Below are 50,506 nucleotides of genomic sequence, written 5' to 3'. Positions count from 1 at the left end.
CTCTGGCTCTGGCTCTGGCTCTGGCTCTGGCTCTGGCTCTGGCTCTGGCTCTGGCTCTGGCTCTGGCTCTGGCTCTGCAAGAACACTATCCGTACCTTGCTCTGATGCAAGTGCTTCGTCTGATTCTTTGAGATCATCAAAATTCAGCTCATCAAGCAATGGATCCGCTTCCGGTGCCACATTAAGCATGTCATCAATGAAATCATTACTTGAAAACTCTTTCTCAGACTCATCCTGAGATGCTTCACTTTCAGCTAAGAGCTCATCATCGTGTTCATCGTTTTCTTCTTCAGCTTGCTCATCCATCAGAGCATCGAAGTCGAGTTCTGGTTCTGGTTCTGGTTCTGGTTCTGGTTCTGGTTCTTCAGATTGTGCTTGTTTTTCGATCTCTAATAGTTCTTCAAACAGATCGGTACCTTCATCACCATAGTCTTCTTGAGTGTCATTTGACTCAGTCGCTTCAGCTTCTGGCTCACCAAGTAGCTCATCCAATAGCTCAGTGCTATCGTCATCAACAGAAACTTTATCTTGTTCTGTCTGGCCGCTTTCTAACAATTCATCCAGCATCTCAGTTGAATCTTGATTCAACTCTTCGGATTCGCTTTCAGAAGCTTCTTCAAGAAGCTCATCCAGCAAGTCAATACTGTCTTCATTGAGCTCAACATGATGGTCACTATCATCGATGCTATTTTCATCGATAAGTTCATCCAATAAATCTGAGCTATCAGAGCTTAATTCGACGCTTTCCTCATCTAGAAGCTCATCAAGAAGCGCTGTCTCATCGATGGATTCAGCTTCAAGTTTTTCTAGGTCAGCTTGGGCTTCAACTTGTGCAAATAGATCGTCCAACTCTTCATCAGAAGCCAGATTATCTTCACTCAACGCTGCTGGCTCTTCAGTACTTAAGTCAAAATCATCCTCGCTTTCATCAAGTACCGTCTCGAAGTCTTGGCTACCCTGCTCTTCGGGGCCCTCATCAATGTCGTTAAGAAGATCATCGAGAAGTGATTGGTCCAACCCATCACTACCTAATTCTTCTGTCTCTTCATCACCTTCCAATAATGAATCAAAATCATCTTGGGAAAGAGAGCTTTCATCCGATAAGTCGAACCCTTCAAGCTCAGCGTCATCTTCAATAACGACTTCATCCAGCGCGCGCTCCATTTCTTCGAGGCCAAGCGCTTTGTCTTCGCTATTAACGCTAATACCACTGTTGCTACCGTCCAGATCCGCTAGCTCAGCATCTAAATCACCATCTTCGCCAATGCCTGCGAATGGATCTTCACCATCCTCACCTTCCAGATTGAAGTCGAGGTCGCTATCATCCAAATCAGCAAACACGTCTGGCTCACAATCTTCACCTTCCAGTTCAGTCTCATCGCCAAATAACTCTGGCTCAGACTCTTCGGAATCGCCGAACAAATCATCGTCTAATAATAAATCATCTTCGACTTCTTCATTGTTCATCGCTTCGGGTGGGATGATTGGAGCGACTTCAGGCTGCGGCTGAACCTCTGGCTGTACATCTTCAGGTTTAGTAGAACGACGACCTAACAACATGACAATAATAAGGCCAATCAATAAGCCTGGAATTATCGCCAAAGCAGCCACAAGCCATGTATTACCAAGCAGCTGATCCATGGCTGTCGGTGCCATTTTTTGTTCTTCCGCAAGACGCTGTCTTTCAGCATCCAAGAGTTTTTCAACTTCAGTGCGAATACGAGATTCATCACCCAACTCATCTTTCAGTACGTCCACTTCGGACTGCACCTGCGCCAGCATTAAGCGCAAACGATGATTCTTCTCTTCCAGAGCGGACAATTCCGTTTCCGAGTTTTCTAGCTGCTTTTCTAACACCTTAACTTGTGTTTTGTTCTCCGATTTAGCGATATCTTTCATATCATCCTGTTTCGAAGAAGTCGTCACTGTGACTTTTGGGGTCTCAGCAGGTTTTACCGCAGGAGAAGTAGGTTTACTTGCTTGTTGTGTATTTACTTTTGGCTGTGGACGCGCGCTTGGGCGGCTTGCTCCATCCAAGCGTGCTTGGTGCACTGTCATAACACGGACAGCTTCTTCCGTTGATACGCTGCGCACCTGAGCCAAGGAAGGCACGCGTAGTGTACTTCCTGGAATCAATTCATGAATATTTTGCTGGTCAAAAGCTTGCGGGTTGAGCTGAAAGATAGCTAATAGCGTTTGCTGAACCGTGACATTGTTTGACGGGCGCAAACGAGAAGCAATACTCCACAACGTTTCACGCCCGGTAGTTGGACCGTAAAAACGGGAGGGTTCACTTTGCGATGCAGAATTTCTGGAAAACGATTCGGAATACTGTGGCGAGGACTGGATCTCACCATTTGGTCCTTTTAGGCGAATGCTTTCTGCACTAACGATTGAAGTTTGAGTCACGGCTACCATTGCTACAGGCAAAAGGAGACGCTTTAAAAGTCGACGCATATAAGGCTCAGCTATGTGCTCAAAAAATTAAAATGTGTTGATCTGTTAAATATATCGGATAAATCGCTCAAAACTATAGAAGCCGAGACAAAAAATGTGTGTCAAACACAATAATCGCAGTAATCTCACACAAAAATGGCAATGTGAATGTGCGTGCGAATAAAAAAGCCCCAGCATGCTGGGGCTTTCACTGCTTATAAATTGGACTTTAGTAGTAATCTCGGATCAAAACTTCTGCAATTTGAACCGCGTTTGTAGCTGCACCTTTGCGCACGTTATCTGCCACAACCCATAGGTTAATACCGCTATGGTGGCTGATGTCATTACGGATACGACCAACCATCACGTGATCTTTACCACCCGCATCACGAACTTGAGTTGGGAAGTCTTGTCCGTGGAACACTTCAACCCCATCAGTCTGCTCTAACAATTGAATCACTTCCTGAGCGTCAATTGGTGCTCGCGTTTCAATATGTACCGCTTCTGCATGACCATAGAAAACAGGAACACGGACGCAAGTTGGGTTAACGGTAATCGAAGGATCATTAAAGATTTTTTGAGTTTCCCACACCATTTTCATTTCTTCTTTGGTGTAGCCATTGTCCATAAACTGATCGATCTGCGGGATACAGTTGAACGCAATCTGTTGTGCAAACTGTTCTGGCTCAGCAGGAATGCCGTTCAGTAATTTTGCAGTTTGCCCTGCTAATTCATCAATCCCCGCTTTACCCGCACCTGCAACAGATTGATAGGTCGATACGTTAATGCGGTCAATGCCCACTGCATCATGGATCGGTTTAAGTGCAACAAGCATTTGAATAGTTGAACAGTTTGGATTCGCAATAATATTGCGGTTACGAAACTCAGCAATGGCTTCTGGGTTTACTTCAGGAACAACCAAAGGAACATCATACTCGTAACGGTAATGGGACGTATTGTCGATCACAACCACACCTGCATCAGCTGCAATCGGGGCCCACTTCTCAGAGAGTGCACCACCAGCAGAAAACAAACCAATGTGCGCTTGTGACCAATCAAAGTCTTCGACATTTTGTACTTGTATTGTTTTACCATTGAAACGGTAAGTCTTTCCTTCACTGCGTTCACTGGCTAGCAGATAAATTTCGCCGACTGGAAACTTACGCTCTTGAAGAACTTCGATGATGGTTTCACCGACAGCACCGGTCGCGCCCAATACAGCAACATTAAATTGTTGGCTCATTAACTTACCTCAATTTGAAAACCTAATTTTTCCAACGGTTCAAGATTACAGTGTTGATCGCCATATAGTCTCACAGCACTGTACTCTCGTCTGTCCCAATATTGTTTACGCATCACGTCAAACGCGCCAGAGTTATGGATTTCACGACGGAACAACGCATCATCCTTACGCACATCGTAGATGATTTGCGTCAAGTTATGCAAAGTCGCTTCATCCCACGCTCTATTCAGCGTTAGCTCTGGGACTGGAGCCACGGGTAATAACTCGCTCGCCATGGCAGCGAGCGGTTTACCTAAAAATTCGCAGTAGCTATTAAAGATCATGGTCGTGCCACGCGCTTTGCCCTCAAGGCCGTAGCCCGCGACATGAGGGGTGGCGAATGCTAACAGAGGCAGAAGCTCCATATCAACTTCTGGTTCAAACTCGAAGACATCAAGTGCAGCAATAAAACCATCTTGCTTCAACAAACGTTGTTTTAGCGCATCGTTATCAACCACAGGACCACGGGCAGCATTAATGAGAATTTGATCCTCACGAAACCCATTCAATACTTGCTCATCAATAAGATGATGAGTCGGATGATCGCCATCGCGTGTGATTGGCGTATGCAAGGTAACAATATCTGAACGCTCAAGTAGCTCAGTGAGTGGCGTAAATGAGCGGCTATCCCCTTGTGCCTCTTTAGGAGGATCATTAATCAATACATTGATACCAATGCCTTTCAAGCATTGCTCTAAATAACTGCCGACTTGACCTGCGCCAATAATTCCCACCGTCTTATCGAACACAGAGAAGCCATGTTGCTGCGCCAGAACCATCATGACACTGAATACATACTCTGCAACACCCACTTTGTTACAGCCTGGTGCCGCTGTGAAGAAAATGCCTTTTTCACTCAGTAAGGCTTGATCGACGTGATCCATTCCTGCAGTAGCCGTACCGACAAACTTAAGCTTGTTAGCCTTTGCAATAAGGTCTGCATTCACTTTCGTGACGGAGCGAATCATTAGCGCATCAACATCAATTAAATCATCAGCCGTCAACGTTCGACCCGGCTTTAGAATCACTTCGCCTAATTGGCTGAATAGAGATTCTGCATATGGCATGTTTTCATCAATAAGGATTTTCATATCGGTAGGTTCAGCGTATGACTAAATAGAGTGAGATTGTGCAGAAAAGGCCGTGACCTGTCGAGGGAAAGATAAGTTTTCCTCTCATTCCTTTTCGCAGAAAGAAAAATGCCCGGCATATAGCCGGGCAACGTTCCAGAACAAAAGGATCCTGTCCCGCTCTCCATGGGACAGAGTCTGCGTCTGTTCGACCGATTAAGTCGGTCAAGCTCTGGAAACTGGTTTTGCCAGTAGGCAAATACAGTTATTAGCCTTGGTACTTCTTAATAACGAGTGTTGCGTTAGTACCACCAAAACCAAAGCTGTTTGACATAACGGTGTTCAATTCTGCTTCGCGAGTTTCTGTCACGATGTCTAGACCTTGAGCCGCTTCATCCAAGTTTGCTACGTTGATGCTTGGTGCAATAAAGCTGTGGTGCAACATAAGCGTTGAGTAAATCGCTTCATGTACACCAGCCGCACCTAGTGCATGGCCAGTCATTGCTTTCGTTGCAGAAATTGCTGGGCTGTTACCACCAAATACTTCTTGGATCGCGCCTAGCTCTTTAACGTCACCAACTGGTGTTGATGTTCCATGAGTGTTCACGTAATCCACACCGTCAACGTCTTGCATTGCCATCTTCATACAACGTACAGCACCTTCACCAGATGGCGCTACCATATCGTAGCCATCAGACGTCGCACCGTAACCTACGATCTCACCATAGATTTTTGCGCCACGAGCTAGAGCGTGCTCAAGCTCTTCGATAACTAGCATACCGCCGCCGCCAGAGATAACAAAACCGTCACGGTCTGCATCGTAAGTACGAGAAGCTTTTTCTGGCGTCTCATTGTATTTCGTTGATAGTGCGCCCATCGCATCAAACATCATAGTTTGAGACCAATCTAGCTCTTCACCACCACCAGCAAAGACAACGTCTTGTTTACCAAGTTGGATAAGCTCCATCGCATGGCCAATACAGTGTGCTGACGTTGCACAAGCAGAACTCATTGAGTAGTTCACGCCACGGATTTTGAATGGCGTAGCCAAACAAGCAGAAACCGTTGAAGACATAGTACGAGGTACCATGTATGGACCTACACGTTTTACACCTTTTGCACGCATTGTATCTGTTGCGATAGTTTGGTTTAGTGCCGATGCACCACCAGAGCCAGCAACAATACCTGTGCGCTCATTTGAAACTTGGTCCTCAGTTAGACCAGCATCTTCAATTGCTTGCTGCATTGACAGGAATGCGTACGCCGCTGCATCACCCATAAAGCGCATTTGCTTACGATCGATGTGTTCAGCTGGGTTGATTTTTAGATCGCCCCACACCTGAGAACGTAGACCTTGCTCTTTAAACTGCTCAGATGCAGTAATACCAGATTTACCTGCTTTAAGAGACGCTAGTACTTCTTCGACGTTGTTACCGATACTCGATACGATACCCATACCGGTGATGACGACTCGTTTCATTATGCAATTCCTATAAATCAAAAAATTGTATCGCTACCATGATGATGACATGGTTTGAGCGGTTGTCAGTTTCAGAGCGCTCAATTATGCAGCATATACTATCTGGCAGCATTAACACGCTCTGAATAATAACGAAGTTGACCATCAAAAGTGGTCAGCTTTCCCAGAAATCCGTACAATCCCTATTAGTTTACCGCCTTATATCGCACATTTCTGACATTATGACTTCAATCACTAACGCTCAGCTCGACTGGAATGAAGCAGGTACCCCTGTTTCAGACCAGTTTGATGACGTCTATTTCTCTAACGTGAATGGGCTCGAAGAGACCCGCTATGTTTTCCTGCATCAAAACCAACTGCCCCATCGATGGAATGATTTTGATCAACGTCGCTTTACAATCGGTGAAACCGGTTTTGGTACAGGACTCAATTTTCTTGCCGTATGGCAGTGGTTTGATGACTTTAGACAGCAAAACCCAGATGCGCCATTAAAAGAGCTCCATTTTATTAGCTTTGAGAAGTACCCCTTAAGTAAAGATGACTTAATAAAAGCTCATCAAGCATGGCCAGAACTGAAGACATATGCTGAGCAGTTGCAAAAGCATTACCCGATTGCGGTGCCAGAATGTCACCGTATTGTGTTAGCCGATGGCGCAGTAACGCTCGACCTTTGGTTTGGTGACATCAAAGATTGTATGCCAAAAGTCCCTACCACTGAGAGTGGGATTATCGATACTTGGTTCCTTGACGGCTTTGCACCAAGTAAAAACCCTGAAATGTGGAATCAAAATCTGTTTGATGGCATGGCAATGCTAGCGAAACAGAACTGTCATTGTGCCACCTTTACTGCCGCTGGTTTTGTTCGCCGAGGCTTAATAGAAGCCGGCTTTGACATGAAGAAAGTAAAAGGCTTTGGCACCAAGCGCGAAATGATAGCAGGAACCCTTTCAAATCTAAAAGGTTTCACCAATCATAAGCCTTGGTTTGCACGAGAATCGGCCACTGCTTCTGATGACATCGCCATTATCGGCGGCGGTATTGCTAGTGCAACGCTCGCGAAAGCCCTTATTCGTCGTGGTCAAAAGGTAACCCTGTATTGTAAAGATTCAGAAGCAGCTCAAGGGGCTTCAGGTAATCGTCAAGGCGCCGTTTATCCATTGCTCAATGGCTCCCACACTGGTGTGTCACGTGTCTTTGCCCCTGCATTCCTATATGCGCGTCAATTTGTTGAACAGATGGCAGCTCAATCTATTTCATTTGATCACAGCTGGTGTGGCGTTACCCAATTAATGTGGGATGAAAAAGCGGAAACCAAGCTTAACCGCATGCTTGAAAGCGGCTTTTCTGAAGCACTGATCCATAAACTGAACGCGCAGCAAACCAGTGAAAAGATTGGTTTACCTATCAGCACATCAAGCGTTCATTATCCACTTGGCGGTTGGTTATGTCCGGCTCAGTTAACCCAAGGTATATTGAATAGTCTTGAGCAAAGCGATTCTTTTAGCGCGAAGTTCAACCATCAGGTCAATAAACTTACTTGGCATGAAAATGAAAGCAAATGGGCCGTTCATACGGAACAGGGCACTTTTCAGCACTCGATTGTTATTGTTGCCAATGGCCACGAATTCGCTAAATTAACACAAACTCAAGCCATTCCTCTGGGGCAAGTAAAAGGCCAAGTTAGTCATATTCCAACCACCGATTCTTTGCAAAAACTGAAAACGGTCCTTTGTTACGACGGTTATATGACCCCGGTGAATCCAAACAATGGCCACCATTGCATTGGAGCAAGCTACGATCGAGAAAATATCGATACCAAATTTGACCCTGCTGCTCAGAAAGAAAATGGTTTAAAACTGAGTAAATGCATATCTGATCAAGATTGGCCTAATGAAGTAGACACCAGTGAAAATCATGCAAGACAAGGCGTTCGTTGTGTCAGCCGAGACCATTTACCCTTTATTGGCCATGTAGGCAACTTCGAAGCCACTAAGCATGCCTATCAAGACTTGCCAACACAAACAGAAGAGAATGCTGCCAAAGCACCAGTTTATCCAAATCTATTCTGTATGTTAGGGCTTGGTTCTCGAGGTTTAAGCTCTGCTCCCCTTTTAGCCGAAGTACTCGCATCACAAATTTGTGGAGATCCATTACCGTTGCCTGTTGATGTTTTGGAAGAGCTGCATCCGAGCCGAATGTGGGTAAGGAAATTGAGGAAAGGAAAAGCCATCACTGAGCTTTAATAAAAAAACGCCTCGTAGTTACGAGGCGCTTTTTTGAGTAATCAATTAGACTAGCTGTGCAACCGCTGCCTTGATTTCATTCACAATACCAGCATTTGTGATTTCACCAGTCTCAAAGTCGAAGTTATCGTAGAAACTTGGTACAGAAACTGACGCTTTAACATTGCCACCAAAATAAGGCGCAGAATTAGTAGCGGCAGCTAATACCGTTTGAGCGCCACCAGGACCGGGAGATGTCGCTAAGTAAACAGCTGGTTTATCCTGAAATACAGCACGCTCAATACGACTCGCCCAATCAAATAGGTTTTTATATGCTGCTGGGAAGTGACCGTTGTGCTCTGCAAATGAGATGACAAATGCATCTGCTTCAGATAAATCACGTAAAAATGCCTGTGCGCCTTCAGCCTGACCAATCTCTTTTTCAGTGTCTTCGCTGAACATAGGTACGTTGTAATTATTGATATCCAGTACTGTTACTTCAGCATTTTCGACCAACCCTGCGCTGTAAGTTGCCAATGCCTTATTGATCGATGTTGAGCTGGTTGATGCTCCAAAAGCGACGATTTTCATGTTTTAACCCTCTGTTCTTCTTAGTTGAGATAAGAATATCCCACAGGTTAAAGCGCAACAATTACAAAACGGATACAGAGTCATTCAAATTTTTCGAATATCTTTCAATGGCTCATTACGCCTGACTAAGTAGTGTTTTCCAGAGGTCATTCACAATAGTACGATCTGCAGGTGTTAACTCAGAGCGAGCGCCTTCTAAGCTTTGTTCTATTCGATTGGTGAGTTCACCAATATCATTTACCCCTTCTTCCTCACAAGCGGCGGCTGACAGAGAAATATGACCACGTAAATAGCCTCCAGCAAACAGTTCGTCGTCTGAAGCTGTCTCAATACGTGCATCAATTAGCTCTAATAGTTTTTCTTCAAATTCGATAATCATTCTGATCTCTTTTACTTAACGATAAAGTCGCTCGGCTCTAAAGCCTTAGTGGTGTAAAACTGCGCTAAAGCGTCAGCAAGCATTTTCACTCTTGGTGGGATGCCTTTTTGTAATATATCCATCACTTCTTGATGAACTTTTGCCATAAAAGCCAAACGATCGGGCTCAAAATCGCCGTGTAGATTGTCACAACTGACAGTAAAAGGAAACCCAGCACTTGTTGCCAAGATCCACTCGTAGGCTTGAGGACGAATCTCAACTTTCTCAAACTCAGCCTGAACCGCCGCTGTGCGTCCATCCGGCTCATACCAATACCCAAAATCTTCTAGCAACCGACGCTTTGGACCTGCTACACACCAGTGAGCAATCTCATGTAATGCCGACGCATAAAAGCCTCTGGCAAAAATAATACGATGATAGGGTACTTTCTCATCTGCTGGCAGGTAGATCGGTTCATCACCGCCCAACTCGAGGCGAGTATTAAATTCATCAAAAAAAGTCTTATTAAAAATCGAGATCAGATCTTGGTATTGGTGCGTCATATATTTCTTGTAGAGTTTTTACGTGCGCTCGCATTTTCGCTTTTTTTAACTTTGAGGTAAACCTACAAATCATGTGCTGCTATTAGATTTAATTATGTGAAAAACGTTTTCGTAAATACAAAATCTCATTCGTCAGCTGTGGGTTTTCCTACTACACTCACGCCTTATTTTATCGTCCTCCAGATTAGTACGGGTTTCGCTATGTTGTTGAGTGTTCTCTATATTATTGGAATTACAGCGGAAGCTATGACTGGCGCATTAAGCGCTGGCCGAAGAAAAATGGATTGGTTTGGTGTAATGTTGGTCGCGAGTGCCACTGCTATTGGTGGTGGTACCGTACGTGATATTTTACTTGGGCATTACCCACTAGGTTGGGTAAAAAACCCCGAATTTCTCGCCATTACTTGCTTGGCTGGGGTACTTACAACAGGACTCGCCAAGTGGGTGATCAAGTTTAAAGGCTTGTTCATTCGCTTAGATGCACTTGGCCTTATTGTATTTAGTATCATCGGGACCAAAGTGGCAATAGGCATGGGCTTGCACCCGGGTATCTGTATGGTATCTGCATTGGTGACTGGTGTATTTGGTGGTCTATTACGTGATTTGATTTGCCGTCAAACACCACTTGTTTTGCATGAAGAGCTTTATGCTTCTGTCGCGCTTATCGCCTCCGGCTTATACCTCACCCTGCTTGAATTCAACGTACCAGACGTAACGGCAACTATCATTACCCTAGTAACTGGTTATGCACTACGCATGGCAGCAGTGCGCTTTAAATGGCGTTTGCCTTCATTCCACTTGGAAACAGAAAGTTCGATTCACTAGTTAGAGTCAAAGCGTAACTAGAAATACATGAAAAAGGCTGTTCATAGAGCAGCCTTTTGTATTCTTATCAAGCAAAGATTCAAGCTTAAATCTTTGGTGTTTCTGTGGTTACGCCATGGTTTTGACCACGATGACGCAACAAGTGGTCCATCACCACAATTGCCAGCATCGCTTCTGCGATAGGCACTGCGCGAATACCCACACATGGGTCGTGGCGACCTTTAGTGATCAACTGAGTTGGCTCACCGTCTTTAGTGATAGTCTCACCCGGAACCGTAATGCTTGATGTTGGCTTCAGTGCGATGTTTGCAACGATGTCTTGACCCGTTGAAATACCACCCAGAATACCGCCAGCATGATTACTACCAAAGCCTTCTGGAGAAAGCGGGTCACGGTGCTCGCTGCCTTTTTGGTTCACGACATCAAAACCGTCACCGATTTCCACACCTTTCACCGCGTTGATGCTCATTAATGCATGCGCGATATCTGCATCCAAACGGTCAAAGACTGGCTCACCAAGGCCAACAGGTACGTTGGTTGCCACAACCTGAATTTTAGCGCCAATTGAGTCGCCTTGTTTTTTCAGATCACGGATGAGTTGGTCAAACGCGTCCACTTTGTCCGCATCTGGGCAGAAGAACGCGTTGTTTTCGATTTCATTCCAATCCACTTTATCGATTGAAACATCACCCATTTGTGACAAGTAAGCACGTATTTCAACACCGAACTCGTCTTTTAGGTATTTCTTAGCAATTGCACCCGCAGCCACACGCATTGCCGTTTCACGAGCAGACGAACGACCGCCACCGCGATAATCACGGATACCGTATTTTTGGTGGTAGGTATAATCAGCGTGTCCAGGACGGAATTTGTCTTTGATCTCTGAATAATCTTTTGAGCGCTGGTCGGTATTTTCGATTAGAAGACCAATTGAGGTCCCCGTTGTTTTACCTTCAAATACGCCAGATAGAATTTTGACTTCGTCCGGTTCACGACGTTGTGTGGTGTAACGTGATGTGCCAGGACGGCGGCGGTCAAGATCCGTTTGTAGATCTGCCTCTGTAATTTCAAGCCCCGGAGGACATCCATCGACGATACATCCTAGTGCGATACCGTGACTTTCTCCGAATGTTGTCACTCGGAAATGTTGTCCGATACTGTTTCCTGCCATTACTTCCTCAAATTTGTAGCCACTGCTGACTCGCAACAGCTTTCACTCCTATTCTTCGTAAATTCATAGTCGCTTTATTACGAATTGATGTAAACCCCTATTTACCATCAATTCTGTATTTCTTTTCGCATAAAAAAACGCCGGACAATATCGCCGGCGTTTTTTAAACTCATAGGTTTAACTATTAGTGCATTAGTCTTTGTAAAGAGAAAATTCCGCTTCACATTCAACTAATTGCTCGCGAGTCAGCATAAAGACACCATGACCGCCGTTCTCAAATTCGATCCAAGTAAATGGAATTTGTGGATACTGCTCCATCATATGAACCATTGAGTTACCCACTTCACAAACTAGAATACCGTGTTCAGTTAGGTAGTCCGGTGCATTCGCTAGGATACGACGAACCAGCTTCAATCCATCCGTACCAGCAGCAAGGCCAAGCTCAGGCTCATGAGTGAACTCATCAGGCAGGCTGTTCATGTCTTCTTCATCCACGTAAGGGGGATTAGATACGATCAGGTTGTATTTCTCTTTTGGCAAATCACGGAACAGGTCTGAACGGATAGGAAAGACTTGCTGTTCCATACCGTGATCTTGAATGTTCTGCTCAGCAACTGTTAAGGCATCGGCCGAAATATCAATAGCGTCGACTTCCGCTTCTGGGAAAGCATGTGCACAAGCAATCGCAATACAACCGCTACCCGTACAAAGATCCATAATACGAACAGGTTCTTCTACCAACCAAGGTTGAAATTCATTCTGGATCAGCTCACCAATTGGTGAACGAGGCACCAATACGCGCTCATCCACAAAGAACTCAAGGCCACAGAACCAGGCTTTGTTGGTTAAGTATGAAGTTGGCGTACGATCGTTGATGCGTTTCACGACACGCTCAACAATGCGAAGGCGTTCGCTTGTCGTTAAACGAGAATTGAGTACATGCGGAGGCACATCAATCGGTAAATAAAGGGTTGGCAAAATGAGTTGTACCGCTTCATCCCACGCATTATCAGTGCCATGACCATAAAACAGATTAGCGGCATTAAAGCGGCTAACCGTCCAACGAATCATGTCTTGAAGCGTATGAAGCTCTGAAACTGCTTCTTCTACAAAAATCTTATCCAAAATTGCCTCCGAAAAGCGCTACAATACTGCTAGTTGTATCGAAATACGTAGTTATAACCTTATGAGCAAGAAAGACACCGACCTAGATGATGACTTCGCCCTTTTTAAGGATGCAGTACAAGGCGTAAAAAAGTTGCAACAGGATACCATAGTCCAGCAACCAAAAAGAAATACTAAGCAAAAAGAAATCACCCGTACGGCCCGTGAAGCCAGTGATACAGAGTTTTATTTCTCTGATGAGTTTATGCCACTTTTAAATGAGGAAGGCCCAACTCGCTATGCCCGTGATGACGTATCCACTTATGAGGTTAAACGTCTACGCCGTGGTGTTTATGTACCGGATGTTTTCTTAGATATGCACGGAATGACGCAGCAAGAAGCTAAGCGCGAGCTCGGGGCGATGATTGCGTATTGTGTAAAAAATGATGTCCACTGTGCCTGTGTTCAGCATGGCATTGGTAAACATATTCTCAAACAAAAAGCTCCACTCTGGTTAGCACAGCACCCTGATGTGATGGCCTTTCACCAAGCGCCACTCGAGTTTGGCGGAGATGGCGCATTACTCGTTCTACTCTCCATTCCAGAGAAGTAATGTAGACAAAAAAGGAGCCGAATGGCTCCTTTTTAATGTCTGAGTTCTGGTGGAATGGGTAAATCGGATGTTTTGAGGTTCGGGCGTTGACCGCCCCGTTTTCGGTATTGCTTAAGTTGGAAAACATAAGCCAAAATCTGCGCCACCGCAGTAAACAAACCATCTGGGATTTCCTGCTCAAGCTCTGTTGTATGGTATAGCGCACGAGCCAAAGGTGGAGCCGGAACAACATAAATATCATGCTCGCGGGCGATTTCACGAATTTTTAATGCCATATGGTCGGTGCCTTTCGCAACAACAATAGGCGCACGATCTTTATCTTGCTTATAACGCAGTGCTACTGAGAAATGTTCTGGGTTAGTCACAATCACATCGGCCTGCGGAACTTCCGCCATCATCCGACGCTGCGCCGCTTCACGCTGGAGCATACGAATACGACCTTTAACTTCGGGCTTACCTTCCGTTTCTTTGTATTCGTCTTTAACTTCTTGTTTCGTCATTTTCAGTTGGTCTGCATGCTGCCAAATCTGAAATGGAATATCGATAGCAACTACAATGAGTAGCGAGCAACTAATGAGCAAAACAAAGTTAAGTAAGATGTCGAGTGCATGAAAAATATTTTGTGGATACACATCCATGCTGAGCTGGAACAGGTCTGCTTTCGCTGCATTGATCAAATAAAACGCAACACCTGAAACCAGTGCCACTTTTAAAATCGACTTCAGTAGCTCAACCCAACTTTGCAAACCAAACATCCGTTTGATGCCACTAAGAGGGTTCATCTTAGACAGCTTTGGCATTGCTGCTTGGGCAGAAAAACTGATCCCACCAACCCCAGCAGCGCCAATCAGAGCAGCAATGAATAAGGTCAAAAGAATGAGTAATAGCGGAAGCATTAAGCTGGTCAACGACCCCAATGCAATATCAAACAGCTTAGCTTGATCAAACACTTCTTCTCGGCTGAGATCGAACAAGCGCCCCATCACCGTAAATAGCCCACGAGCTAACCCCTCGCCAAACCACATCAGGGCAACCGCGCCTATCACTAATACCGACACCGATGCCAATTCTTTAGACCTTGCAACCTGCCCTTTTTCACGAGCCTGTTGCAAGCGTCTGGGCGTGGCATCTTCGGTGCGTTCTTGACCGTCTGACTCTGCCAAATCAGTCCTCCGCCATTAGCAATTTAATCGAATAAAGCGACATATCTGCTGCTCCCCTTGTTGCCAGAATAGCTCATAATGACTAAACAAACCGCCAAGTATGTACCAACACAGCAGCAAACCCACGATCAGTGCAAACGCAAAACCCAAAGAGAAGATGTTAAGCTGCGGCGCTGCACGTGTCATGACACCAAACGACAAATTGATCGTCAACAAAGCAATAATGCCTGAGAGCGACATGCTGAGTGCAACTTTAAACATGATCCCTAACCAGAGAGCTAGTTCACGAAAGTCAATGGTATTAAGCTGCCCAGTACCAATGGGTAAACTTTTAAAACTCATGACCACCAGTTGAATCATCTTTAGATGACCATCGGTCGCCAAAAAAAACATGGTTGCCAAAAACATAAAAAGCTGACCAAGCAAAGGCGTATTTTGCCCGTTGGCTGGATCAACCATAGAGGCAAAACCCAAGCTTGATTGCATACCCAGAATTTGCCCCAGAATGACAAAGGTCTGGATCATAAACTGGGTAACGGTCCCCATTGCAACACCAATAATGATTTGCTCTAACAGGACCATAAAGCCTTGAAATGAAAGTAGCTGGATATCTTTTGGGACCGCAGGAAGCATTGGCATCACAGCAAAAGTAATGGCTAAGCCAAGGTAAAGACGAATACGCGGCGAAACAAAACGGGCTCCCGTGACGGACATCACCATCAGCATTGCTGCGATGCGTGTGTATGGCCAAAAGTAGTTTGCTAACCACTCCAGTACGACGCTGGTTGGGTATTCCATAGCCAGACCTAGTATAAAACCTGTGGCATTCTTTCAACCATGGAGAAGAAATACTCCATCAGAATCTGCGTCATCCAGTGCGCAAACAACATCAACGCCAACAAAGTCACGATCAAACGAGGTAAAAAGCTTAAGGTCTGTTCGTTGATGGACGTTGCGGCTTGAAAAATCGCAACAACCAAACCGATAAGCAAGCTGGGGATGATGATGGCACAGACCATCAAAAGCACCATCCATAACGCTTCGCGAAACAGTTCTACAAACATTTCTGGAGTCATGGATTTCCTCCTGCTACAACGCGAAGCTACCGGCTAAGGTGGACAAAATTAGGTTCCACCCATCAACCAGTACAAACAACATCAATTTAAATGGCAACGAGACAATCATTGGTGACAACATCATCATACCCATTGCCATCAAAACCGATGCCACAACCAAATCAATGATTAAGAATGGCAGGAATAGCATAAAACCAATTTGGAACGCAGTCTTAAGCTCCGAAGTAATAAAGGCCGGGATCAATACCGCCATAGACACATCTTCTGGTGCAGTGGCGTTCGAGCCGGAAATATTAACAAACGTTTCCAGATCTTTGACTCGCGTCTGCTTCAGCATAAAGTCTTTCATCGGGCCTTGTGCCGCATCAAACGCTGCCCTAGCAGTAATTTGCTCATTCAAGTACGGTTGAATTGCATTGTCATTTATCTTGCCAAGCACGGGGGACATAATGAAAAAAGTAAGGAAAATGGCAATACCGATAATGACCTGATTCGATGGCGTTTGTTGCAAACCCATTGCTTGCCGGAGTATCGACATTACTACGACAATTCGCGTAAAAGAGGTCATCAAAATAACCATGGCTGGCAAAAAGCCAAGCATGGTCATCAATGCCAGAATTTGAAGGCTGATCGAGTAATCTTCCCCACCATTAGGATTGGTGGTCATGGTAAATGCAGGAATGCCACCGCCACTCCCCGTGAGTGTACCTGTTGAAACTGTTTTTGACGCGCCCTGATCTTTTTCCATGGCACTCACCGTCACAGCCGAGGCACCTGCTGTATTTGCAGGGATAGTCGTTGCAATTTCTTCTTGCTGAGCAAAGGCAACCGAAGTAAAAGTCCAGAGCACAAGCATTAAAAATACACGGCGAAAGAGGTTAGCTTTTATCATTATTTTTTAATAGCTGCGTCAGCTGGCTAGCAAATGGGCTGGCTTGCAGCTCCTCCTGAGATAATGGCTTTTCCAGCTTAGAAATTAGCTGGATATTTTGTGCGGTGACACCTACTAAGAATTGCTCTTCCCCAGCCTGCACAATCATAAGACGCTCACGCGTGCCTACTGGAATTTGTCTAATCACACTGAGCCCTTTTTGATTCACCATCGTCGGGACTCGCATTCGTTTTAGTAACCAAGCAAGCAGTAAAATAAAGACGATAACGAACAAAAGCGACCCGAAAGTGGTCGCTATATCCAATTGGCTGCCAGGTTCTGCAGCCAAAGCAATACAAGGAAAGTTCAACAAAAAAGTCAGCGGTAGATACTTCATGCGCTACCTTAGCTTTTTGATGCGCTCAGTCTGACTGATCACGTCAGTGAGACGAATACCAAACTTATCGTTAACCACCACCACTTCACCATGAGCGATTAAGGTGCCATTAACTAACACGTCTAGCGACTCACCTGCTAGGCGTTCCAACTCAACGACTGAGCCTTGGTTTAACTGCAATAAGTTACGAATGCTGATCTGCGAGCGCCCGACCTCCATCGAGATGGTCACAGGAATATCGAGGATCGTATCCAGCTTACGTCTTTCGTCATCAGAAATTGGGGACGAAGTATCTTGCAACTCGTCCAACTGTGCTGACATTACTTCATCAACGTCAACCTCCGGTGCATCTGGGTCTTCTCCCAATGCGGCTGCCCATTCGTCAGCTAACTTTTGATCGTCAGTTGGTTCCATCTTGTAATCCTACCTTTGTTGCGTTTGGCGTTAATCTTCGATCTCGCCAGCATCTTCTTCTAATTCTGATATAACATCTTTGCCTAAGAAGGCGATGTCAGTTTTCACCACGTCTGGGCGTTTAATCTTCTCTGATACTTGCACTGCCAAGTTTTCGCCAGAGCGACCCATTTTCACACGGAAAGTCGGCAGCTCTTCAACAAACATAACAGCGTGTTCTGGCATGGTGATGGGAATGATGTCTCCGGGCTGAAGCTCCATCAAATCACGCAATGAAATATCTTGTTCCAGTAAATTGACACGAAAGTTCACCGGCACATCCATGATCTCTTCACGCAGTGCACTACTCCAGCGAACATCCGTTTCCATCTTATCGGACTGAACACCCGCATCGAGTAACTCACGAATCGGCTCAACCATCGAGTAAGGCATCACGACATGGAAGTCGCCACCGCCACCATCCACTTCAATATGGAATGAGCTCACCACAATCACTTCTGTCGGGCTAACAATGTTTGCCATGCTTGGGTTTACTTCGGAGTCAAGATATTCAAACTCGACACCCATGACAGGTGACCAAGCTTCTTTGTAGTCTTCAAAAACAATCTTTAATAGTAATTGAACGATTCGACGTTCCGTTGGGGTAAATTCACGCCCTTCAATTCGCGCATGAAAACGACCATCACCACCAAAAAAGTTCTCTACTAGGATAAATACCAACCTCGCTTCCATGGTAATAAGTGCAGTCCCTTTAAGAGGACGGAAACGCACCATGTTCAGACTGGTCGGTACATACAAGGTATTTTGGTATTCGCCAAACTTCATCATCTGGACACCGTTGATCGACACTTCTGCCGTTTTTCTCAACATATTGAACAGACTGATTCGCATATGACGTGCAAAACGCTCATTAATTAATTCAAGCGTTGGCATTCGACCACGGACAATGCGGTCTTGCGAGGAAAAGTCAAAATCCACCGCACTTGTATCGACGGGGGAGGAATCTTCCTCTACCTCGTCGACATCATCAACGCCATGAAGCAACGCATCGATTTCATCTTGGCTTAATAGATCGGTCACTCTTCACCTACTGAATTACAAAATCCGTGAATAGAACACGTTCTATCACCGGATTACCTATCGCACGATTTAGTGCAGCTTTAATATCTTCTGTTGCTTTATCACGCAGCTCAACACGCCCATTGGTGGTTCGCAATTGTTCTACAGTGGCTGAAGCAAAGGTACTTATCAATGAGCTTTCGATAAGTGGCGAGTGGTATTTGGCAAGGTTTTCATTGTCAATGCCACGCACCATTAGCTGGACTTTGATTTGAACCATGCGGTTTCGCTTATCCCCTGTCACATTAAACAGGAAAGGTTGTGCAAGGTTCACATAGGAAACTGGATCCGTAGGTGCCATCACTTCCTGTTCGGCAACTTGCTGTTCATCTGCTGCCTCATCTGATCCCATTAAGAAAAATGCGGCTCCACCACCACCTAATAAAAGAACAACGACAGCAATAATGATAATTAGAAGCTTACTTTTCCCTTGCGGCGCTTCCGGTTCCATGTCTTCGGCCATAACTAACTTTCTCTATTTGTTTCATTTTTTTATAGTTTAAGCGTAATAACTGATTCCATCACGCTTTGAGCTGACATTCAAATCAAGTTTGACGTCTGGTTCAAGATTTTCATCGCCACTAAACGATTGATTGCCGCCACCTTGACCGCTTTCCCCCTGATTACCAGCAGCATATCGGTTTTGTTGCCCTGAAGATTGTTGCTGAACTGAGGTGTCCCCCAATTGGACTCCCTGCTGAGCAAGCATCTCACGCAGCCTCGGCATCGATTGTTCAATGATGTCACGAGCTTGCTGGTTGGCGACCGTAAAATGAACCGCCGCACCATCTCCATTCATATTCATTCGAATCTGTAAGCGACCAAGTTCTGGTGGGTCTAAACGAATATCGATGTTCTTTAAGTTCTTAGACATCATCATCTGCACTCGCTCAGCGACCTGATCACTCGCCATTTCACGATTTAACTGCATCGGTGTCTGAGCAACCGCTTGTTCTGCTCGTGCCTGAATACTGTTACTTGTTGTTTGCTGACCCGTTAGTTGAGAGAGTTGCTGCGCCAAACCATGTTCTTGCTGGACTTGACCTATCTGCCCACCCTCTTTATGCGCTAGCTTACCAATGTTAGCTGCCGCTTTGGCTCCCATAGCCGCTTGTAATGCAGCTTGCTCGTTTACTAATGGTGAGGTTTGCCCTGCCATCATTTGTGATACTGCATTTGTCGCGGCATGCTCAACGGGTGCAAGGTTCTGCGTTGTTATTGCGGCTTTATCGATTGCTGCAAGCTGCGCATAAGCTTGTTGATTGCTTTGCTGGTTTAATGCCGCCTGCTGTGCAACCATTTGATTATGCTTATTTTTACCATCAAGCGCCACAGCATCATCACCATCAAGTTCTATCTTCTCATTTGAGCTACTACTCCACGGAATAGCAGTTGCAGTAACCGTTGTTGCTGCCACGGCAGGAGTAACACTTTCCGCGGCTTGCTGGATCGGTTGTGCCACTGTATTGAGAGCAGCATCAGAATGCGCCATCGCTACACTGACTTCTTCAGGCGTTGTTTCCGCAGATTCAGCATCCAATTGTTTTTGAGCTACAGGGCTCGCTACCGTGACCATATCAGGGACATCGCTTGATTGCTCTTGCTCAGTTACTGGCGTATCCAGTTGTTGCTCAAGTGGCTTTCCCTTCTCCACTTCTGAGGTCGAAGCCATCGATACCTGTTCAACTGGCTCTCCCTCATCGACGGATGCCGTCGCAGGCATCACACGAACTTGCTGTTCCACCTCTTCTTCAACCTTTGAGCTTGATTCTTCAGCATTGACGGCTTCTAAGTCAGATTGTTGAACAAAGCGCTTAGCAGATTCCGGGATCACAGGTTGCTCTTTGACTTGAGGCTCTTTTGAATCTGACGCTAAATCGGATGACTCAACGCCTTCGACATCTTTCAGAGGACGTAGGGTATCATCATCTACGTCAACCGTTTTACTTCGAGTATTCTTCGTTACGTCTTCCGTTGGAATGGCTTCATTATCAAGCTGCTGGACATCTTCAGGAGGCAACGCTTTGCCGTCTTTTGATTTCAGAGCCTGATTCGCTTCATTGAGCCGACCAAGTAATTCATCACCTTCAGACATAATGTCATCAATGTTTTCATCAACTGCTTCACTTTTGTTTTCATTCGTTAAGCGTTTAGCGCTGTCAACATCGATGCTTTCGGCGTCGCCATCGACCTCAACAGGCAAATCTTCGCCTTCCGCCTGTGCTTGTTTGAGCAAGGCATCCGTGCTTTCTTCAGACTCGTTGGTTTGAGATGCGGTATCAGCCTCAATTTTAGAGTCTTCAGACACCTCACCTTTTGCTGTGGTTTCCCCTTTAATAAAGGCAGAAAGTTTGGCAAAAAAACCTTGTTCTTCAGTAGGTTCAGCACTAGTTTCACCGCTCTCTATCGCGACTTTACCCACTTTGGGTGTTTCCGTGGTCGGAGTTAGGTTCACGTTCATAAAGGCTACTCACTTAATGGAGTTGACGGATAATCCGTATCTTCAACTTAGTTGCACAATAATATGAGTAGCAACTGCAAAATACGCGCCAATGTCAGCGGTCGTGACGATCACACAGATCGGCGACGTGAGAACTGTAATGTGGAAAACTCATCCAACTGTTTTTGTTCTCTTTGTTCCTGTAACCGCTGTTTCTCTGTCTTTTTCTTGTCGATCAACCATTCGTAAGAACGGCGCTGCTTGCGTGTCTCAAGCCAATTTTGTTCACAAGACTCGACCTGCTGTTGAAAGTGGGATTCGGCTTGTTTCTGCTTCGAAAGTGTTTCGTCGAGCGTGGTAAGAAATCGATTCAAATGGGTATATTGACTGGCAGTCAGGCCATTTTTTCCTCGGTCAACCAATTGCTGGCAGTAATCGAGGCGGTACTGTTCAATCTGTTGCAATTGTTGGTAATAGCCATCAAGTTCCGTACGCGCTTTATTGAGCGCAAGTACCGCTTGGTTTTCGCGCTCTTTAGATTGCTCTAACAAAAACTCTAATGCATTTTCCACGTGCTATTACTCACCTTTCAGTAAACGACCGAGCATATTGACACACATATCGTAAGGAACACTTTCTTTCATACTTTGTTGTAAGAAACCATCCAATTGCGGCTTCAAGGTAAAGGCACTATCAATGGCCGGATCGGAACCGGGTTTGTAAGCGCCGATTGAAACCAAATCTTGATTCTTACGACAAACCGACAAGACTTGTCGCACGGCTTTGGACATCAGGACGTGCTCGTCGGTCGTAATTTGCGGCATTACACGGCTCACAGACTTTTCTACATCAATCGCAGGGTAATGTCCGGCATCTGCCATTTCACGAGAGAGTACAATATGGCCATCCAAAATTGCACGAGAAGCATCGGCAATCGGATCTTGTAAATCATCCCCTTCCGTTAATACGGTGAAAAACGCAGTGATCGAGCCTTGCTCTGGGCTACCATTACCCGCCCGCTCAACCAGTGCGGGCAGTTTGGCAAATACCGAAGGTGGATAGCCTTTTGTCGCTGGCGGTTCGCCAACAGAAAGCGCAATTTCACGTTGCGCTTGAGCAAAACGGGTCAGTGAGTCCATCAACAGTAAGACGTCTAAGCCTTGATCACGAAAGTATTCAGCAATCGTCAATGCGGTTTGACAACCTTTCAAACGCATTAAAGGTGAAGAGTCAGCCGGAGCAGCTACCACGACAGAACGTTGACGGCCGTCCACTCCCAAAATTTCTTCAATGAACTCTTTAACTTCTCGTCCACGTTCACCAATTAGGCCAACCACAACCACTTGTGCTGTTGTCCCTCGAGTCATCATGCCAAGCGTGACCGATTTACCGACACCAGAACCAGCAAAAAGACCAATACGCTGTCCTTTGCCAACGGTAAGCAGACCATTAATCGCTTTGATCCCGACATCTAGAGGTTCTGAGATAGGTTTACGTGCAAGCGGGTTGATTGGCTCGGCATTAAAGGAAGCACGTTTTTCAGTGTAGATAGGGCCAAGTCCATCGAGTGGATTACCCACACCATCAATAACACGGCCAAGCAATTCCATACCAACAGGAAGACCCGTTTCACTGGTAAGTGGTGTAACTTTGGCGCCTGGAAGGACACCAGTAATTTGCTCTGATGGCATAAGGAATAGGTTTTCACCGGAGAAACCAACAACTTCAGCTTCTGTTTCTCCGTGCATGGTTTCAACTTTACACAAGCTACCAATTGGCGCACGACAACCTGTTGCCTCGAGTGTTAAACCCACGACACGGACTAGCTTTCCCGAAGCGACCGGACGACAAGTCAGTCCTTCCGTTTTGTACTGCCCAAGTCGCTCTGCCAGCGCCAGCATTACTCACCACCTTGATGGCGATTAACACCACAAAACGTCTGGATAACGCTACGTATGCGATCTTCCATACGATAATTAACGCTCGACTCACCCGCTTCAATCTGAACGTCACCGCGATTTAGCGCAGGCTCGCTAAGCAACGTCCAGTTGCGGAAATCCAATTCTTTTTCACCGTATGCAGAGCGAATGATCTCCACATCGTCAGGATGCAGTTTTAAGGTGATCGCGTGGCCTGAAATCGGTAATGACTCTACGGATTCTTTGATGGTATCTAATATGATCTGAGGGTTGGTTTGAACTTCAACATGCACCACTTCTTTCACCAGCGTCAGCACCATCTCAACCAACTGTTTTTCAACTTGAGCATTCATCAACTCAAGCGGTTGAGCAAACTGATTTGCTAACCCCACGAAGGTTTCAACTTGTTGTTGAATAAATTCTTGTCCTGCAGCAACGCCTTCCAGTTTCCCGGCTTCAAGTCCTTCTTGATGACCTTCCGAGTAACCCTGTTCTTTGCCTTTATCGTAACCTTGCTTAAAACCGGCTTCTTGACCTTGGTGTAAACCTTCCTGATACGCTTGTTGCTTGATCAGTTCAATTTCTTCTTCTGTCAGTTCGGTCGGAACTTCTTCAACAGGTTCTTCAAAGTCAGGCATCCAACTTGGATCATAATTGAGGGCAGTTTCTTTGGCCTGCTGATGGATTTCTTTGCCGTAGTCAGGCAAGCCCCAGCGCGTAGGCTGTTGCTCAACTATTTCATCGTCTGATAAACGTAAAAAACCACGCTTTCTTTCACCTGACATTGAATTTCAACTCTCTATTAACTGCATTACAAGAATTCGTCTGCACCACCAGACAACATCAGCTCACCAGCATCTGCCATGCGTCGTGCAATGGCCAGTACTTCTTTCTGAGCAGCCTCCACATCCGAAACTTTAATCGGTGGCATCGCTTCGAGATCATCACGCATCATCTCAGCTGCACGCTTAGACATGTTCTTGAAGACTTTATCTCGCAATGGATCATCAGCGCCTTTAAGGGCTTTCTGCAGTACATCTTGAGGCACATCACGCAGCAATTTCTGAATACCACCGTCGTCCACTTCGATAAGGTTTTCGAACACAAACATGAGATCTTGAATTTGAGTGGCCATGTCTTCGTCCTGATCGCGAATTTGCTCCATCAGGACGCCTTCCATGTTGTTGTCCATGTAGTTCATGATTTCGGCAGCGGCTTTTAGGCCACCAATTTTGGCGGCTTGTGCACCAGCTTGACCTGCAAACTGCTTCTCCATGATTTCGTTCAATTCAGCAAGAGCTGAAGGTTGAACTTCTTCTAGGTTTGCAATACGCATTACCAAATCGAGACGGTCACGTTCAGCAAACTGAGTAAGGATTTCAGCAGACTGATCAGGCTCTAGATACGACAATACAATGGTTTGGATCTGAGGGTGCTCGTTAATAATGATGCTGGCCACCTGACGTGGGTCCATCCATTTCAATGAGTCTAAGCCCTTCGAGCCAGTACCCAACAAGATCTGGTCAACAAGGTTGTTTGCTTTATCTTCACCCAGCGCCGCCACTAAGGCATTACGCATGAAGTCTTCGCTGCCCATACCAATGTTGGTGTATTTCTGAATATCTTCTAGAAAAGCTCGATGAACGGCACCGACCTTTTCTTGACTTAAATCTGCTGCGCGAGCCATGGCACTACCTACTCGCTGCACCTGTTTTGGTTCTAAATGGCGAATGATACCCGCTGCATCTTCTTCATTAAGACTAAGAAGCAGAATTGCAGCACGTTCTTCACCCGGGATCGCTGATATATCCACGGCGTTCTCTACATCCTCACCGCTCTCTCCCTGAGGTACTATTTCATTAGGCATCTTGCATCCAATTCTTCACTACTTGTGCCGCCAGCTCTGGCTCGTTCGCAACGAGCGCACGAACCGCTTTCAGCACATCTTCATCTTTATGCAGATTTGGCAGGTCAATTGTTGAACCAAATTCAAACAATTCACCACCGTCCATATCTGCACCAATTAAACTGGTTTCACCATCAGCACCAATTGGTAACCCATCCGGTCCGTAGAGTTGATCATCGTCTTCATCCGCAGCTGGGTTGAGCAGTTTCTTCATCGCAGGGCGAACAAGAACCAAAACCACAACAATGATGACCAACGCACTGGCAAACCAACGAATCCAGTCGTTGAAGTTCGGGTGTTCCCAAATCGGTACATCTTGAACCACTTCAAGTTCAGGCTCAGCAAATTGCATACTCAGTACATTCAGCAAATCACCACGATTCTGATCAAAGCCCACCGCACCAATCAGCACCTGACGAATCGAATTCAGCTCTGCATCCGTAAGTGGGGTATAAGTCGTTTCTCCACTATCAGGATTGACTACCGCACGATTCTTAATAGCAACGGCAACCGTTTGGCGATTCACTACGCCAGACTGACGACGTTCATGGCTGATGGTTGTGTCTAACTCAAAGTTGCGTGTCGCCTCTTTATGAACAGAGCCCTGACCAAGCAACGTGCCATCCTTCATTTGTGCCACGTCTTGAGGTATCGATGCATCAGCAGGCGGCTGATTACTAAGCGCTCCGGGAACACCAGCAACAACATTACCGTTATTATAGTCTTCCAGCGTGTATTCACTTCGAGTTGAAGGAGTATTCGGGTCAAACTGTTTACGAGTTTGCTCGATGGCACTGAAATCTAACTGAATATCAACTTGCGCGGTATAGTTGCCAAAACCGAGGATAGGGATAAGTACGGAGTCAATTTTTTCACGCAAGGCTTGCTCTTGTTTGCGTTCCAATTCATGTTCTTTACGCCTTGCAGCAGATGCTGGGTCTTGTGAGCCAGAGCTTAGCAAACGGCCATGTTGATCCGTTACCGTGACGCGGTTTGGCTTCATGCCAGGAACCGCACTGGCCACCATATCAACAATTGAATCTACTTCTTCTTGTTTCAGTGATGTCCCCATACTCAGTGTCAAGAACACAGAAGCTGACGCTTCTTGGTTATGACGTACAAAAACACTCTGCTTCGGCAAAGCCAACAAAACTCGCGCTTTGCGAACTTGCTTCATCTCTTCAATTGCTTTTGACAGCTGACGCTCACGACTGAGTTTCAAACGTTCTTGCTCTAGTCGCTGAGAAACACCAAAGCCCATGTCTTGTAATAGGATTTCATCGCCAGCATTGGTTTGCTGGTTCAGCCCCGCACGAACCATATTGAGCTTGAGGCTGTTGTAGTCGCTCACTGGCACCATGATGGTGTTGCCATCAAGCTTATAGTCTTGTTTTTGCTGATCAAGGTAATCCAGAACAGGGATCAGCTCTTCGGTTTCATAGGCGCCCAATGGACGCATTTCTGGCTCTTTAACCCAGAAAAACAGCATGACGATCAACGCAACACAAATGGATATGGAAAGCACCAAGACGACTTGACGTAGCAGATCAAGATCGCCAACGGCCATATCAAACTTTGAGCTACTTTGCTCATCGATATCGGGGTTTTGCGCATCCATACCAAGATCGGTATCCGAATGCGCGACCATAGCGGTATCGGTTGGCGTATCGGTTACAGCGAGGTCGGTTGATTGGTTTTGTTCAGACACAGACGTCACCTAACTTACACTGGCATGTTCATCAGTTCTTTGTACGATTCAACTAACTTGTTGCGTACCTGAATAGTGGCATCAAATGCCACGCTAGATTTGTTACGTGCAATCATGACATCCGACAATGAAACATTTTCATCGCCACGATCAAAACGCATCTGAAGGTTGCCAGACGTCTTTTGTAAACCATTGACGTTATTAATGGCATTGTTGAGCATCGCTCCAAAGTCAGCACCTACTTTCTGCCCAGTCGCTGCTGGCTTTGAATTTGCAGCTTCAAGCATCATTGCTTGCATTTCGCCTTGTAATCCATCAATTCTCATCGCTACCTCAGATGTCAACTCTTTGACCAAACGTTAGTTATAAACATGACGCTGCAAAGAGCATGCCATTTCATACGTTAGAATTAGTTAGGAATTTCAATGCCTGCATCGCGCATTTTGGCGAGCTTGTAGCGCAGCGTTCTTGGGCTAATCCCAAGCTTCTCAGCCATTTCTTTACGTCGGCCATTACATTCGCTCAATGTATCCAGAATAATGGCGTACTCTTGATCTCTCAGTTCTCCACCTAAGCCAGCTCCGCCCATATTTCGAGACAAATCGGGTTCAGCGATAGGCCTAACATCAGGAACGATCGTCCCCTGCCCTTCAACAACGTGTTGCAAGCTTGAAGCGTCTTGCCAATCAATGCCTTCAAGTAAGATATGCTCACTACTCACATGGCTGTTCTCACTGAGGATCAAGGCACGCTGAACCACATTATCAAGCTCACGCACATTACCTGGCCAACCGTACGCTAGAAGTTTATTGACCGCGTCTGGACTCACACTTGGTACTGGCATACCCAGTTTTTTACAGTGGCGTTCAATCAAGTGGTTTGCTAATGGTTCAATATCTCCCTTACGCTCACAAAGCGCTGGCCATGCAATTGGGAAAACATTGAGGCGATAATAAAGGTCTTCTCGGAAATTCCCTTCTTGCACATATTGCTTCAGATCTCGGTTACTGGTTGCTAACACCCGAACGTCTAACTTGATACTTTTACGGCTGCCAAGGCGCTCAACTTCACGCTCTTGCAATACGCGCAACAATTTGGCTTGCAGGTTTAAGTCCATTTCACTGATTTCATCAAGCAAAATGGTACCGCCTTGTGCTTGTTCAAATTTACCAGGGCATGCCTGAACCGCCCCCGTAAAGGCTCCTTTCTCGTAGCCAAACAATGTCGCTTCCAGCATGTTGTCGGGAATAGCAGCACAGTTAATCGCTACAAAAGGGCCATCTTTACGATTCGACGCGTTATGGATATAACGCGACATCACTTCTTTACCTGAACCACTTGGACCAAGCACCATCACGTTTGCATCGGTTTTTGCGACTTTATCAGCCAGCGTAAGTAGCTTGATACTTTTCTGGTCAGCCACAACAGCATCACCATTATCATCTGATTTAACTGGAGCATAGCGGCTTACCATATTCAGCAATACTTCGGGGGCAAATGGCTTCGCCATGTAATCAATCGCACCGTCTTTCATAGCTGAAACAGCATCTTCAATATTGGCATAAGCCGTCATCAATAAAACCGGTAGATTTGGCCAGTGTTGTTTGATATTACGGAGTAACGCTAACCCTCCCATACCCGCCATTTGAACATCCGATACCACGATATCAACCGTATTGGATTTGAGTTTAACCAACGCATCTTCAGCGCTGTCAGCTTCCAGCCACTCATAGCCCGCTAGAGCTAAAGTATCGACCAGCGCTTCGCGCAAGCCTTCATCATCTTCAACGATCAGTACTTTGCTTTGAGCCATTTTCTATTCTCCAGTAGTCAAATCTTGGGTTGGTTGCTGCTCGCGATCAAGCGGGATGCAGATGGTAAAACACGCACCATCCCCTTCTTCTGAAATCAGTTCTAACCTTCCATCATGTGCGCGACACACCATCTGAACGACAGCGAGACCGAGACCGGTTCCTTGTGAGCGTGTGGTGAAGAAAGGTTCCATAATTTTGCTTTGCAGTTCTGGGGGAACACCAGGACCACTGTCTTGAACTGAGATTTTCAGTTCACCATTCACCGGGCGGAAAAACACGTCAATTTGAGAGGCTTTACCCGCAATTTGTATCGCATTCATAACAAGGTTACTCAGCGCAGAAGCAATCGCATTCGCGTTACCCAGTAAGGTGGTTTGTTCTTGTTCAACTTCAAGGTGATAGTCGATATTGTTGTTTTTCACTGCCGCTTCAACCATTGGAGAAAACTCCGATACCAACGCTTCAACAGTGAAAGGTTTAACCACTTTATTGTCGCCGCCTTTGGCAAACAGCAACATGTCATTGACCTGTTTTTCTAGATCATGCAATCGATCCATTAGTTTGGTTTGAAAGCGATCTTTGGTAGCGGTAGGAAGGTTGGGAGCAGCAAGGTTCGAAGCATACAACATTGCGCTAGATAAAGGTGTTCGCACTTGGTGAGCCAGTGACGCTACCATTCGGCCAAGTGATGAAAGGCGTTGTAGATCGCTCACTCTGGCCTGCAATAAACGGGTTTCGGTTAAATCCGTAATGAGAATAAGTTGCCCAGTTTCAGAGGCAGAAATAGCCAACCGAACTTTGCGGCCATTGATGAGCGAGATTTCATGACCATCGTCCTCACGCGGAGAGAATGCTTGCTGAATGATCGCAAACCATTTTTCTCCTACTAAAGGGGTTTCAAGTAAACGATGTGCTTCAGGGTTTGCTTCGCGCACTACACCTTGCGTATCCAGCAAAATCACGCCAGCAGGCATAACGTCGAGTACCTGTTGATACCGTTCGACTTGTTGCTCCAACGAGCCGAGATGAGTTTGATTTTCTTGTGACGAAACTGAATGCATGTCGTATTTCTGCCTATAAAACAACAATAGCTTGGAATGCAGAAAGCATGCCAAGCTATTTTTCTTTATATTTCAGAAAGTTATACTACAGTCGACTTTTTGACAGCGTGGTTAAACTAACGTTGAAGATTGTACTTACGCATTTTCTCAACCAGCGTTGTCCGACGCATTCCCAGCATATCAGCCGCTCTTGCGACCACACCGCCTTGCGCTTCTAATGCTTGGTTGATCATATTCACTTCAAGATCAGCTAACATTTCTTTCAAGTTAACCCCCTCAGCAGGAAGTTCTTGAGGTCCTTCACCGCTATCTGGGAATGTCTCTGAATTTTCTAAGCTGAAGTTCTCTGAGAAGATATCTTGTAATACTTCACGCTCTTGTTCTTCAACAGAGCCAAAGCCATGATACTCAGGTTGGAACTCAGGGATATCACTATACCGATACTTTGTTGGTAGATGGTTCACATCCACTAAACTGTTCGGATAGAGAATAATCATGCGCTCAACAAGGTTAGCCAATTCACGTACATTACCCGGCCAATCATGTTCCATCAGCGAGTTAACTGCACGTGGCGTAAAGCAAATTGGTTGCGCCCCTTCAGCTTCCAAGCGCGTCATTAATTCTTGGAGCAGTAGCGGGATATCTTGTTTACGCTCACGCAGCGCTGGCATTTCAATCGGGAACACGTTGAGACGATAGTACAAGTCTTCACGGAACGACTCATCATCAATCATGGTTTCCAAATTACGGTGGGTTGCCGCCACGACACGAACATTTGCACGTATGGTTGTGTTACCACCAACACGCTCAAAGCAGCGCTCTTGCAATACGCGCAGTAACTTCACCTGCATCGACATTGGCATATCGCCAATCTCATCCAAGAACAAGGTGCCACCTTCAGCCAGCTCAAAGCGACCTTTACGGGCTGTAATTGCACCGGTGAACGCCCCTTTCTCGTGACCAAATAACTCACTTTCGAGTAAGTCTGGTGGTATCGCACCACAGTTGATCGGCACAAATGGCCCACTGCGACGAGAAGAATGGTAGTGGATATTTCGTGCAACGACTTCTTTACCTGTTCCCGATTCACCAAGAATCAACACGTTCGCTTCCGTCGCTGAGACTTGCTCAATCAGGTGACGAACTTCTTTGATCCCCATACTCTGACCAACCAGACTACGGAATAACGTATTTTTACGTGCAGATGCAAGAACGTTTACGCCTTTACGGCCAAGAAAATCTTTGCAGTGACGCAGTGCTTCACTAAGTTGCGGATAATTGAGAGGGTATTCCAAATCACCTACGTAATTAGGCAATTCTTCAACAGGATAAGAATGCTTACCCGCGATCAATAAAGGAACGTGGTTTGCGTGATTGAGTTTCTCACTTAGCTCAACAGTCAAATTTTTGCTTTGTAATGAGCCTACGATGCAGCCAGCCCATACTTCTGTCCAATCCAGTTCACTAACTTGATCCGACGAGATAGCTTCACACTGCTCTCCGACAAATTCTAATATGTTACTCAGATTGATGCGCGCGGCAGCATCATCTTCAATCACGAGTATTTTTGCTAAACCTTGCATAGGTGTGAATATTTGCCCTAATTTAAAACGTTGTAGCTGCGTTTTTTAAAATCGACGTTTAATTAATATAGGTGGTCGTCAAACATTAGACAATGTCAAAAAAACAGCAACAAAAAAAGCCACTAGGCTAAGAGTGGCTTCTATTCTATTTGATAAAAAAAATAAGGCAACCGAGCAATTACTCCATGTGACCTTTTACCAAAAGCAAAACGTAAACTTATGGATATTAAGTTAAATTTATCAGAATTGGCTTACATACCAACATCAGATGCAGTGAGGTTATGGAATTCTGTTGGGATTTGATCCCACGCTGATTTAATTTCGCGAATGATATCAATAACGTCATCTAGCATTTCAGGGTTATTTTGATGGTTTGCCGCAGTAATTTGAGTGATCATAAATTCATAAAGTTGATCTAAATTACGTGCAATATCTCCACCATCGTCCATCGATAAGCAACTGCGTAAGCTGATAATAATATCTAACGCTTTACCGAGGCGCTCTCCTTTTTGAGGGACATTGCCCTGTTGCATCGCTGCTTTAGCTTGAATCAGACGTTCAATCGCACCAGCCATCAACATTTGAACAATTTTATGCGGAGAGGCCGCACTGAGCTGGCTATCTACTGATACCTTCTTGTAAGCCTGTAACGAACCACGCATAACTTTCCTCTTAAATTCATAAAAACTTTTTGTATTGTTGCACCGATTTATTACCGTACCGATACTTGTGCAGTGCCTGACCCACTTGGTCAGTTTTTTCTTGCAACAAGGCAACAATGCTTTGTGTCTCCTCAATCGCTTGCTGCCACTGAGAAGTCTTTGCCAGTTCCGGACTTTGCTTTATTAAGTCTAGTAAACTTTGCAATATCTGTTCCCTTCTATCGACCAATTGGCCAATTTCTTCAGGATTTATTTCCTCATCCTTAAGCAGTAGACGAATATCGTGATCCATTTCACTTAAGAGAGTTAACTTCGCCTGATTATTATCCGCCCAGCGCATTCATCATCCCTGCCAATTGAGATTGCATTTTGCTCGTGGCGTCTTGCATCGCCGAAAATTTGGCATGCGTACGTTTTTCTAAACTATCCATTCTTCGGTCTAGTGCCGCTTGGTCATCTTGCAGGCGATACGTTTTATCAATCATGCTTCGCTCACGAGTCCGAATTGACCCCGTAACACCCGTCATTCCTTGGATCGCATCTTCTACCCGCTTAGCAAAGCCTTGATTACCACCAAAGAAGTCTTCTAGTTTATTGAAGTTATTGTTGATCTGGCGATCAAGCATGTCGTAATTGATCTCTAGCGTCCCTTGACGCGTAGTGGTAATGCCAAACTCCGTCAGTGACTTTAAGTCTTCTGGCGCTTGTTCGATTGATGAAGAAAAGACTGCTTTTAAACGTGAATCCGCATTGCGAACAATACTATCGCCAGACAAGGGCCCTGACATGCCCGTTCTTGGATCCACTCCCGACAATTCATTTGAGACCTGATAGAACTGGTTATAAGCCGCCACAAATTGCTCAATGTCTTCCCGTACACCTTGGCGGTCATATTCAATATCAATTTCCGAAGCTGGTTTACCCAGTTCGGTGCGGCCTTTCAGAGTTAAATCGACCCCTTCTATCGCATCTTCAATAATATTGTTGTGGCTTGATAGCACAGCAACACCATCAAGAAGTACCTTAGAGTCCTGCGCAGTTTGAACCTCTGTCATACCTCGGTAGGAATCAAATGCTGCTTGAGCCGCTTTGAGAGCGGCCTGAGCTTGATCAACTCGTTCTAAATAAGCACGCTCTTCGGGCTCCATTTTGGCCCGTTCCATCTGTTTCGCTTGCTCTGGGGTCAGCTCACCACTTGCGATGGCTTTATCAATTGCGGCCTGTTCTTGTGCAAGCTGTTGTTCCAACTTCGCTTGCGCTTCTTTTGGTGTCACATAAGAATCCGTTAAAGTGCCTGATGCGGTGTTGCTCCACCCGGGTACATCTGGTGCTTTTTCTTGTGCCTTACCATCAAGTTCAGGCTCTGGTTCCCAATATGAATCCAGTAAAGTCCCTGATGCCGTTTCACTCCAGCCCGGAATTCGCTCTTCTGGCTTGAGGTATTTTGAGGCTGCAATCCCCGCATTTGCGGCCGCCGTCATCGCGCTTGAAGACATTTCGTTGTCTGGCGTCGCTTCTTTCGCTGCATTCGGGTCTTTTTGAATCGCCGCTTGTTTAGCAGAACCGGCAATTTCCTGATCGACAACTTTTGCCGCTTCGATATTTTTCTCAGCGATCTTATCGGCAACAGCTTGTTCATCAGGCGTTAGGGGAGATATTAGATCTTGCGCTGTCGCACGAGCTTTCTCTAAATCGCGTACGCGTTGCTCTAATGTTTTGTATTCGAGTTTTTTGAGCGGATCACCGGTTTGTGCTTCAACATTGAGTTTAATTTGGTGATCTTCGCCAGAAAGGTTTGATGCCACGATCAATCGTGGACCTTGTACATCATTGATAACTGAGGCTCTTACCCCAGGATTACTTTTGCTGTCATTGATACCACGGACGATGTCAACCAGTTTCGAATTTTGCTGAACATCAATGGTAAATTCTTTACTACCTAACGAAACCTGCAGCTTACCCGGACCAAATTTTGCGTCTTTTTCTAAAACATCAGACGCAACCTTGTGGCTTTGGGCAAGCTGCAACACATCGACAGCGTATCTACCAGCGATAGCTTCAGTGGTTGCCGTCGCCGACACAACGCCTTCATCACTCGTATCCACTTTACGCGCGGCAAAGGCTTTTTCCTGACGAAAATTTGTCATCAGGTTTTTCATCGTATCCAGCGACTCTCTGAGCCGGCCATAGGCACTGATACTGGAATCAATTTTGGCGTGCTCGTTGTCGATACGCTGCTGTTTAGGCACGCGCTCCGCATCAACAATTTTGCTAACCATGGAATTGATATCCATGCCAGTGTTCATCCCCAGTGGGCCAAAACTCATTCAATCACCTCAAAACGGTCGACTACACCTTATCGTTCACCAGCCCTGATGAATAACGGGCTGTTTGAGCTCTAAGACGACGCAATATTTCCAACATTTCCTCATCGGGTATCTGACGGATAATATCGCCAGTACTCGCTTCGTAAATGGTCACAACATCTCTTCCGGCTTCTTCATCGACCCGGAAAGATAAACCAGTATTGATGGACGCAATGAAATCATTCATTTGCTCCACCATTCGTTCCCGCTCTGCCCTATTTAACCTCTCGCGTTCTTTTGCCAGCTCGATGGCCTTTTCGACAGTTTGCGTGGACTTCTGGCTTACCTCAGAGGGTTGCTTCCCTTCCGATTTAGAGGAAATACGTTGATTTCCATCATGTTCTGAAGCAATTTTAGTGCCACTTTGTGAGCCGTAAGGCTGGATGTTCGATGTGTAGGATGGTATTTCCATAACAATCTCCCTTCCACCTTATAGGTGAGCAATATTGCTATTGCTTTTCCCAATAAGCTCCAATCGAACCTATCGATTAACCTAATAAGCTAAGAGCTGCCGATGGTGACTGTTTCGCTTGCGCCAGAACCGAAGTACTTGCTTGCTGCAAAATCTGAGATTTTGTCATCTGCGTCGTTTCTTTTGCATAGTCAGTATCCAAGATACGGCTTCGAGATGCGTTAACGTTCTCGTTAATGTTATCGAGGTTGTTAATCGCATGACCAAAACGGTTCTGGAATGCACCCAGTTCAGCACGTTGGCTATCTACGGCCTTCAAAGCACCATCAATCACTGAAACAGCCATCTGAGAGCCCGCGACTGTACTCACATCAACATCAGCAACGGTCACATCTTGAGCCGCACCAAAACCAATGTCTGTACCTAACGCACCACCAATGGTTACATCACCAGAGACTTTCTGCGTTGCCGCAAACAGCTGAAGCTTGCCATCTTCACCAACGGAAGCTTTCACATCTTCACTTTGACCGTTGATATAGGTTGCAAGCTGTTCTATGTCATCACCGACTTTCGCGTTAATCGTCAGATTTTGTGCATCACCATGTTTATCAGTATAGCTCATCGTCATTTCTGTCGTACCGGCCTCAACGGTCCAGTCTGCGGCTTTACCCGCAGCAGCAGTGTACGATTTACCACCCATGTCCATAGTGTCTGAACGCATGTTGCCCATGGTCAGCATTACTGCTTCACCCGAGCTCGCGCCGATTTGAAAAGATTGGCTACCAAAACCGCCATTAAGCAGTTTGTTACCACCAAAAGATGTGGTTTCTGCGATACGGTTTAGCTCATCATTTAGAGCAGATACCTCTTCCTGAATTGCAAGTCGTTCGGAACGAGAGTTCGAACCGTTCGATGATTGCAACGAAAGATCACGCATACGTTGAAGAATGTTGGTGGTCTCGTTCATTGCACCTTCGGCAGTTTGTGCAATCGAGATACCATCGTTCGCGTTCTTCACCGCCATGTCCAAGCCACGGCTTTGAGAAGTCAAACGGTTAGATATTTGTAAGCCAGCAGCATCATCACGGGCACTATTTATTTTATAGCCCGATGACAAACGCTCCATCGACTTATTCATACCGTCAGCAGCGTTGTTTAAATAACGCTGTGCGGTCATCGCCGACACGTTCGTGTTTACGTTAATTGCCATAATTGATCTCCTTAGGCATATGAGGGCGATGCATCGCAGTGTCTCTCACCTCACTTTGACGCATCTCATTTCTCTCAGTCTCTTAACGGCCGCCCCTAAAATAGCTTTAGAGAAAAAATGAACTTTTTTCCGAATTTCATGTTTTGAGCGAGAAAACGTGATCGCTTTCAAATAGGCAACGCTAAATATTGGCGAAAAGAAGGAGATGAGCTAATGGAGAAATTTAGGCATAAAAAAATCCAGCCGAAGCTGGATTTTTTTCGCTTTAGATATGATTAACCAAGTAGGCTCAATGCTGAGTTTGGCGCTTGTTTTGCCTGTGCCAAAATAGAGCTTGATGCTTGAGAAAGAATTTGCGACTTGGTTAGCGCCGTTGTTTCTTTCGCGAAGTCGGTATCTTTGATACGGCTCTTCGATGCGTTTACGTTTTCGTTAATGTTATCTAAGTTGTTAATCGCGTGGTTAAAGCGGTTTTGGAATGCACCCAACTCTGCACGGTGGCTATCTACATACTTCAGTGCAGTATCGATAATTGCAACCGACTCTTGAGCACCGCCAACTGATGTTACATCAATCGTATCCACCGTCACAGCTTGCGCAGCACCCATGCTCAGCTCACCCGCTAGACCACCAGAGAATGCAACCGCACCATCAACTTTATTGTTACCAGCGAAGACTTGTAGCTGACCATCTTCGTTTACCGATGCTTTTACCATATCGGTTTGACCGTTGATGTAGGTTGCTAACTCTTCAATATCATCACCTTCTTTCGCAGTGATATTGATGGTTTGAGCAACACCAGCTTTATCTGTCAGGTTGATAGTTAAATCGTTCGCACCCGCTTGTACAGACCAGTCTTTGTCTTTTCCATTAGCCGCTTGGTAACTTGAGCCACCCATACCTGTGGTGTCTGAGCGCATGTTGTTTAGTGTCAACATTACTGCTTCACCATTATCGGCACCGATTTGGAAAGACTTCGTTGAATAGGTGCCGTTAAGTAGCTTGTTACCACCAAAAGATGTCGTTTCTGCGATACGGTTTAGTTCATCATTCAATGCTGTGATTTCTTCTTGAATCGCAACACGCTCTGATTTTGAGTTTGAGCCGTTTGCTGATTGTAGAGACAAGTCACGCATACGCTGTAGGATGTTGGTACTTTCATCCATTGCACCTTCAGCAGTTTGAGCAATAGAAATACCGTCATTCGCGTTGCGTACCGCTACATCAAGACCACGACTTTGAACATTCAAACGGTTTGAAATTTGTAGACCTGCGGCATCATCTTTTGCGCTGTTAATTTTGAAGCCAGAAGATAGACGCTCCATTGAAGTCTGTTGTGCATTTGTCGCGCTATTTAGGTAACGCTGCGCTGTCATTGCTGATACGTTAGTGTTTACATTCACTGCCATGGTGATTTCTCCAATTGATTTTCCGATGTATCCGGTTTCCGACGTCTCGGAAAACCAAGTAGTTCTCTCAAAGTTACTTTTATTAACGGCATGCTTTTCTAAATCTTTAGGGAAAAAGTAAGTTTTTTTAGAAAAAAGTACCGTTAGAAGGTGAAACGTGATGAGTTAATAGAAAAAGGTAAAAAAGTCGTTTTTTTTACTAAAGGTTCTGAAACTGCTGTCGATACCTCACTCTTATCCTAATAATGTTAGAGCAAGGTTTGGCTGTTTCTTTGCCTGAGCAAGTATTGATGTACTCACTTGTTGAAGGATTTGCTGCTTCACCATTTGCGTGGTTTCTTTTGCATAATCGGTGTCTTTAATACGACTGTTTGATGCAGCAAGGTTTTCATTCACATTGGCCAAGTTATTAATCGCATGATTAAAGCGATTTTGCTTAGCTCCTAAATCTGCACGATGGCTATCCACGTATTGCAGAGCGGTATCAACGATTGCCACTGCGCGCTGCGCACCACCAACGTTGGTTATGTCAATATTATCAACCGCTTCATATCCCACTAACCCGAGCTGCAATTCACTGGCTAGGCTGCCGGAAAACGACACCGTTCCTGATGTTTCCTTTCCGGCCATAAAGAGCTGCAATTGCCCTTCCTCATTGACAGACGCCGACACCGCATCCGTTTGACCGTTGATATAAGTGGCTAGCTGTTCGATGTCATCGCCTGCTTTAGCGTTGATCTGAATGGTTTGTGACTGGCCACCAGCATCGGTATAGCTCATCACTAACTCATTGCTGCCTGCTTGTACGTTCCAATCCGCCCCTGCTTTCGCCGCAGCTTGGTAACTAAAACCACCCATAGCGATAGTATCCGAACGCATGTTATGCAGAGACAACATCACTGCCTCGCCTGAAGCCGCTCCAATTTGAAATGAAGATTCTCCAAACGAACCATTGAGCAATTTTCGACCACCAAAAGCGGTCGTTTCAGCAATTCTGTTCAATTCATCATTCAAAGCGGCCATTTCTTCTTGTAAGGCTTGTCGCTCAGCTTTGCTGTTGGAGCCGTTTGCGGACTGCAAAGACAAATCTCGCATCCTTTGCAAGATATTGGTGGACTCATTCATTGCCCCTTCTGCGGTCTGCATAATTGAAATGCCGTCGTTCGCATTTCGCATTGCCACATCAAGACCTCGCATTTGCGATTCGAGTCGATTGGATATTTGTAGGCCAGCGGCATCATCCTTTGCACTATTAATACGATTCCCTGAAGACAAACGCTCCAGAGATTGGTTCAGCATAGTCGTCGCGTTATTTAGGTAACGCTGTGCTGTCATTGCTGAAACATTAGTATTAACCGTGATTGCCATAATGCCGTAAATTTAGTTGATGAGTTCCATCTTTATATATCGACAAAAAAACGGCTTTCTTTAACGAAAAAACCGAGCAGATAATGCTCGGTTTTTGTTCTGAATGAATCAGTTAGTCATCTAAATACGATCACTTTAGCTTGACGTTTTGCAGTAGCTCTACTGAAGGTGCAAAGAAATAGGCACCAGTAACCGCTTTCGAAAATCGCAGCAATTGGTCTGTTTTACCGTCTGTAACACCATACATGCTTTCTAGCATCGCTTTAAAGTTATGTAGTGTGTTGCAATAAGCAATAAACAGCAAACCGTGTTCACCCGATGCAGAGCCGTAAGGTAGGCTGTGACGAACGATTTTTAGCCCTTTACCTTCTTCTTTAATATCAACACGGCCAACGTGTGAAGCGGCTGGCACATCATCAAGCTCAATAGAATCTGGCTTAGTACGACCCACCACTTTTTCTTGTGCAGAGATATTTAAACGGTTCCAAGCAGGAAGGTTATGTACAAAACGCTGCACCATTACATAGCTACCACCAGCCAGTTCCCCTTGAGGAATGATCGCCACGGTTTGGCGTGCTTCATCTTTCGGGTTTTCAGTTCCATCGACAAAGTCTGTCATATCACGCGAATCAAGGTAGCGGTAACCATAGGTTTCATCCACGACTTCCACATCTTCAGCTACTTCAGCCAATAGCTTACGTAGTACATAAAAGTGCAAATCATGACGTTGAGAGTGGCAGTGGATCAATACATCCACATCACTTGCTGGTGCAACAGCATCACCCTCACCTAAGACAGGAAAATCAATCAGATCTTCTGGCATTGGCGCATCGAGTTGCTGCCAAAAAGCCTTGGTAAAAGCAAGGGAGAGAGTCAGTTCCGCACCAGGCTGGCTTTGGTTTAGCTCTTCAACCAAAGCGGGTAATGCTTGCAGTTGAACTAAAACTTTTGATGGGTTCTGACATACTTTGATCTGAGTGTATAACGCAAATGGGCCTGCGGTTGGCAGGATTGCACTCTGAGGTTGTGACATATTATTTCCTCACATTATTATTTTTTGCTCAGTGTAGTGACTTTCACACTATGCACTTTGATTATGATCAGTCTAGTGTTCGATGCTGTAATTTTGAGTTTTCTTATGCCTGAGGTATTGCGAGTGCATCCCTAACCGTTTTGCTTTTACGTAAATACAGGATAAACCAAAGCAATAAAACAAGGGTGGCCGCATTTGCCCAGCTAAATGCACCAAGCTCAAGATAAATGTGGTACAGGGTCTGGCCAAATTGAGCCAGCGCCGTCATTAACGTAATTCCCCGTCCCCAACTCACTATCTTATTAACCCAACGTCGCTCGGGGTTACGCAAGCTGATCAACCACATTAATACAATGCTTGGTACGCCCATCATTAGGCCAAGATACAGCATCGAATGATCTGGATAAACGATACTCAAAATCTTACTGCCACTTTCTCTACTGGCACCCGCAACGACAAATACCACCCAAGCCTTAGCCATAAACATCCAGCCAAGCCATAACCAGCGAGGCGCTTTCAAAAAGCCATTGCTGTCATATTGTTCAATCGCGTATCGCACAAATCTATTCGTCGAAAATTAAGTTACGCTCACTGTAACTTAATGATTAGAAATTACTACTGCTAACTTTGTTTTGTCGATCGAACTCGACGCCAAGAGAAGAAAAGAAACAAGATAAGTAAAATGATGGGCGCTCCCCAAAGAAGAGCATTGGGTAGAGAAAAGCGCGGTTTATAGAGCACAAAATCCCCAAAGCGCGCCGTCATATACTCAACAACTTCTTGCTCACTATTGCCTTGGTTCATCATTTCAAACACCACCAAACGTAAATCTTTGGCGATAGGTGAGTTGGATTCAACGAGGTTCTGATTCTGGCATTGTGGGCAACGCAATGTTTTTGCCAATGCAATGGCTCTTTGTTGAATTTGTGGCGTGTGAAATTCAAACAGTTCTACTTGAGTTACAACGGCTTTATCTGCGGCGACGAACTCAGTGTCTACCGCGCCATTCACACTGCCAATGCTCAATACGGTGAAGACTAAAGCGACCCAAAATGCTTTCACAAGCAACCATCCTTATTCCGAAAAGTACGCAGCAAAGGAGCTTTGCCAAACAGAAGGTTTTAGCAAACCCGAGAATTTAAGGACGATTTTACCCTGCTGATCAACAAGGTATGTTTCTGGTGTACCCACTACCCCTAAATCTAATGCGACAAGCCCTTTGGGATCATAGATGATCTGCTGATATGGGTTGCCTTGAGCTGATAGATAACCGGAGGCCGCCATACGTTCATCCCGATAGTTAAGGCCAATAATCGGCACACCAGATTGGCTTAACTGCATTAAATAATCGTGCTCACGTTTGCACACGCCACACCATGAAGCCCATACATTCACAAGTTGGTACGGCTGCTGAAATATTTGAGTGGAGAGTGCCAAATCAGGCTCGTTTAAACTCGATGCTGAAAAGGCAGGAAATACTTTCACGACGCTTTGTTGGGTTCGATCGCTTTGCTGATAGAACAAACCAAATAAGATAACCGCAGCCATGCAAACGACAACGATAATGAGTAGGGAAAGGTTACGAGTTTTGGATCGCTTCATAGCTACGGGTAGTCAGTTTAAATGAACGGGTTAAATGGATCACACCACCTACCATACCAAGTAGTGCACCAAACCACACCCAACGAATATAAGCTTTGTATTGGAGTTTGACGGCGTAGGCATTCTGCGAAACTTTTTCACCAAGAGTGACGTAGTAATCGCCATGCCAAAACCGTTTGATTGCTGGCTCACTCATGTTCATGACTCTTACAGGGTAATGGCGTCGCTGAGGTAAAATGGTAAATCCGTTTGTGTCAGCACTGTAAAATTCGATCACACCTTGCTCAGCAGTGTAGTTGGGGCCAACCAACCACTGAGTTTCCTTATACGTTACTTGCCAGTCGTCAAACTGGGTAACAGTGCCGGGTTCTAGCTTCCGACTCAGTTCATAGGAGTGGTGCGCATTCATTGCCGCCCCTACCGAACAAACAGCAATACCAATATGTGCCCAGACCATAAAGGCCGTCTTGCTTGGTGCGCTAAGCCACAGCTTGGCGTGTGTTAACAAAACCCAAATGGCTAAACACCATACCAACCACACTAACAGCGAGTATTCACTAACCTGCACACCATATATACCGCTACCAAGAATGATGGCTGTCACCATCAAGGTGACAATTTGGTTTCGACTGACCGTACAGCCACTACGCCATTTCAATAACGGCACTATCCCAATACCCAGCAGAGCTAACAGTGCCATCGGTGTGATCAGTAAATTAAAATAAGGTGCGCCAACAGAAATATTTCCAAGCCCAAGCAGCTCATACACCATGGGATAGAATGTGCCTAAAAATACGGTAAAAGTGGCAATCGACAAAAGCCCAAGTGCCAGTAATAACACATAACTACGGCTCAACAGTGCTTGGATCGGTGCGGTTTTAATGTGCTCGGACTTTAGGATCAGTAATGAAAAACTACACAGCAGCACAACAACGAGAATAGCCAACAGTGCAATACCTTTGCCGGGGTCGACCGCAAACGCATGGACCGAAGTCAACACGCCAGAACGAACGATAAAGGTCCCTAAAATACTTAAACTGAATGTAATAAAGGCCAATGCAAAAGCCCATTGAGGAAACATCCGATGTTTTGAAGCACTCAACAACGCATGTAGCAAAGCCGTTCCAGTTAACCATGGCAGTAAGGAGGCGTTTTCTACTGGGTCCCAAAACCACCAGCCACCCCAGCCTAATTCGTAATAAGCCCACCACGAACCAAGCACAATCCCCGCAGTAAGAAATACCCACGCACTAATAGCCCAAGGGCGAGCCAGCTCAGCCCAATTGGTCATGACGGTGGATTGCAATAATGCCGCGCACGCTAAAGCGAGCACTGTTGAGTAGCCGATATAACCAAGATAGAGCAATGGAGGATGAAAAATGAGCCCAATGTCTTGCAGCATTGGATTTAAGTCACGACCTTCAGTCACATAAGCGGATGCGTACTCAAATGGGTTAGAAGCCAGTAATGTGAACCAACCAAATGCTGATACCAGCAAGCCCATGATCCACAACACATCACATTGAAATGTTTTCTGCCAACCTTTGGCAAAGCTAATCAATGCCGCCCAACCACTTAAGGTCATCACCCAAAATAGCATTGAGCCTTGATGCCCTCCCCATACCGCCGCCAGTTTATAAAAAACCGGCAATTGGGAATTAGAATGTGAAATCACATAATCAAAGCGAAACTGATCGGTAAAAAAGCAGTAGCCTAACGCAAATAAACTGAGTAAAGAGAGGAGGCTCACCAAACGTGAATTCGCAGCAATACTGATAGAATTACTGCTGCGATACCAACGGTGATAAACGTAGTGAACACTTTGCAGTGATGACAACACTACTGCAAGTATTAACGCACCAAGGCCAACCTCTCCTACTCCAATCATTTATACGATCGTCATCTGTCCAGCGTAAAGAATAAAGGTACGCAGCATCAGCACCCCGACTAGACTTAATGTGGTGACGATAAACACAAAACCACCAGAATGCTTGAGCGTTTTTGGAGCAATCGCATTCAGAGTCAGTGGCAGCAACATACCAATCAGCACCACCCCAATCCAAAACCAATTGGACCAGAACCCACCACCAATCGCATTCCACGCCGCCGCTTCATTTTGTCCACCACTAAAAATTAGCCCGGTAAAGAAGGTCACCAAAACGAACAGTTCAAATAACACAACTGGTCGCTCGAACCCATGAACCCAACTGACGCTTGGGCTGTGTGCTGACTCTTTGAATACCAAAATGCCAAACAGCAAACTGGCAGCCGCACCCGAAGATAAACTGGAGAACAAAAACAGAATTGGTAGCACCGGATTATTCAGCATTGGGTAGGTTTTGAGTGCTGACAATAAGAAGCCTGTGTAAGCCGCCAAAACAACCGCTAAAAGTCCAAGGAACAACTCAATCGCATTGGTGAACTTGCCAGACTTGATCAAGAACCCATCAATAAAATCAAGCAAACCACTTGGCAGTTTTCCTTCAAAGAAAGAAACGATCGGATGGCGGAATAAAACCCCAATCCAAACAAACAACACGATCATGTAGACTTGGAATAAAATTACCCCCATCGACATGACCGAGCTAGGATTGTAGTAAATCATGATCTTCCAGAACTCAAGTGGCTTGGTTAAATGAAAGATTAAGATCACTAAGCCCGCAATAATGCCAAATGGAGCAAGCCAAGCCATCGCTTTCATAATACCGTTGTTCGCCGGATCTCCTTCAATAACCTTACGTTTTAGATATATCGCAATCATGACTGCACCTGCCGACATCCCAGCAAGGAATAAATAGATAGCAATGATCCAATCCCATACCAGCGAGTCGAAGTGGAATGCACTTTCCCATCCATTCATAATTAAATCTCCCCTTTCTGGTGCGGTACTTTGTACAGCTTAGGCTTGGTGCCTAGATGTGCCTTGTCACGATAAACCACTTCAGTGTTTAACACTTGGCTGATCTCACTATTTGGATCGTTTAAGTCACCAAAAATCAGCGCTTTCGTTGGACAAGACTCCACACACGCAGGTTGTTTACCGTTGGCCAAATTGGTGTCACGGCAGAAATTACATTTATCCGCAGAATGATCTTCAGGATTAAAGAAACGCACTTGATAAGGACACGCCGCTAAGCAGTAACCACAGCCCACACATTTCTCTTTGTGAACATCAATAATGCCGGTTTTCTCATCTTTATAGGCTGCACCTGTCGGACAGACGTAGACACATGGCGGGTTTTCACAGTGCTGGCAAGATTTACGAGTAAAGCGGTAATCAATATTGGGGTACTCGCCTTGCGGCTCACTGCGGATGATTTCAAGTCGAGAAACACCTTCAGGGACTTTATTCACTTCACGGCACGCTTCGGTACATGCGGTACAACCAATGCAAGCAGTTTCATCATGGACCATGCCATAACGCACCTCACCAACAACTTCTTCATTGGCTAACGTTTTACGGCTACTGATCACCGCAGTTCCAGCAACACCAGTTGTAAAGATCAGAGCACCGGTTCCAGCTAAGAAATTACGTCGAGAACAACTCATATCACCGCTCCTCTTTCAATTGGTTAAAGTCAGAGTGGCAATCCACGCACATCTTGATTTTCTCTTTGCGCTCCAGTCCAAGGATCTTGCCTTTAGAAGCATGGACATTGTGGCAGTTTGAACACGTGAGATTATTGGCGTGAACATCATGGGTCCAGCTGTCATCCCTGAGGTACTCAGGCTTATGACAATCTGTACATTGACTGTTCGCTTTGAGGATCAGATCAGGGTCCATAAAGACTTTCTCAGTCCCTTTTTGCGATTGCGCGCTTGAAAACTTAGTGACAAGAGGCGCACCCTCGCGGTGGTCTGGTCCGATATTATTGTGACATTCCGTACAGTTCACATCGCGTCCGAGGATTTTATGTGCCTCTTCACCATGCGAACCTAATAACGTTTCTTTTGAATCCTTATGACATTGGACACATTTATAGTCCCGGTCACGGATAAGCTCGACTTCATGACGTGATGACGACTCATTAGCAACAGCAGCAGAATCATCAGCAACGGCATGGAGAGAATAACCATAGAGGCAAAATGCGAGAAGAGATTTCAGCATTATGACTATGGCCAACTTTATATTGCCCATATTATCCTTTCCTTAAACCACTTTTATTATTTCTTTACAAGGTCATAGTAAAAGTTGGTCAAAATTAACTTCCTTTGGTATCAATAAATCACACCAAATGAGATCAATTCTTATTTTGGATTAGCCACAACGCTACGATGACTATATTACTCCTATGCCTCTTAAGAGGTAGTTAAAAAATATACAAAAAGCGACCTGTATCACCATCTTTTTTTACCTCACCTCTACTGTAAGTCATTGATGATAATGAATTTCATTTGTACGCATACATGTCACCAACTAACCCTTTAGGGGTATATAAAATTAACTTTGAAGTAGATCACTGGTGTAAATTGATCCAAAACAAGCATTAATTCTTCACTTACACATTTTGTTTCAATTCTTATCTAGAATACACATTAGTTCTCCAATTCTTACTTTGGAATATAGTCAGTTCACAACGCTGTTTATAACAAACAGAATATGGAGATAGCACTGTGAAAAATATGCATTGGATTCCCAATTCCGTTGCAGCGTTAATATTAGTCGTGAGTTCTACTTGGAGCGTCACGAGCTTAGCTGCATCTGAAAATAAAGATCTTGTCGACCCTCGTAACCAAGCTTTCGAACAAAACCATCCTGATCAATACCACTCTTGGAAAGCCACCTCAGAAAGTGTCGAAATCGAAGACGCACTCGCCGAAGATCCAAACATGGTGATCCTATGGGCGGGCTATGGCTTTGCAAAAGATTACAACAAAGCTCGTGGACACTTTTATGCGTTAGATGACGTGCGTCAAACACTACGTACTGGCGCACCACAAGATGAAAAATCTGGCCCAATGCCAATGGCCTGCTGGAGCTGTAAAAGCCCAGACGTGGCTCGTGTGATTGATGAACGCGGTGAAGATGGCTACTTCAACGGTAAATGGGCACGTTTAGGAACGGAGATTGCCAACCCAATTGGTTGCGCCGATTGTCACGATGTTCGTAGCGAGAAGTTCAAAAACGGCGAGCCAGAATTAGCCCTAACCCGCCCTTATGTTGAGCGTGCATTTGACGCCATCGGTAAAAACTTTGAAGAACAATCACGCTTAGATAAACAAGCCTCGGTTTGTGCACAGTGCCACGTGGAATACTACTTTACCGGCCCAACTAAAGCGGTGAAATTCCCTTGGGATATGGGGACCACAGTCGAAGATATGGAACGCTACTATGACGCGCTAAACTTCAAAGACTGGACCCATAAAGTGTCTAAAGCTCCTATGTTAAAAGCACAGCACCCAGGTTACGAAACATGGCGTGATGGCATTCATGGTAAAAACAAAGTGGTTTGTGTTGACTGCCACATGCCAAAAGTGAAGAAAGAAGATGGCACTGTCTATACCGATCATAAAGTGGGTAACCCATTTGATCGCTTTGAAGACACCTGTGCTCAATGTCATACCCAAACGAAAGATCAGTTGCGTGAAATTGTTTCTACACGTAAAGCGCAAGTTTTGAACATGAAGCTAACGGCAGAGAAACAAATCGTCGCCGCACACTTTGAAGCTGGTGCTGCATGGGATGCAGGCGCTACCGAAGCAGAAATGAAAGATATCTTACAAGATATCCGTCACGCACAATGGCGTTGGGATTATGCAATCGCCTCTCATGGTGTTCATATGCATGCTCCTGAAGTGGCATTGGAAGTTCTAGGTACTGCCGTGGACCGCGCAGCGGATGCTCGTACAAAACTGGCACGCCTACTCGCAACCAAAGGTATTGTTGAGCCGATCCAACTCCCTGATATTTCAACCAAAGAAGCGGCTCAAAAAGCGCTAGGTATGGATATGGATAAAATGAACTCAGATAAGAAAAACTTCCTTGAAACCGTTGTTCCTGATTGGGACAAAGCCGCGAAAGAAAGAGAAGCTACTTACTAATCCATCCTAATCGATGAAAAAAGCCGACCTTGGTCGGCTTTTTTATTGCGCGTATTTCTGTAGCTATTCGTTAATTTGCATTTCTTTTGCTTGGTTCAACAAATCAATAATCTGTGGCCGATTGAGATCTCGCTGACCTGAATCCAACAACTGTATCCAGATATCAATCGCCTGTTGATAACGAAAACTAATAAAATGGTCGTTGGCAAGCAGCATTAATGCTGTCGGATTATTCGGTTCTTTGTCGAGCGCCTGTTGTAACAAAGACTGTACGTCTGGCGCCATACGTTGAGACTTAAGATAATACAAAGCCGTCGCTTTGCCTGCGAGCTGATTTGCAGTGGGGGAAGTTGATAAACGAATGGCGTAGTCAAAACAAGTCAGTGCTGATTTGAATTGCTGCTGCGCTAAATATCCTTGCGCAAGCTGAAACCACAATTCAGACTGATTGGGATCGGCTTTAAGCTTTTGTTGGATTTCCGCCATCCAATCCTCTGATGTTTTGCGCTCTAAGCTTTGCTCTGGTGCAGCAGGCTTGTCACCAACAAGCAACCAATACACTGGCACCGACACAACCAAAGCAACCGCAATCAATCGTTTCATGCGTTTGTTGTTCCTTTACTTCTGTCCATTTCGCAAAAAGTATATCGTGTTACTCTATAACGAACTTTGATCAAAGCTGACTTCCGTATGAAAAACAAAAACGTACCATCAGAACAAACTCAACAAGAAGCCATGAAGATCGCCAAAGCGACTCAAAAGCCCGGCCAAACAAAAGAACAGACAAAGCTGATCGCGCAAGGCATTGAAAAAGGCATTGCGATATATAAAAAGCAACAAAAAGAGCGAGCACGCCAAGCAGACAAGGCGAAAAAGAAACAGCAAAAAGCCAAATTGAAAGTCACGGAAGCGGATACCGAGTTAGAAAGAGAGGTGTTGGTTGAAACTCAAACTTCATCAAACATGCTGCCTTGGGCACTGCTCGGTATCAGTTGGATAGGATTTATCATCTATGTCTTTCAAACTTCGTAACGTAGCAGCACTCACCGCACTGCTTGTGTTAGCAGGCTGTACCTCACCTACAAATCAGCTGACACCAAATGCTGAGCAAGTTCATGTACGAATGGACTCCGGCTTTGATGCGAATCAATGTCAGTGGCTCGGGGAAGTAACGGGCAGTGAAGGACATTGGTACAGCTATCTGTTCTTTACCAATGATGTAATGATAGAAGGGGCGATCAATAATCTAAAGAACAATGCGGCAAAACTTGGGGCAGATACGGTGTATATGATTGCCCCACAAGATTTTGTTACGTCGTTTACCGTATTGGGCAGCGCCTATCACTGCCACAACGGTGGCTAGACTAAGCGTGGAAACCTAGGCTGGCTGCGATGTCGGCCTCCCTTTCAAATACCCACTGACTGTCAAATGGTCCCCAGTCTGATAGCTGATAATAACCATCATTATGACGACGACCGTCTTGAACAAACATTAACTCGATACCGATCCCAGGGAGCGCTTTGATGACGTCTTGAATTGTACGACGTGGCCAACCCGTTTTTTCGATCAACTTGGGCACATTAGGTCTTTCAAGGCTTTCAACTAACATCGCCAAATACAAACGCCTTGCAAAAACAGGACTCAATTCCATTGATACCTCCTAAAAAATTCTAAAATCATTATTTCTGTTTTGCGGCCAAGTTTGTTGCGTTTGATCAATAACTCTCCATTCCAGCACTCGTTGTAGGGATTTTTTTCTCGAAACAAAATAATCTCGTCACACTTTTGTCTCTGCTTCGGCTTCCTGATAGGATGCTGAAATAATAAAAAGTCACTTCAAAAGGTTACCTATGACTATCACTATGTTCGGCATCCCGAACTGCGACACAATAAAAAAAGCGAAAAAGTGGTTGGAAGCAGAAAGCATTGCGTACAATTTTCACGATTACCGCAAACAAGGTATCGACAAAACAATGGTGGAAGCATTTTGCCAAGCGTTAGGCTGGGAAAATGTGCTTAACAAGCGTGGAACAACATTCCGTCAGCTGACTCAGGAACAAAAAGACAACCTCAACGAAACAACTGCTATCGACTTGCTGGTAGAACAACCTGCAATGATCAAACGCCCTATCTTACTGGTCGAAAACCAGTACCACATCGGCTTTAAAGCTGACCAATATTCAACCATTTTCTCTTAAAGGAAGGAATTCAAGGATGACAGATAGCCCCGTACTGGCTCTCGCAAAAGACCTTATTAGCCGACAGTCAGTAACACCGGAAGATGCCGGTTGTCAGGAAGTCATGATCAATCGTTTGAAAGCGCTTGGTTTTGAAATTGAGGTGATGGTGTTTGAAGACACCACCAACTTCTGGGCTCGTCGTGGTACCGAAGCACCTTTATTTGCTTTTGCTGGGCACACCGATGTCGTGCCGGCTGGCCCACTCGAGCAATGGCATACCCCACCATTTGAACCGACAGTTATCGACGGCCACTTACATGGCCGTGGTGCCGCGGATATGAAAGGCTCATTAGCCAGTATGGTGGTGGCCGTTGAGCGCTTTATTGCCAATAACCCAGAACATAAAGGCTCAATTGCCTTTCTTATCACATCGGATGAAGAAGGTCCGTTCATCAATGGCACCACTCGCGTCGTCGATACCTTGATGGCACGTAAGGAAATCATCGATATGTGTATTGTCGGTGAACCGTCGAGTACTCTAGCTGTTGGAGATGTAATAAAAAATGGTCGTCGTGGCTCTATTACCGGTGACTTACGCGTGAAAGGTACCCAAGGCCATGTTGCTTATCCGCATCTAGCGAACAATCCTGTGCACCAAGCACTGCCTGCGCTCGCAGAGCTTGCTGCAACTAAATGGGACGATGGCAACGATTACTTCCCACCGACTAGCTTTCAGATCCCAAACTTGCATTCCGGTACGGGCGCTTCCAATGTGATCCCTGGTGAGTTTGACGTTCAATTTAATTTCCGTTTCAGTACTGAATTAACAGATCAAGAGATTAAACGACGCGTCCACTCCACGTTAGATGCTCATGGCCTAGACTACGATTTACATTGGACGCTAAGTGGTCAGCCTTTCTTAACCGACACAGGGGCGCTATTGGATGCCGTGGTGAAAGCCGTCGCCGATGTGAACCACAAAGAGCCGGATCTTTTAACCACTGGCGGTACGTCTGATGGTCGCTTTATCGCTCA

Annotated in this window: 52 protein-coding genes (1 of these 52 running past the window's edge); 8 read left to right on the top strand and 44 right to left on the bottom strand. The window is 45.4% G+C overall.

Features of this window, described 5'->3' with window-relative positions:
- From ACQEXU_RS17005 to fabB, 4 genes are all read right to left on the bottom strand, one after another.
- A partial coding sequence (locus ACQEXU_RS17005; protein WP_427011702.1) for a FimV/HubP family polar landmark protein occupies positions 1 to 2,457 on the bottom strand: 2,457 nt, incomplete at its 3' end.
- Positions 2,458 to 2,665: 208 nt separating this feature from the next.
- Entirely contained in the window at positions 2,666 to 3,679 is a 1,014-nt protein-coding gene (locus ACQEXU_RS17000) for an aspartate-semialdehyde dehydrogenase (RefSeq protein WP_427011701.1), read from the bottom strand.
- The gene (locus ACQEXU_RS16995) at positions 3,679 to 4,809 is read right to left on the bottom strand and encodes a 4-phosphoerythronate dehydrogenase (protein ID WP_427011700.1); all 1,131 of its coding nucleotides are present in this window, start codon (positions 4,807 to 4,809) and stop codon (positions 3,679 to 3,681) included. The genes ACQEXU_RS17000 and ACQEXU_RS16995 overlap by 1 nt, the downstream gene beginning before the upstream one ends.
- 247 nt (positions 4,810 to 5,056) lie before the next feature.
- The gene (gene fabB, locus ACQEXU_RS16990; RefSeq protein ID WP_427011699.1) at positions 5,057 to 6,268 is read right to left on the bottom strand and encodes a beta-ketoacyl-ACP synthase I; all 1,212 of its coding nucleotides are present in this window, start codon (positions 6,266 to 6,268) and stop codon (positions 5,057 to 5,059) included.
- A gap of 221 nt (positions 6,269 to 6,489) precedes the next feature.
- Between fabB and mnmC the strand changes: the two genes are divergently transcribed.
- Positions 6,490 to 8,511, top strand: a complete 2,022-nt coding sequence (gene mnmC / locus ACQEXU_RS16985; protein WP_427011698.1) for a bifunctional tRNA (5-methylaminomethyl-2-thiouridine)(34)-methyltransferase MnmD/FAD-dependent 5-carboxymethylaminomethyl-2-thiouridine(34) oxidoreductase MnmC — start codon at positions 6,490 to 6,492, stop codon at positions 8,509 to 8,511.
- Positions 8,512 to 8,556: 45 nt separating this feature from the next.
- On the opposite strand, the gene ACQEXU_RS16980 is transcribed toward mnmC, so the two are convergent.
- From ACQEXU_RS16980 to ACQEXU_RS16970, 3 genes are all read right to left on the bottom strand, one after another.
- Positions 8,557 to 9,081: an NADPH-dependent FMN reductase gene (locus ACQEXU_RS16980; protein WP_367986925.1), complete on the bottom strand. Its 525-nt coding sequence runs from the start codon at positions 9,079 to 9,081 to the stop codon at positions 8,557 to 8,559.
- 115 nt (positions 9,082 to 9,196) lie between these two features.
- Entirely contained in the window at positions 9,197 to 9,460 is a 264-nt protein-coding gene (locus tag ACQEXU_RS16975; RefSeq protein ID WP_367986926.1) for a YfcL family protein, read from the bottom strand.
- An 11-nt stretch (positions 9,461 to 9,471) separates the two neighbouring features.
- Positions 9,472 to 10,002 (bottom strand): elongation factor P hydroxylase, encoded by a 531-nt coding sequence (locus ACQEXU_RS16970; RefSeq protein WP_427011697.1) that lies wholly within the window; start codon positions 10,000 to 10,002, stop codon positions 9,472 to 9,474.
- Positions 10,003 to 10,203: 201 nt separating this feature from the next.
- On the opposite strand from ACQEXU_RS16970, the gene ACQEXU_RS16965 reads away from it, so the two are divergent.
- Complete coding sequence (locus ACQEXU_RS16965) at positions 10,204 to 10,827, top strand: trimeric intracellular cation channel family protein (protein ID WP_427011696.1); 624 nt, start codon at positions 10,204 to 10,206, stop codon at positions 10,825 to 10,827.
- 85 nt (positions 10,828 to 10,912) lie between these two features.
- Here the strand turns inward: ACQEXU_RS16965 and aroC are convergent, their stop codons facing one another.
- On the bottom strand, positions 10,913 to 11,998 hold the full coding sequence (aroC, locus tag ACQEXU_RS16960; protein WP_427011695.1) for a chorismate synthase: 1,086 nt from the start codon (positions 11,996 to 11,998) through the stop codon (positions 10,913 to 10,915).
- Positions 11,999 to 12,190: 192 nt separating this feature from the next.
- Positions 12,191 to 13,123: a 50S ribosomal protein L3 N(5)-glutamine methyltransferase gene (gene prmB / locus ACQEXU_RS16955; RefSeq protein WP_367986930.1), complete on the bottom strand. Its 933-nt coding sequence runs from the start codon at positions 13,121 to 13,123 to the stop codon at positions 12,191 to 12,193.
- A gap of 61 nt (positions 13,124 to 13,184) precedes the next feature.
- Here prmB and smrB point away from each other — a divergent pair, with 61 nt between their 5' ends.
- A complete protein-coding gene (gene smrB, locus ACQEXU_RS16950; RefSeq protein WP_367986931.1) occupies positions 13,185 to 13,715 on the top strand; it encodes an endonuclease SmrB in 531 nt (176 codons plus the stop codon).
- Positions 13,716 to 13,747: 32 nt separating this feature from the next.
- On the opposite strand, the gene flhB is transcribed toward smrB, so the two are convergent.
- The 33 genes from flhB to nrfB form a co-directional block, all read right to left on the bottom strand.
- The gene (gene flhB / locus ACQEXU_RS16945; RefSeq protein WP_367986932.1) at positions 13,748 to 14,878 is read right to left on the bottom strand and encodes a flagellar biosynthesis protein FlhB; all 1,131 of its coding nucleotides are present in this window, start codon (positions 14,876 to 14,878) and stop codon (positions 13,748 to 13,750) included.
- Positions 14,879 to 14,893: 15 nt separating this feature from the next.
- Positions 14,894 to 15,676, bottom strand: a complete 783-nt coding sequence (gene fliR, locus ACQEXU_RS16940; RefSeq protein WP_367986933.1) for a flagellar biosynthetic protein FliR — start codon at positions 15,674 to 15,676, stop codon at positions 14,894 to 14,896.
- Positions 15,677 to 15,684: 8 nt separating this feature from the next.
- Positions 15,685 to 15,954: a flagellar biosynthesis protein FliQ gene (gene fliQ, locus ACQEXU_RS16935; protein WP_367986934.1), complete on the bottom strand. Its 270-nt coding sequence runs from the start codon at positions 15,952 to 15,954 to the stop codon at positions 15,685 to 15,687.
- A 13-nt stretch (positions 15,955 to 15,967) separates the two neighbouring features.
- Entirely contained in the window at positions 15,968 to 16,810 is an 843-nt protein-coding gene (gene fliP / locus ACQEXU_RS16930; RefSeq protein WP_427011694.1) for a flagellar type III secretion system pore protein FliP, read from the bottom strand.
- 22 nt (positions 16,811 to 16,832) lie between these two features.
- Positions 16,833 to 17,222 (bottom strand): flagellar biosynthetic protein FliO, encoded by a 390-nt coding sequence (gene fliO / locus ACQEXU_RS16925; RefSeq protein ID WP_427011693.1) that lies wholly within the window; start codon positions 17,220 to 17,222, stop codon positions 16,833 to 16,835.
- A gap of 3 nt (positions 17,223 to 17,225) precedes the next feature.
- On the bottom strand, positions 17,226 to 17,636 hold the full coding sequence (gene fliN, locus ACQEXU_RS16920) for a flagellar motor switch protein FliN (protein ID WP_367986936.1): 411 nt from the start codon (positions 17,634 to 17,636) through the stop codon (positions 17,226 to 17,228).
- 30 nt (positions 17,637 to 17,666) lie between these two features.
- Positions 17,667 to 18,716 (bottom strand): flagellar motor switch protein FliM, encoded by a 1,050-nt coding sequence (gene fliM / locus ACQEXU_RS16915; protein ID WP_367986937.1) that lies wholly within the window; start codon positions 18,714 to 18,716, stop codon positions 17,667 to 17,669.
- Between the two features lie 7 nt (positions 18,717 to 18,723).
- Positions 18,724 to 19,218 (bottom strand): flagellar basal body-associated protein FliL, encoded by a 495-nt coding sequence (fliL, locus tag ACQEXU_RS16910; RefSeq protein WP_367986938.1) that lies wholly within the window; start codon positions 19,216 to 19,218, stop codon positions 18,724 to 18,726.
- Positions 19,219 to 19,254: 36 nt separating this feature from the next.
- A complete protein-coding gene (locus ACQEXU_RS16905; protein ID WP_427011692.1) occupies positions 19,255 to 21,216 on the bottom strand; it encodes a flagellar hook-length control protein FliK in 1,962 nt (653 codons plus the stop codon).
- A 110-nt stretch (positions 21,217 to 21,326) separates the two neighbouring features.
- Positions 21,327 to 21,767 (bottom strand): flagellar export protein FliJ, encoded by a 441-nt coding sequence (gene fliJ / locus ACQEXU_RS16900; RefSeq protein ID WP_427011691.1) that lies wholly within the window; start codon positions 21,765 to 21,767, stop codon positions 21,327 to 21,329.
- A gap of 6 nt (positions 21,768 to 21,773) precedes the next feature.
- Positions 21,774 to 23,096, bottom strand: a complete 1,323-nt coding sequence (gene fliI / locus ACQEXU_RS16895) for a flagellar protein export ATPase FliI (protein WP_427011690.1) — start codon at positions 23,094 to 23,096, stop codon at positions 21,774 to 21,776.
- Entirely contained in the window at positions 23,096 to 23,899 is an 804-nt protein-coding gene (gene fliH / locus ACQEXU_RS16890) for a flagellar assembly protein FliH (RefSeq protein WP_367986942.1), read from the bottom strand. The genes fliI and fliH overlap by 1 nt, the downstream gene beginning before the upstream one ends.
- A gap of 26 nt (positions 23,900 to 23,925) precedes the next feature.
- Positions 23,926 to 24,981, bottom strand: a complete 1,056-nt coding sequence (gene fliG / locus ACQEXU_RS16885; RefSeq protein ID WP_367986943.1) for a flagellar motor switch protein FliG — start codon at positions 24,979 to 24,981, stop codon at positions 23,926 to 23,928.
- Entirely contained in the window at positions 24,974 to 26,728 is a 1,755-nt protein-coding gene (fliF, locus tag ACQEXU_RS16880; protein WP_427011689.1) for a flagellar basal-body MS-ring/collar protein FliF, read from the bottom strand. The genes fliG and fliF overlap by 8 nt, the downstream gene beginning before the upstream one ends.
- Before the next feature lie 14 nt (positions 26,729 to 26,742).
- Positions 26,743 to 27,054 (bottom strand): flagellar hook-basal body complex protein FliE, encoded by a 312-nt coding sequence (gene fliE / locus ACQEXU_RS16875; RefSeq protein ID WP_367986945.1) that lies wholly within the window; start codon positions 27,052 to 27,054, stop codon positions 26,743 to 26,745.
- 83 nt (positions 27,055 to 27,137) lie between these two features.
- On the bottom strand, positions 27,138 to 28,541 hold the full coding sequence (locus ACQEXU_RS16870; RefSeq protein WP_427011688.1) for a sigma-54-dependent transcriptional regulator: 1,404 nt from the start codon (positions 28,539 to 28,541) through the stop codon (positions 27,138 to 27,140).
- 3 nt (positions 28,542 to 28,544) lie between these two features.
- Complete coding sequence (locus ACQEXU_RS16865) at positions 28,545 to 29,603, bottom strand: sensor histidine kinase (protein WP_427011687.1); 1,059 nt, start codon at positions 29,601 to 29,603, stop codon at positions 28,545 to 28,547.
- A 116-nt stretch (positions 29,604 to 29,719) separates the two neighbouring features.
- Positions 29,720 to 31,186 carry a sigma-54 dependent transcriptional regulator gene (locus ACQEXU_RS16860; protein WP_367986948.1) on the bottom strand — a complete coding sequence of 489 codons (1,467 nt, stop codon included), beginning with the start codon at positions 31,184 to 31,186 and terminating at the stop codon, positions 29,720 to 29,722.
- 251 nt (positions 31,187 to 31,437) lie between these two features.
- On the bottom strand, positions 31,438 to 31,848 hold the full coding sequence (gene fliS / locus ACQEXU_RS16855) for a flagellar export chaperone FliS (protein WP_367986949.1): 411 nt from the start codon (positions 31,846 to 31,848) through the stop codon (positions 31,438 to 31,440).
- A 16-nt stretch (positions 31,849 to 31,864) separates the two neighbouring features.
- Complete coding sequence (locus ACQEXU_RS16850) at positions 31,865 to 32,188, bottom strand: flagellar protein FliT (RefSeq protein WP_367986950.1); 324 nt, start codon at positions 32,186 to 32,188, stop codon at positions 31,865 to 31,867.
- Positions 32,172 to 34,175: a flagellar filament capping protein FliD gene (gene fliD, locus ACQEXU_RS16845; protein WP_427011686.1), complete on the bottom strand. Its 2,004-nt coding sequence runs from the start codon at positions 34,173 to 34,175 to the stop codon at positions 32,172 to 32,174. Before fliD ends, ACQEXU_RS16850 begins: the two co-directional genes overlap by 17 nt.
- Before the next feature lie 22 nt (positions 34,176 to 34,197).
- Positions 34,198 to 34,626: a flagellar protein FlaG gene (gene flaG / locus ACQEXU_RS16840; protein ID WP_367986952.1), complete on the bottom strand. Its 429-nt coding sequence runs from the start codon at positions 34,624 to 34,626 to the stop codon at positions 34,198 to 34,200.
- A 76-nt stretch (positions 34,627 to 34,702) separates the two neighbouring features.
- Complete coding sequence (locus tag ACQEXU_RS16835) at positions 34,703 to 35,836, bottom strand: flagellin (RefSeq protein WP_367986953.1); 1,134 nt, start codon at positions 35,834 to 35,836, stop codon at positions 34,703 to 34,705.
- Between the two features lie 275 nt (positions 35,837 to 36,111).
- Positions 36,112 to 37,245, bottom strand: a complete 1,134-nt coding sequence (locus tag ACQEXU_RS16830; protein WP_367986954.1) for a flagellin — start codon at positions 37,243 to 37,245, stop codon at positions 36,112 to 36,114.
- A gap of 234 nt (positions 37,246 to 37,479) precedes the next feature.
- On the bottom strand, positions 37,480 to 38,613 hold the full coding sequence (locus ACQEXU_RS16825) for a flagellin (protein WP_427011685.1): 1,134 nt from the start codon (positions 38,611 to 38,613) through the stop codon (positions 37,480 to 37,482).
- 130 nt (positions 38,614 to 38,743) lie between these two features.
- On the bottom strand, positions 38,744 to 39,646 hold the full coding sequence (locus ACQEXU_RS16820) for a Dyp-type peroxidase (protein ID WP_427011684.1): 903 nt from the start codon (positions 39,644 to 39,646) through the stop codon (positions 38,744 to 38,746).
- A 103-nt stretch (positions 39,647 to 39,749) separates the two neighbouring features.
- Positions 39,750 to 40,205, bottom strand: a complete 456-nt coding sequence (locus tag ACQEXU_RS16815) for a DUF2919 domain-containing protein (RefSeq protein ID WP_367986957.1) — start codon at positions 40,203 to 40,205, stop codon at positions 39,750 to 39,752.
- 62 nt (positions 40,206 to 40,267) lie between these two features.
- Entirely contained in the window at positions 40,268 to 40,708 is a 441-nt protein-coding gene (locus ACQEXU_RS16810; RefSeq protein WP_427011683.1) for a cytochrome c-type biogenesis protein CcmH, read from the bottom strand.
- 12 nt (positions 40,709 to 40,720) lie between these two features.
- Complete coding sequence (locus tag ACQEXU_RS16805; protein WP_427011682.1) at positions 40,721 to 41,248, bottom strand: DsbE family thiol:disulfide interchange protein; 528 nt, start codon at positions 41,246 to 41,248, stop codon at positions 40,721 to 40,723.
- Positions 41,226 to 43,136 carry a heme lyase CcmF/NrfE family subunit gene (locus tag ACQEXU_RS16800; RefSeq protein WP_427011681.1) on the bottom strand — a complete coding sequence of 637 codons (1,911 nt, stop codon included), beginning with the start codon at positions 43,134 to 43,136 and terminating at the stop codon, positions 41,226 to 41,228. The genes ACQEXU_RS16805 and ACQEXU_RS16800 overlap by 23 nt, the downstream gene beginning before the upstream one ends.
- Positions 43,137 to 44,108, bottom strand: coding sequence for a cytochrome c nitrite reductase subunit NrfD (nrfD, locus tag ACQEXU_RS16795; protein ID WP_427011680.1), 972 nt, complete (start codon positions 44,106 to 44,108; stop codon positions 43,137 to 43,139). It abuts the gene before it with no gap.
- Positions 44,109 to 44,110: 2 nt separating this feature from the next.
- The gene (nrfC, locus tag ACQEXU_RS16790; RefSeq protein ID WP_367986961.1) at positions 44,111 to 44,797 is read right to left on the bottom strand and encodes a cytochrome c nitrite reductase Fe-S protein; all 687 of its coding nucleotides are present in this window, start codon (positions 44,795 to 44,797) and stop codon (positions 44,111 to 44,113) included.
- Between the two features lies 1 nt (position 44,798).
- Complete coding sequence (nrfB, locus tag ACQEXU_RS16785) at positions 44,799 to 45,386, bottom strand: cytochrome c nitrite reductase pentaheme subunit (RefSeq protein WP_367986962.1); 588 nt, start codon at positions 45,384 to 45,386, stop codon at positions 44,799 to 44,801.
- A 485-nt stretch (positions 45,387 to 45,871) separates the two neighbouring features.
- On the opposite strand from nrfB, the gene nrfA reads away from it, so the two are divergent.
- A complete protein-coding gene (gene nrfA / locus ACQEXU_RS16780) occupies positions 45,872 to 47,290 on the top strand; it encodes an ammonia-forming nitrite reductase cytochrome c552 subunit (RefSeq protein ID WP_427011704.1) in 1,419 nt (472 codons plus the stop codon).
- A gap of 63 nt (positions 47,291 to 47,353) precedes the next feature.
- Here the strand turns inward: nrfA and ACQEXU_RS16775 are convergent, their stop codons facing one another.
- Positions 47,354 to 47,893 carry a TPR domain-containing protein gene (locus ACQEXU_RS16775; protein WP_427011679.1) on the bottom strand — a complete coding sequence of 180 codons (540 nt, stop codon included), beginning with the start codon at positions 47,891 to 47,893 and terminating at the stop codon, positions 47,354 to 47,356.
- Between the two features lie 87 nt (positions 47,894 to 47,980).
- Here ACQEXU_RS16775 and ACQEXU_RS16770 point away from each other — a divergent pair, with 87 nt between their 5' ends.
- Both ACQEXU_RS16770 and ACQEXU_RS16765 read left to right on the top strand, forming a co-directional pair.
- Positions 47,981 to 48,322: a DUF2956 domain-containing protein gene (locus tag ACQEXU_RS16770; protein ID WP_427011678.1), complete on the top strand. Its 342-nt coding sequence runs from the start codon at positions 47,981 to 47,983 to the stop codon at positions 48,320 to 48,322.
- Positions 48,303 to 48,653: a DUF4156 domain-containing protein gene (locus ACQEXU_RS16765; RefSeq protein WP_427011677.1), complete on the top strand. Its 351-nt coding sequence runs from the start codon at positions 48,303 to 48,305 to the stop codon at positions 48,651 to 48,653. Before ACQEXU_RS16770 ends, ACQEXU_RS16765 begins: the two co-directional genes overlap by 20 nt.
- 1 nt (position 48,654) lies before the next feature.
- Here the strand turns inward: ACQEXU_RS16765 and ACQEXU_RS16760 are convergent, their stop codons facing one another.
- Entirely contained in the window at positions 48,655 to 48,942 is a 288-nt protein-coding gene (locus tag ACQEXU_RS16760; protein ID WP_367986967.1) for a winged helix-turn-helix domain-containing protein, read from the bottom strand.
- A 199-nt stretch (positions 48,943 to 49,141) separates the two neighbouring features.
- Here ACQEXU_RS16760 and ACQEXU_RS16755 point away from each other — a divergent pair, with 199 nt between their 5' ends.
- Both ACQEXU_RS16755 and dapE read left to right on the top strand, forming a co-directional pair.
- A complete protein-coding gene (locus ACQEXU_RS16755; RefSeq protein WP_367986968.1) occupies positions 49,142 to 49,489 on the top strand; it encodes an ArsC family reductase in 348 nt (115 codons plus the stop codon).
- Positions 49,490 to 49,505: 16 nt separating this feature from the next.
- Positions 49,506 to 50,506, top strand: partial view of a succinyl-diaminopimelate desuccinylase gene (dapE, locus tag ACQEXU_RS16750; protein ID WP_427011676.1) — the 5' portion only. Its footprint extends 133 nt past the window's final position; the window shows 1,001 of its 1,134 coding nt (coding positions 1-1,001); the start codon lies at positions 49,506 to 49,508; its stop codon lies off the right edge, out of view.

This window comes from Vibrio sp. TRT 21S02 (assembly GCF_050113675.1).
Lineage (GTDB): Bacteria > Pseudomonadota > Gammaproteobacteria > Enterobacterales > Vibrionaceae > Vibrio.
The sequence above is the reverse complement of the archived record's forward strand: the minus strand, read 5'-3'. Positions and strand labels throughout refer to the sequence as shown.

Bases quoted from the DNA above. Each gene is read 5' to 3' on its own strand.
- ACQEXU_RS16870 (WP_427011688.1), bottom strand. From the start codon at position 28,541: ATGGCTCAAAGCAAAGTACTGATCGTTGAAGATGATGAAGGCTTGCGC.
- ACQEXU_RS16830 (WP_367986954.1), bottom strand. From the start codon at position 37,245: ATGGCAGTGAATGTAAACACTAACGTATCAGCAATGACAGCGCAGCGT.
- fliP (WP_427011694.1), bottom strand. From the start codon at position 16,810: ATGCTTGTGCTCTGGACTTTTACTTCGGTTGCCTTTGCTCAGCAAGAA.
- ACQEXU_RS16980 (WP_367986925.1), bottom strand. From the start codon at position 9,081: ATGAAAATCGTCGCTTTTGGAGCATCAACCAGCTCAACATCGATCAAT.
- fabB (WP_427011699.1), bottom strand. From the start codon at position 6,268: ATGAAACGAGTCGTCATCACCGGTATGGGTATCGTATCGAGTATCGGT.
- fliR (WP_367986933.1), bottom strand. From the start codon at position 15,676: ATGGAATACCCAACCAGCGTCGTACTGGAGTGGTTAGCAAACTACTTT.
- ACQEXU_RS16755 (WP_367986968.1), top strand. From the start codon at position 49,142: ATGACTATCACTATGTTCGGCATCCCGAACTGCGACACAATAAAAAAA.
- nrfC (WP_367986961.1), bottom strand. From the start codon at position 44,797: ATGAGTTGTTCTCGACGTAATTTCTTAGCTGGAACCGGTGCTCTGATC.
- nrfB (WP_367986962.1), bottom strand. From the start codon at position 45,386: ATGGGCAATATAAAGTTGGCCATAGTCATAATGCTGAAATCTCTTCTC.
- fliG (WP_367986943.1), bottom strand. From the start codon at position 24,981: ATGCCTAATGAAATAGTACCTCAGGGAGAGAGCGGTGAGGATGTAGAG.
- ACQEXU_RS16975 (WP_367986926.1), bottom strand. From the start codon at position 9,460: ATGATTATCGAATTTGAAGAAAAACTATTAGAGCTAATTGATGCACGT.
- fliQ (WP_367986934.1), bottom strand. From the start codon at position 15,954: ATGACTCCAGAAATGTTTGTAGAACTGTTTCGCGAAGCGTTATGGATG.
- ACQEXU_RS17000 (WP_427011701.1), bottom strand. From the start codon at position 3,679: ATGAGCCAACAATTTAATGTTGCTGTATTGGGCGCGACCGGTGCTGTC.
- ACQEXU_RS16970 (WP_427011697.1), bottom strand. From the start codon at position 10,002: ATGACGCACCAATACCAAGATCTGATCTCGATTTTTAATAAGACTTTT.
- nrfD (WP_427011680.1), bottom strand. From the start codon at position 44,108: ATGAATGGATGGGAAAGTGCATTCCACTTCGACTCGCTGGTATGGGAT.
- ACQEXU_RS16835 (WP_367986953.1), bottom strand. From the start codon at position 35,836: ATGGCAATTAACGTAAACACGAACGTGTCGGCGATGACCGCACAGCGT.
- fliD (WP_427011686.1), bottom strand. From the start codon at position 34,175: ATGAGTTTTGGCCCACTGGGGATGAACACTGGCATGGATATCAATTCC.
- ACQEXU_RS16850 (WP_367986950.1), bottom strand. From the start codon at position 32,188: ATGCGCTGGGCGGATAATAATCAGGCGAAGTTAACTCTCTTAAGTGAA.
- fliI (WP_427011690.1), bottom strand. From the start codon at position 23,096: ATGCTGGCGCTGGCAGAGCGACTTGGGCAGTACAAAACGGAAGGACTG.
- fliL (WP_367986938.1), bottom strand. From the start codon at position 19,218: ATGGCCGAAGACATGGAACCGGAAGCGCCGCAAGGGAAAAGTAAGCTT.
- smrB (WP_367986931.1), top strand. From the start codon at position 13,185: ATGAGCAAGAAAGACACCGACCTAGATGATGACTTCGCCCTTTTTAAG.
- flaG (WP_367986952.1), bottom strand. From the start codon at position 34,626: ATGGAAATACCATCCTACACATCGAACATCCAGCCTTACGGCTCACAA.
- fliO (WP_427011693.1), bottom strand. From the start codon at position 17,222: ATGAAGTATCTACCGCTGACTTTTTTGTTGAACTTTCCTTGTATTGCT.
- ACQEXU_RS16800 (WP_427011681.1), bottom strand. From the start codon at position 43,136: ATGATTGGAGTAGGAGAGGTTGGCCTTGGTGCGTTAATACTTGCAGTA.
- ACQEXU_RS16865 (WP_427011687.1), bottom strand. From the start codon at position 29,603: ATGCATTCAGTTTCGTCACAAGAAAATCAAACTCATCTCGGCTCGTTG.
- aroC (WP_427011695.1), bottom strand. From the start codon at position 11,998: ATGGCAGGAAACAGTATCGGACAACATTTCCGAGTGACAACATTCGGA.
- fliH (WP_367986942.1), bottom strand. From the start codon at position 23,899: ATGTCAGGTGAAAGAAAGCGTGGTTTTTTACGTTTATCAGACGATGAA.
- ACQEXU_RS16770 (WP_427011678.1), top strand. From the start codon at position 47,981: ATGAAAAACAAAAACGTACCATCAGAACAAACTCAACAAGAAGCCATG.
- fliS (WP_367986949.1), bottom strand. From the start codon at position 31,848: ATGCGTGGTTCGTTACAGGCTTACAAGAAGGTATCAGTAGATAGCCAG.
- ACQEXU_RS16905 (WP_427011692.1), bottom strand. From the start codon at position 21,216: ATGAACGTGAACCTAACTCCGACCACGGAAACACCCAAAGTGGGTAAA.
- nrfA (WP_427011704.1), top strand. From the start codon at position 45,872: ATGCATTGGATTCCCAATTCCGTTGCAGCGTTAATATTAGTCGTGAGT.
- ACQEXU_RS16765 (WP_427011677.1), top strand. From the start codon at position 48,303: ATGTCTTTCAAACTTCGTAACGTAGCAGCACTCACCGCACTGCTTGTG.
- ACQEXU_RS16820 (WP_427011684.1), bottom strand. From the start codon at position 39,646: ATGTCACAACCTCAGAGTGCAATCCTGCCAACCGCAGGCCCATTTGCG.
- ACQEXU_RS16805 (WP_427011682.1), bottom strand. From the start codon at position 41,248: ATGAAGCGATCCAAAACTCGTAACCTTTCCCTACTCATTATCGTTGTC.
- fliE (WP_367986945.1), bottom strand. From the start codon at position 27,054: ATGAGAATTGATGGATTACAAGGCGAAATGCAAGCAATGATGCTTGAA.
- fliN (WP_367986936.1), bottom strand. From the start codon at position 17,636: ATGGAACCAACTGACGATCAAAAGTTAGCTGACGAATGGGCAGCCGCA.
- ACQEXU_RS16995 (WP_427011700.1), bottom strand. From the start codon at position 4,809: ATGAAAATCCTTATTGATGAAAACATGCCATATGCAGAATCTCTATTC.
- ACQEXU_RS16860 (WP_367986948.1), bottom strand. From the start codon at position 31,186: ATGCAAGGTTTAGCAAAAATACTCGTGATTGAAGATGATGCTGCCGCG.
- ACQEXU_RS16825 (WP_427011685.1), bottom strand. From the start codon at position 38,613: ATGGCAATCACGGTTAATACTAATGTTTCAGCAATGACAGCACAGCGT.
- ACQEXU_RS16760 (WP_367986967.1), bottom strand. From the start codon at position 48,942: ATGGAATTGAGTCCTGTTTTTGCAAGGCGTTTGTATTTGGCGATGTTA.
- ACQEXU_RS16965 (WP_427011696.1), top strand. From the start codon at position 10,204: ATGTTGTTGAGTGTTCTCTATATTATTGGAATTACAGCGGAAGCTATG.
- ACQEXU_RS16775 (WP_427011679.1), bottom strand. From the start codon at position 47,893: ATGAAACGATTGATTGCGGTTGCTTTGGTTGTGTCGGTGCCAGTGTAT.
- mnmC (WP_427011698.1), top strand. From the start codon at position 6,490: ATGACTTCAATCACTAACGCTCAGCTCGACTGGAATGAAGCAGGTACC.